This is a genomic window from Pseudomonas sp. HD6422 (genome assembly GCF_025377065.1).
Classification (GTDB): domain Bacteria; phylum Pseudomonadota; class Gammaproteobacteria; order Pseudomonadales; family Pseudomonadaceae; genus Aquipseudomonas; species Aquipseudomonas putida_U.
On the sequence record NZ_JAHWIW010000002.1, the window covers coordinates 1 to 57,671 of the forward strand.

Consider the following 57,671-nt stretch of genomic DNA (forward strand, 5'->3'; position numbering starts at 1 on the left):
CAATACTAATTGCCCGTGAGGCTTGACCATATAACACCCAAGCAATCTGCCGAGCAGATTGTGGTGGTGAAGACGAAGCAACCGAAAATTCGTAAGGCCACAAATTCACATATCCGAATTCGCCGGGCTGTCCATCTGGACATTCTGGCAACAGAATTTCTTGACGACCATAGAGCATTGGAACCACCTGATCCCATCCCGAACTCAGCAGTGAAACGATGCATCGCCGATGGTAGTGTGGGGTTTCCCCATGTGAGAGTAGGTCATCGTCAAGATTCATTTCGCAAAACCCCTATCTGCGCGAGCAGGTAGGGGTTTTGTCTTTTGTGGCCAAATTGGTCATGTTGGTCATGGCCCGAAACCCATTCGCGACACAAGGCCGCTGCTACGAGGTATTGTGTCGTTCCCGGACCAATGCCTACCGCCTCACGAGATTCCTTCATGGCCAATACCACCTCCCTCCATCCTGGCTTCATGATCGTGCACGGCAACCGCCTGGACGAACTGCGTAGCCTGGTGGTGAGCTGGATGCGCCGTTATCCCCTGGCGCCCCTGGAGAACGAAATCGCCCTGGTGCAGAGTAACGGCATCGCCCAGTGGCTGAAACTGGCTTTGGCCGAAGACCCGCAAGACGATGATCAAGGCGGTTGCGGCATCGCCGCAGCGGTGGATGTGCAGCTTCCGGGCAGTTTCATGTGGCAGCTGTATCGTCGGGTATTGGGCCGTGACGAAATCCCCGAGGTCTCCCTGCTCGACAAGGCGCCGTTGACCTGGCGCCTGATGCGCTTGCTGCCCGAACTGATCGAGCGTCCGCATTTCGAGCCGCTGCGGCGCTTCTTGACCGATGACAGTGACCTGCGCAAACGCTACCAACTGGCCGAGCGCCTGGCCGATCTGTTCGACCAGTACCAGGTCTATCGCGCTGACTGGCTCAAGGACTGGGCTGCAGGCGAACACGTGCTCAACTCCGCACGGAGTGAACGCAAACCCTTGGCCCCAGGCAATCGCTGGCAGGCAGAATTGTGGCGAGCGTTGCTGCTGGATGTCGGCGAACAGGGCATGGCCCAGAGCCGTGCCGGTGTTCACCAGCGTTTCATCGAACGGATGAATACCCTGGAGCAGGCACCCGCCGGGTTACCTGCGCGGGTGATCGTTTTCGGAATCTCCTCGTTGCCTGCCCAGGCACTGGAAGCACTGGCAGGTCTTGCTCGGTTCAGCCAGGTGTTGTTGTGCGTGCATAACCCTTGCCGCCACCACTGGGCAGACATCGTTGCCGACAAAGACCTTCTGCGCCACCAGTACAAGCGGCAGCAGCGCAAGCAAGGCATGCCCCTGGAGCTGGACGATGAATCATTGCACCAGCATGCCCATCCGTTGCTGGCCGCATGGGGCAAGCAGGGGCGTGACTACATCAACTTGCTCGACAGCTACGACGACCCGGGCAGTTACCGGGGAGTGTTCAGCGATGGGCGTATCGACCTGTTCAGCGACAGTGAGCCGATCACGCTGCTCAAACAATTGCAGGACGATATCCTCGAACTCCGCCCTCTTGCCGAGAGCCGTGCACTGTGGCCAGGCGTCGATTCCGGGAAGGACCGGTCGGTGCGTTTCCATGTAGCGCACAGCCCACAGCGTGAGGTGGAAATCCTGCATGACCAGTTACTCGCCCGCTTCAGTGCCGACCCTACCCTGCGCCCGCGCGACGTGATCGTCATGTTGCCGGCGATCGATACCTACGCCCCACATATCCGCGCGGTGTTCGGACAGTTGCAGCGTACCGATCCTCGCTTCATCCCCTTCACCCTGACGGACCAGGGCCAACGCGGTCGCGACCCTTTATTGATCGCCCTGGAACACCTGCTCAAGTTGCCTGAAAGCCGTTTCGCCGTGAGCGAGGTACTCGACTTGCTCGACGTGCCGGCGGTGCGGGCCCGTTTCGGTATTCGCGAGGGCGACCTGCCAACCTTGCATCGCTGGATCGAGGGTGCAGGTATAAGGTGGGGCCTGAACGCCGAGCAACGGGCTTCGTTGGGTCTGCCGGAAGGCCTCGAGCAGAACAGCTGGCGATTCGGTCTGCGTCGCATGTTGTTGGGGTACGCCGTGGGCGTCGGTGAAAGCTGCGACGGCATCGAGCCCTATGACGAGATCGGCGGTCTCGATGCCGCATTGATCGGCCCTCTGGTCGCATTGCTCGACGCTCTGGATGTCGCATGCCAAGCGCTGACTCAACCTGCGACGGCCGGGGAATGGGGGGCGCGCCTCAATGCGCTGTTGCAGGTGTTCTTCCTGGCCGAGGACGAACATGACGAATTCCTCCTGATGCAACTGCAGGACCTGCGTGATAGCTGGCTGGAGGTGTGCGAGACCGTCGGCCTGCAAGACCCGCTGCCACTGACCGTGGTCCGTGAGGCCTGGTTGTCGGGCCTCGACCAGGGCAAGTTGTCGCAGCGCTTCCTTGCCGGGTCGGTGAATTTCTGCACGCTCATGCCCATGCGTGCGATCCCCTTCCGTGTCGTCTGCCTGTTGGGCATGAATGATGGTGACTACCCACGTGCCCAACCCCCATTGGACTTCGACCTGATGGCCAGCGACTATCGACCCGGTGACCGCTCGCGCCGTGAAGATGACCGCTACCTGCTGCTCGAGGCCCTGCTGTCTGCCCGCGACCAGCTTTATATCAGCTGGGTAGGTCGAAGCATTCGTGACAACAGCGAGCGCCCGGCCTCTGTGCTTATTGGCCAATTGCGCGATCACCTTGCCGCGGGCTGGCAATTGGCGGGTACTCGCAGCGGCGATCCACTGCCTGCAGGTGAGCAATTGCTGCATGCGCTGACCCAGGAGCATCCACTGCAGCCGTTCAGCCCGCGCTACTTCCAGAAGGGCAGTGCATTGTTCAGCTATGCCCATGAGTGGCAGCTGTTGCACCAGGACGCGCCTGATCCGCTGCAGGAGGCGCCGGAGTTGCCGCCCTACCACCACGACGAAGCCTTGACCTTGACGCAGTTGCAGGATTTCCTGCGCCATCCGGTTCGACATTTCTTCAGCCAGCGCCTGAAAGTGTTCTTCGAGGCGCTGGAGGCGCCGACGCCGGACGAGGAACCGTTCGTCCTCGATGCCTTGCAGCGTTACGGAGCCAGCGAACGTCTACTGGGCGCGGCGCTGCTCGACCCCGACAACGCCGAGCAGGCATTGCACACCCAGGCGCGTCGCCTGCAAGCCTGCGGCTTGTTGCCATTGGCTGGCTTCGGCGAGCTGCTGCAGGCCGAACTGGTGCAGCCACTCCCGGATCTGCTGCAACGCCATCGGCAGTTGTTACAGCGGTGGCCAACGGTGGTGGAGGGCGCATTGCCCATTCGGTTCCAGCATGCCGGCCATGAGCTGGAAGGTTGGCTCGGCCGGGTCTACCAGGCGGATGATCTAAGCCTGTTGAGCATTTCGACCGTGCCTAACACCATCAGCGCCGGACGTAACAATCTTAAATGGCATCGCCTGACCGCAACCTGGGTCATGCATCTGGCCGCCTGCGCGGTGGGATACTCACTCAACAGCGCCGTGGTCGCCAGCGATCTGACCTTGCTACTGGCGCCCCTGGCGCAGGAGCAGGCCCGCGAATTGCTCGGTGAACTGCTGGTAGCACGCCAGGCCGGTATGAATGCACCGCTGCCGGTGGCGGCCAAGACGGCATTCGCCTGGCTGGCCCAGGACGACCCGGACAAGGCCCTGGTCGCCGCCACGCGAGCCTATGAAGGAGACGAGCGGAACCATTTCGGCGAGCGCAGCGAGAGCATCGCCCTGGCCCGGCAATTCCGCGACTTCGCTGCACTGAGCGCCGACGAAACCTTCGAGGGCTGGTGCGAATCCCTCTACCGCCCCCTGTTTGCAGCGCCTTGGCAAACCCTGGGTAATCCGGAGGCCGGCGCATGAGCACAGTCCGCCCCCTGGCTTTGCAATTCCCCCTGCACGGCAGCCAACTCATCGAGGCCAGCGCCGGTACGGGCAAGACCTTCACCATTTCCGCACTGTACCTGCGCCTGATTCTTGGCCATGGCGGCGAGCAGGGCTTCGGTCGTGAATTGTTGCCGCCGCAGATCCTGGTGGTGACCTTCACCGACGCTGCCACCAAAGAGCTGCGTGAACGTATCCGCGCCCGGCTGGCCGAAGCTGCGCGGTTCTTCCGAGGTGAGTCGGAAGGTGCTGATCCCTTGCTTTGGCAGTTGCGCGACGACTACACCCAGGAGCAGTGGCCCCGTTGCGCCAGCCGTCTGGAAATTGCCGTGCAGTGGATGGACGAAGCTGCGGTCTCGACCATTCATGGCTGGTGCCAGCGGATGTTGCGCGAGCATGCGTTCGACAGCGGCAGCCTGTTCACCCAGAGCCTGGAGACCGATCACAGCGAGTTGCTCGGCCAGGTGATGCGCGACTACTGGCGGCGCTTTTGCTATGACATGCAAGGCGAGGCGTTACGCTGGGTACGCAGCCACTGGGGCAGCCCCGATGCTTTGTTACCGCGCATCCGGCCACTGTTCGGTCGCGTGCGTTCACAGCAGGAGCAGGGCGGCGAAGAGCCGCAAGATTTGATCGAATCGGCCCTGCGTGAGCGCACCGAGCAGCTTTGCCAGCTCAAGGCGCCCTGGCGCGTGTGGACCGAGGAGTTGCATCAGCTTTGCCGCGATGCGGTCGCTGCCAAACAGGCGGATGGGCGTAAGCTGCAGGCCCGCTATTTCGAGCCATGGTTCGACAAACTGCGTGCCTGGGCCGGCGACGCCGAAGTGGTGGAACTCGACCTGGGCACCGGTTTCACCCGCCTGACTCCGGCAGGGATGGCCGAGGCCTGGAAAGTCGGTGCTCCCCCCGAGCACCCGGCGCTGGAGGCCATGCAGACCCTGCAGCAACAGTTGCAAGGCCTGAGCAGCCCGGACGTGCGCCTGCTGGAGCATGCCGCGGCCTGGGTATCGGCGCGTTTCGAGCTGGAAAAACGCCGGCGCGCCGAAATGGGCTTCGATGACATGCTCCTTCGCTTGCAGAATGCGTTGGCCAGCGACGCCGGGGAACGCCTGGCCGGCCTGATCCGAGAGCAGTTCCCGGTGGCGCTGATCGATGAGTTCCAGGACACCGACCCCGTCCAGTATGGCATCTTCGAGCGTATCTATCGCATCAGCGAGAACCGCCCGGAAACCGGCCTGTTCATGATCGGTGACCCCAAACAGGCGATCTACGCCTTTCGCGGTGCGGACATCTACACCTACCTGTCGGCGCGTCGGGCGACCGAGGGGCGTCTTCACAGCCTCGATACCAACTACCGATCCAGTCAGGCCATGGTCGCTGCGGTCAACCAGGTATTCCTGCAGGCCGAGGCGCGCCAGCAGGGCCGTGGTGCCTTCCTGTTCCGCAGAGCTGACGACAACCCACTGCCCTTTATCGAAGTACAGGCCAAAGGCCGCGGCGAACAGCTATTGGTAAACGGGCAGTCCAGTGCCGCGTTGCAATGCTGGCGCTTGGAGAGTGACGAACCGATCTCCAGCACCTTCTATCGTCAGCGTCTGGCCGCCAGTTGCGCCACTCATATCGTCGCCATGCTCAATGGTGGACAGCAAGGAGTGACCGGCTTTGCCGACGCAGACGGCCAACTGCGCCCCTGCCAGCCCTCGGACATTGCGATTCTGGTGCGCGATGGTCACGAGGCACAACTGGTGCGGGCCGAATTGGCTGCCCGTGACGTGCGCAGTGTGTACCTGTCCGACAAGGACTCGGTATTCGCCGCACAGGAAGCCCATGACCTGTTGGCGTGGCTCAAGGCTTGCGCCGAGCCCGACTCCGAGCGCCTGCTCAAGGCTGCACTGGCGAGCCTGACGCTGGACCTGTCATTGCTCGATCTGGATCGTCTGAACCAGGATGAGCGGGTCTGGGAAGACTGGGTCATGCGTTTTCGGCGCTACCGCGAGACCTGGCAGCGCCAGGGTGTCCTGCCGATGTTGCGGCACCTGCTGCACGACTTCGCCTTGCCCCGCACCCTGTTGCGCCGCAGCGACGGCGAGCGGGTCCTGACCAACCTGCTGCACCTGGCTGAACTGCTGCAGCAGGCTGCAGGCGAACTCGATGGCGAGCAAGCGTTGATCCGTCATCTGGCCGAACACCTGGCCAATGCTGGGCAGGCTGGTGAAGAGCAGATCCTGCGTCTTGAGAGCGACGAACAGCTGGTCAAGGTCGTGACGATCCACAAGTCCAAGGGTTTGGAGTATCCGCTGGTCTACCTACCCTTCATCTGTACCAGCAAGCCGGTCGACGGTAGCCGTCTGCCACTGGCCTGGCACGACAGCCAGGGCCAGGCGCACTTGACCCTGGCACCCGACGCCGATCAGATCGCCCGCGCCGACGACGAGCGCCTGGCCGAGGACCTGCGTCTGCTCTATGTGGCCTTGACCCGTGCCCAATACGCATGTTGGCTCGGGGTCGCCGACCTCAAGCGGGGTAATCAGAAAAGCTCTCAGCTGCACCGCTCCGCGTTGGGCTACCTGCTGGGCGGTGGGCTTGCGCTACCAGGCTCTGGGCATCTGGACGTCTGGCTGCAGGCATTGGTCGGCGGCTCTGCTCATATTGCGTGCCCTGGGATGCCGGAGGCCGATGACCAGTGTTATCGCGCACCTCGCGGCGAGCGCGAGCTGGTACCGGCGCGCAAGCCGCGACGGGCTGCATCCGAACATTGGTGGATCGCGTCCTACAGTGCTTTGAGAATGGGAGAGCAGACATTGGGCGCTGATAGCTCTCAGGCTCAGCAGCTGCTCGATGACGAGGTCGTTGAGGCGCCGCAGCCGCGGCAGGTTTTGGCGGACAGCGGTGACATGCATCGCTTCCCACGAGGCCCCGGCCCCGGGACGTTCCTTCACGGCTTGCTGGAATGGGCTGGACGCGAAGGGTTCGCCGACATCGCCGGCGATCCGCAGCGAATCGAGCGGACCGTTGGTCAGCGCTGCAACCGCCGCAACTGGACCGGTTGGATCCCGACCCTCAGCCAATGGCTCGGGCAGTTGCTGGTCGAGCCGCTGCCGTTGCCTGGCGAGAATGCCGGCCTGGTCCTCGCGCAGTTGCAGCACTATCAGATCGAGATGGAATTCTGGTTTGCCAGCCAGCGGGTCGACGTCGAGCAACTCGACCGCCTGGTGGCGCGTCATACTCACCCGGGCTTGGTGCGACCAGCAGCGCAGCCGACGCTGCTCAACGGTATGTTCAAAGGCTTCATCGACCTGGCCTTCGAACTCGATGGGCGGTATTACGTGGCCGACTACAAGTCCAACTGGTTGGGCGTTGATATCGACGCCTACGATACCCCGGCCATGGAAAAGGCGATCCTCGAACATCGCTACGACCTGCAGTACGTACTCTACCTACTGGCCCTGCACCGCCAACTGCGGGCACGGCTGCCGGCATACGACTATGACCGCGATGTCGGCGGCGCCTTGTTCATTTTCCTGCGTGGGGCCAGCAGCAGCGGGCATGGTGTGTATTTCGCCAAGCCACCGCGTGCACTGATCGAAGCGCTCGACGCACTGTTCCGCGGCGAGAGCCAGCCTGAACAGCAAGACCTGTTTGCCGGAGCCGCGCCATGAGCCGAAGCCTCGACGATTTGCTGCCCACGCCGTTGCACGCCGAACAGCTGCTGGCGTTGGCCCCGCAGCGCGACAGCAACGACCTGTTGCTCCTGCTCGACCGTTGGGTCGAGCGTGGCTGGCTGCGAGCCCTGGACCGTGCGTTCGTGTCGTTCCTTGAAGAACGGGTGCCGGGTAGCGACCCGTTGCTGTTGCTGGCTGCCGCTCTGGCCAGTCACCAACTGGGCCACGGGCATGTCTGCCTCGACCTGAGCCAGACCTTGGACGAGCCGGATTTCGCCTTGTCGCTGCCACCTGAAGGCGATGCCCTGAGCGGGCCATTGCTGCTGCCCTCGCAGTTGCTCGCCAATCTTGACCTGACCACCTGGATCGACCGTATTGCCGCCAGCCCGCTGGTGGCCGACGGCTCCACGTCAGGGCAGCAGGCCAGGCCGCTGGTGCTCAGCGGCCAGCGCCTGTACCTACGGCGTTACTGGAGCTACGAGCGACAGATCGACCAGACCCTGCGTCAGCGGCTGCTGCAGGACGAGGCGACGCCGACCGATCTGCCCGAGCGTCTGGCGCAGTTGTTCGACGCTGGCGCCCTGGCCGGCCAGGTCGATTGGCAAAAGCTGGCCTGCGCCCTGGCCACCCGTTCTGGCTTCAGCATCATCACCGGTGGCCCCGGTACTGGCAAAACCACCACGGTCGTGCGTCTGCTGGCCCTGCTGCAAGCGCCTGCAGTGGAGCAGGGGCGACCCTTGCGGATCCGCCTGGCTGCGCCGACCGGCAAGGCTGCCGCGCGTCTGACCGAGTCGATCGGTCAGCAGGTCGAGCGCCTGCAGGTCGGTCCCGAGGTCCGTGGTCAGATTCCGACCGATGTCAGCACGGTACATCGGCTGTTGGGCAGCCGGCCGGGCTCGCGACATTTCCGTCATCACGCTGGTAACCCGTTGCCGCTGGATGTGCTGGTGGTCGACGAGGCCTCGATGATCGATCTGGAAATGATGGCCAACCTGCTCGATGCACTGCCGCCGAAGGCGCGCCTGATCCTGCTCGGCGACAAAGACCAGTTGGCGTCTGTGGAGGCCGGGGCGGTACTGGGCGACCTGTGTCGAGATGCCGAGGAGGGTCGCTATTCTGCGCAGACCCAAGCCTGGCTCGAGCAGATTGGCGGTCAGTCGCTGAGCGCCAGTGGGCTTAAGTCAGGAACGGCGGAACGGTACCCATTGGCCCAGCAAGTGGTGATGTTGCGCTTCTCCCGGCGTTTTGGCGAAGGCAGCGGTATCGGCCAGCTGGCGCGGCTGGTCAATCGCCAAGAGGCCCATGCCGCGCGCGACTTGCTGGCCCTGCCGCCGGAGGACGTCTTCGGCCTGGCGCTGCGCGGCGAACAGGACCGGGCCTTCGATCGCTTCTTGCTCGACGGCCTGGACCGTGGCCCCGAAGGACCGCAAGGTTATCGCAGCTACCTGAGGGCCATCGGCCGTCATCGACCGGCGCCGGGTACTGCTTTCGACGATCCGCGCTGGGAGCATTGGGCCGGCAAGGTGCTCCAGCACTTCGAGGACTTCCAGCTGTTGTGCGCGGTGCGCAAAGGCGCCTGGGGTGTGGAAGGGCTCAACGAGCGAGTGGCGCGGGTGCTGCACAATGCCGGCCTGATCGACGCCCAGCAGCCTTGGTACGAAGGGCGGCCGGTGCTGGTGACGCGCAACGACTACGGCCTGAAGCTGATGAACGGCGACATCGGCATCGCCCTGCGTTTGCCCGACGAGCAAGGTCAGCCTCTGCTACGCGTGGCCTTCCCGCGCAACGATGGTAGCGGCGGGGTGCGCTTCGTGTTGCCCAGTCGTCTGAACGAGGTGGAAACGGTGTTCGCCATGACCGTGCACAAGTCACAGGGTTCGGAGTTCAGCCATACCGCCCTGGTACTGCCCGACGCGCTCAACCCGGTGCTGACCAAGGAACTGATCTACACCGGCATCACCCGTGCAAAGCATTGTTTCAGCCTGATCGAACCACGCCAGGGCATATTCGAGGAGGCCGTGGCGCGCAAGGTGCGGCGTATCTCGGGCCTGATGCTGGAGCAGGTCTGAGTCAGGTGTCCTGGGCGAATGCCATCTTCGTGTTCGCGCCCATCATCAACGGAGCGTTCATCTCGGTCACTTCGCGGATGTAGTCCCATAACAAGGTAATCCGCTTCAATTTGCGCAGGTCCTCCCGGCAGTACATCCAGAACTGCCGTGTCACTTCGACCTCACCAGGCAATACGGTGACCAGCCGAGGGTCCTGTGCCGCCAGAAAGCACGGCAGGATCGCCAGCCCGCGCCCCTGCAAGGCGGCAGTGTACTGCGCGATCACGCTGGTGCTGCGCAGGCGGGCGTTGGCATTGGGGATGAGGTTGGCCAGGTACAGCAGCTCGGAACTGAATGCCAGGTCGTCCACATAACTGATGAATGGGTGTCGGGCCAGGTCGTCGGGGCTGCGGATCGGCGCGTGGGCGTCCAGGTAGTCCTGGGTGGCGTACAGCCGCAGCTGGTAGTCGCAGAGCTTGCAGCACACATAAGGCCCATGCTCGGGGCGCTCCAGGGCAATGACGATGTCCGCTTCACGCTTGGACAGGCTGATGAAGTGCGGCAGCGGCAGGATATCCACCGAAATGGCCGGGTAGGCATCGACGAAACGGCTCAGCTGCGGCGTCACGAAAAAACTGCCAAAGCCCTCGGTGCAGCCCATGCGCACATGTCCCGACAGCGCCACGCCAGAGCCGGTCACCTGCTCGCAAGCCATGTGCAGGGTGCTTTCTATGGATTCGGCATAGCTCAGCAGGCGCTGCCCTTCGGCGGTGAGCACGAAGCCGTTGGTCCGTGACTTTTCGAACAGCAGCGTGCCGAGCGCACTTTCCAGCGAGCTGATGCGCCGCGACACCGTGGTGTAGTCGACGTTGAGGCGCTTGGCCGCGCTGCTGGCCTTGCGGGTGCGCGCGACCTCCAGGAAGAACTTGAGGTCGTCCCAGTTCAGGGCGCTCAGAGATGTGAGGTCTTTTTGCATGATGATCCGGTTTTTTTGTGCGTTCTTATGGGATGTATGCACATCTATACTCGAAAAAGGCCCCGTGAACCAAGCGCCACCTCGCTGATGTTCAGGCACCAGCGTCGCGTCCGACAATAATTCCAAGGAGAACGCAGATGAACGCACCGCATACCCCCGCCCAGACCCAGGTCGAGCAGGTCAAGCTGCTGATCGACGGTCAATGGGTCGAATCGAAGTCCAGCGAATGGCGTGACATCGTCAATCCGGCCACCCAACAGGTGCTGGCGCGAGTTCCATTCGCCACCGCCGAAGAAGTGGACGCGGCCGTGGCCGCTGCCCAGCGTGCGTTCGCCTCCTGGCGCGATACCCCGATCGGCGCCCGCATGCGCATCATGCTCAAGCTCCAGGCGCTGATTCGCGAGCACACCAAGCGCATCGCCCAGACCCTTAGCGCCGAGCAGGGCAAGACCCTCGCCGACGCCGAAGGTGACATCTTCCGTGGCCTGGAAGTGGTCGAGCACGCCGCCTCCATCGGCACCCTGCAGATGGGCGAGTTCGCCGAGAACGTCGCAGGTGGCGTGGACACCTACACCCTGCGCCAACCGATCGGCGTGTGCGCGGGTATCACACCGTTCAACTTCCCGGCGATGATTCCGCTGTGGATGTTCCCGATGGCCATCGTCTGCGGCAACACCTTCGTGCTCAAACCCTCCGAGCAGGACCCGCTGTCGACCCTGCAACTGGTCGAGCTGGCGCTGGAGGCGGGCGTACCGGCCGGTGTGCTCAACGTGGTGCACGGCGGCAAGCAGGTGGTGGATGCCATCTGCACCCACCCGGACATCAAGGCGATCTCCTTCGTTGGTTCCACCGAAGTCGGCACCCACGTCTACAACCTGGCCAGCCAGCACGGCAAGCGCGTGCAGTCGATGATGGGCGCGAAGAACCACGCGGTGGTGCTGCCCGATGCCAACCGCGTACAGACCGTCAACGCCCTGGTCGGCGCCGCCTTTGGCGCTGCCGGCCAGCGCTGCATGGCGACCTCGGTGGCAGTGCTGGTGGGCAAGGCCCGCGAATGGTTGCCCGATATCAAGGAAGCGGCGAGCAAGCTCAAAGTCAATGCCGGCTGTGAACCTGGCACCGACGTTGGCCCGGTGGTCTCCAAGCGCGCCAAGGAGCGTGTGCTGGGCCTGATCGAAAGCGGCATCAAGGAAGGCGCCACGCTCGAGCTCGACGGCCGTGGGGTCAAGGTTCCAGGATACGAGCAGGGCAACTTCGTCGGTCCGACCCTGTTCTCCGGAGTCAAGACCGACATGCAGGTGTATACCCAGGAAATCTTCGGGCCGGTATTGGTGACCTTGGAGGTCGATACCCTCGACGAGGCCATCGCCCTGGTCAACCGCAACCCGTTCGGCAACGGCACCGGTTTGTTCACCCAGAGCGGCGCGGCGGCGCGCAAGTTCCAGAGCGAGATCGACATCGGTCAGGTCGGCATCAACATCCCGATCCCGGTACCGGTACCGTTCTTCAGCTTCACTGGCTCGCGTGGCTCCAAGCTGGGTGACCTCGGCCCTTACGGCAAGCAGGTCGTGCAGTTCTACACGCAGACCAAGACGGTCACTGCCCGCTGGTTCGACGACGAAAGCGTCAATGACGGTGTGAACACCACCATCAGCCTTCGCTAAGCCACCCGTCTGCGTCAAGGAGAAAACCATGCGTATCGCATTCATCGGCCTGGGCAACATGGGTGCGCCCATGGCCCGCAACCTGATCAAAGCTGGGCATCAGCTGAACCTGTTCGACCTCAACCAAGCGGTGCTGTCCGAGCTTGCCCAACTCGGCGGCCAGGTCAGCGCCTCGCCCAAGGACGCCGCTGCCGGCAGTGAACTGGTGATCACCATGCTGCCTGCGGCGGCCCATGTGCGCAGTGTCTATCTGGGGGACGACGGCGTGCTCGCCGGCGTGCGTCCGGGGACGCCGACGGTCGATTGCAGCACCATCGACCCGCAGACGGCGCGCGAAGTGTCCAAGGCCGCGGCGGCCAAAGGCGTGGACATGGGCGATGCGCCGGTATCCGGTGGAACCGGTGGCGCAGCGGCGGGGACGTTGACGTTCATGGTCGGCGCCAGCGCCGAATTGTTCGCCACGCTCAAGCCGGTGCTCGAGCAGATGGGCCGCAACATCGTGCATTGCGGTGAGGTGGGCACCGGGCAGATCGCCAAGATCTGCAACAACCTGCTGCTGGGTATCTCGATGATCGGTGTGTCCGAGGCCATGGCCCTGGGCAACGCACTGGGCATCGACACCCAGGTGCTGGCCGGGATCATCAACAGCTCGACCGGGCGTTGCTGGAGCTCCGATACCTACAACCCGTGGCCGGGCATCATCGAGACCGCGCCGGCGTCACGCGGCTATACCGGTGGCTTTGGCGCCGAGCTGATGCTCAAGGATCTGGGATTGGCTACCGAGGCCGCCCGCCAGGCGCATCAACCGGTGATCATGGGCGCGCTGGCGCAGCAGCTATACCAGGCCATGAGCTTGCGCGGTGATGGCGGCAAGGACTTCTCGGCGATCGTTGAGGGGTACCGCAAAAAGGACTGATTGACGAGGTAAAGCATCGCCGGCGTGCCGGCGATGAGGCCGTTGGATACGGCGATTGTCTCTGATCAGGCGAAGACGAAGTACTTGCGCACGGTCTCGACCACTTCCCAGGTGCCTTTCATCCCTGGTTCGATGACGAATACGTCGCCGGCCTTGAGGTGCTTGGGCTCCTCGCCTTCCGGGGTGATGATGCAGTAGCCGTCGAGGAAGTGGCAGAACTCCCACTTCTCGTAGTTGACCTCGAACTTGCCTGGGGTGCAGATCCAGGTGCCCATGATCTTGCTGCCGTCCGCCGACAGGTAGGCATTGAGGTTGACGGTATGCGGGTCGCCGCCGATGCGCTTCCACTTGGTGGCGTCCACGACCGGCGTCGGGCAGGTCTCGCGCAGGACGGTGATGAAATCGGACATGGCACAACTCCTGGTGACTGGTTGGATGACTCGTCACCTTAGGGCCATCGGCCGAGCCGCAGTTGCCTGGGCTCGACGTCCAGCTGCCTGGCCGCGCTATGCCGAGGCATTGACCTCGACGGTGATGTGGGCCAGTTCCTCGTGCGCGGCGAGCGCCTGGCGCACGCTTTCGGCGCTGAGTTCGCCCGTGGTGGCCAGGCTGAGGATGCAGGCGTACTGGTCCTTGCCTACGCGCCACACATGCAAGTCGGTGATGCGTGCCGCCACTGGCAGTTGCGCGACCACCTCGCGAACCTCTCCGACCACGGGTGCATCCATCTCGGCATCCAGCAGCACCCGGCTGGTGTCCCGCAGTAAGCCACGCGCCCATACCGCCACCAGGACCGCGCCGACCAGGCCCATGACCGGGTCCAGCCAGCCTGCTCCCCAGAGTTTGCCGGCCAAGAGGGCGATGATCGCCAACACCGAGGTGGCCGCGTCGGCGATCACGTGCAGGTAGGCTGAACGCAGGTTGAGATCGTGGTGGTGACCATGGTCGTGGTGATGCTCGTGGCCGTGGTGGTGGTGATCATGATCGTCGCGCAGTAACCAGGCGCAGATCAGGTTCACGGCCAGGCCAATCACGGCGATGGAAATCGCCTCGTCGTAGTGGATCGGGCCAGGGGCGAACAGTCGTTCCACCGACTGGAAGGCCATCAGCCCGGCGACCCCGAGCAGTAGCAGGGCACTGGAGTAACCGCCGAGGATCTCGATTTTCCAGGTGCCGAAGGCGAAGCGGCGGTCGCTGGCATAACGTCGCGCTGCGGCATATGCCAGTAGCGACAGGCCCAGGGCCAGGGCGTGCGAGCTCATGTGCCAGCCGTCGGCGAGCAGGGCCATGGAGTTGAAGAACCAGCCGCCGGCAATTTCCGCCACCATCATCACGGCCGTCAGCCACACCGCCAGCCGGGTCTTGCGCTCGGCACCGAGGTTGCGAGTGTGGAACTGATGGCTCAGCCGGCAATGGCCTGAGGTTTGTGTCGCCATGGTTTATCATGCTCCCGGAAGGTCGAGAAATATACTATACCCCAGTATACCTATGACGGTGTGAAACGACATGGCACATACCCAGAAGGGCAAGAAGCAGCTGTTGACCCGGGTGCGCAAGATCAAGGGCCAGGCGGCGGCGCTGGAAACCGCGCTGGAGCAGGACAAGGACTGCCTGGCAATCCTGCAGCAGATCGCCGCCGTACGCGGCGCGGTGAACGGGTTGATGGCCGAGGTGATGGAAGGACACATCCGCGAGCACCTGGTGGCGGATGGGCTGAGTGCGCAAGAGCGGCAGGAAGAGGCGGATAAAGTGGCGTCGCTGTTGCGGTCTTACCTGAAGTGATACCCCAGGGGGGTATCTACATATCCCTTGCTGAGTACTGCTACGATCGCGGGAAACTGCGATCGCCTCAGACTTTGGTCAGCCTGTCCACCAAGCCTGCGGCATAGCCCGGCAAGCCCAGAAAGTCCCGGGCGCACAGCAACAGCTGGCGGCTGGGCCCGCTGTGTGGGCTGGCGACCGGGGTGGTGACGGCGGCCACGGGGGTATTCGTGATGCCAGCGGTGCCTTACCTGCAAAGCCTGGGCCTGAATCGTGACGAGATGATCCAGGCCCTGGGGCTGCGTTCACTGTCTCGACCCTGGCGCTGGCCTTGGGCCTGGTTGGACAGGACGCCCTCGGTGGCCAGGCCCTCGGGGCATCGCTGATGATGGTGCTGCCGGCGTTGCTGGACATGCTGCTGGGGCAATGGCTGCGTCTGCGGATCAGCGCGGTGCTGTTCAAACGCTGCTTCTTCATCGGCCTGGGCGCCCTTGGCAGCCACCTGTTGCTCAACGGCTAGCGGAGGAGGGGCTGAGCATATCGATGCGCTGGATATCGAACTCGCGCTCCAGGTACTCCATGCGTTTTTCGAAGAACTCGGCCATGTGCGGTAGGGCCGAATGCACGTCCAGGTCGGCCTTGCTGGCCCATACCTCGAAGAACACGAACAGGCTCGGGTCCTGCTGATCGCGCAGCATGTGGTACTCGATGCAACCAGGCTCCTGGCGGCTCGGTTCGACGTAAGCGCGGAACAGGGTTTCGAAGGCGTCGGCCATTTCCGGACGGGTCTTGGCCTTGAGAATGAATGCGTATTGCTCGTTCATGGCTGGCTACTCGCTGGGGGAAGTGAAGCTATTCTATGACAATAATCTGCCTTCTATTCGTGATTCGAGCGCAAATGTATTTTGCTGCGTGGCGACTTTTTGCCTCACACGCCAGCCTTTAATCTGCCGGCCAATCGATGACCAATTCGACCTGGGCGCATAACCACGGTCGATCCGAACAGACCCGAGGCCAGCATGAAAAAGATCCTTTTGCTCAACGGTGGTAAACAGTTCGCCCATTCCGAGGGCCGCCTGAACCAGACCCTGCACGATGTCGCGCTGGCCTACCTGGACCGTGCCGGCTACGACGTCCAGCAGACCTTCATCGACGCAGGCTACGACGTGCAGGCCGAGGTGGAGAAATTCCTTTGGGCCGACGTGGTGATCTACCAGATGCCCGGTTGGTGGATGGGGGCTCCATGGACCGTGAAGAAGTACATGGACGACGTCTTCACCGCCGGGCACGGCAGCCTCTATGCCAGCGACGGCCGCAGCCGCTCGGATGCTTCCAAGCGCTACGGCAGTGGTGGCCTGATCCAGGGCAAGCAGTACATGTTGTCGCTCACCTGGAACGCACCGCTGCAGGCCTTTGACGACCCGGCCGATTTCTTCGAGGGCAAGGGTGTGGATGCGGTTTACTTCCCTTTCCACAAGGCCAACCAGTTCCTTGGCATGACCGGCCTGCCGACCTTTCTGACCAACGATGTGATCAAGAACCCGGATGTGCCGGCGGCGTTGGCGGCTTATGAAGCGCACCTTGAAGAGGTGTTTGGCAAGGCTGAGTGATTGTGTTGCCTGTGCCGGCCCTTTCGCGGGTGAACCCGCTCCGACCCGATCCCGCTGTATTTGTAGGAGCGGGTTCACCCGCGAAGGGGTCGGTACAGCTACAGCTGGACTTGGCATCGACAAGCGCTATCTAATCCCTGCAAAGTCCGAGCGAAGGCCCTGATGTGAAAACTCGATCCGAAGAGCTCCAGGTATTCGTCGCCGTGATCGACTGCGGCTCGATTTCCGCTGCCGCCGAGCAGATCGGGCAGACCCCATCGGCGGTCAGCCGCACCCTGTCGCGGCTGGAGGCCAAGCTCGGCACCACCCTGGTCAACCGCACCACCCGGCGCATGGACCTTACCGAAGAGGGGCGGTTCTTTCTCGAACGGGCGCGCCTGGTGCTCGAGCAGATGGACGACATGGAAGAGCGTTTGTCGATGCATCGCCAGAACCCGTCGGGGCGCCTGCGCATCAACGCCGCCGCACCGTTCATGCTGCACGCGATCCTGCCCTGGATCGGCGAGTTCCGCCGTCAGTACCCGGCCATCGAGCTCGAACTCAACACCGATGATTTGATCATCGACCTGCTCGAGCAGAGTACCGATGTCGCTATCCGCATCGGCGAGCTGGCCGACTCCAGCCTGCACGCCCGTTCGTTGGGGTGCAGCCCGGTGCAGGTGCTGGCCAGTCCGGCGTACCTCGAACGCCATGGCACGCCGACCCAGGTCGAGGACCTGAGCAATCACTGCCTGCTGGGTTTCAGTCAGCCCGAGTCGCTCAACCAGTGGCCGCTGCGTCATGCCCAGGGCGATCGCTGGAGCATCCGCCCGGCGCTGCTCGCCTCCAGTGGCGAGACCCTGCGCCAGTTGGCCCTGGCCGGCGAAGGCATCGTCAGCCTGTCGCACTTCATGACCCACGAAGACATCCGCGCTGGCCGCTTGCAGGTGTTGCTTGGCGAGGCCAACAACGGCTACCGCCAGCCGATCCACGCGGTCTACTACCGCAACACGCAGTTGGCGCTGCGCATCCAGTGTTTCCTCGATTTTATCCAGGACAAGCTGGCTCGCTACGCTTGCTGAGTTGCCTGAACACGACAAATTCTGTCCGCAGGCGGCGAATCTTCCCTCAAGTGTTTGCACAGTCGGCTCGCTTCGGCCTTACTGAGCGATCAACAAAAACAACACCAAGGAAGTGTCATGCGTAGTGTTCCGTTCCCGTTCCTGGCGCTCGCAGCCGCGATGTTGAGCTGCTCCTCGGCTTATGCCGTGACCTTGGAAGGCGGTGCCATTGCGGCGCCCGATCAATATGGCGCACAGGTGGCCGCCGATATCCTGAAGAAGGGCGGCAACGCCGTGGACGCCGCGGTCGCCACCGCTTTCACCCTGGCCGTGACCTACCCCGAGGCCGGCAATATCGGCGGCGGTGGCTTCATGACCCTGTTCGTCGACGGCAAGCCGTATTTCCTCGACTACCGCGAGGTGGCGCCCAAGGCCGCGACCCGCAATATGTACCTGGACGAAAAAGGTGAGGTGATCGAGAACCTCAGCCTGGTCGGCGCCCGCGCCGCAGGGGTACCTGGCACCGTGATGGGCCTGTGGGAAGCGCATCAGAAGTTCGGCAAGCTACCTTGGAGCGAGCTGCTGACACCGGCCATCGGCTATGCCCGCGATGGCTTCAAGATCGCCCAGAAGCAGTACCAGTACCGCGACGATGCCCAGGGCATGTTCAAGACCGCGACCAACTTCAACGACTACTTCGGCAACATGAAGGTGGGTGAGCCGTTCAAGCAGCCGGAAATGGCCAAGACCCTGGAGCGCATCGCCGCCAAGGGCGCCAGCGAATTCTATCAAGGCAAGACCGCCGACCTGCTGGTAGCGCAGATGCAGGCGGACAAAGGCCTGATCACCAAGGAAGACCTCAAGGACTACAAAGCTGTGTGGCGCGATCCGATCGCCATCGAGTGGCGCGGTAACGTGGTTTACACCGCTCCGCCGCCAAGCTCCGGCGGGGTGGCCTTGGCCCAGTTGCTGGGCATCAAGGAGGACCGTGCCGCGGACTTCAAGGGCGTGGCGCACAACTCGGCGCAATACATCCATTTGCTGGCGGAAATCGAGAAGCGTGTGTTCGCCGACCGCGCCGACTACCTGGGCGACCCCGGCTTCACCAAGGTGCCAGTGGACCAGCTGGTGGCCAAGGACTACCTGGCCAAGCGCGCCGCCCAGGTCAACCCCAAGGCGATTTCGGCCACCGATCAAGTCAAGCCGGGGCTGGAGCCGCACCAGACCACGCACTTCTCGATCGTCGACAAGGAGGGGAACGCGGTGAGCAACACCTACACCCTCAACCTCGACTATGGCAGCGGTGTGGTGGTCAAGGGGGCAGGCTTCCTGCTCAACGACGAAATGGACGATTTCAGCGCCAAGCCGGGCACCGCCAACGTGTTTGGTGTGGTCGGCGGCGATGCCAACGCCATCGAACCGGGCAAGCGTATGCTGTCGTCCATGAGCCCCAGCCTGATGACCCGCGATGGCAAGGTGGTGCTGGTGTTGGGCACGCCCGGCGGCTCGCGGATCTTCACCTCGATCTTCCAGGTGCTGAACAACCTGTACGACTACGATATGCCGCTGGAGAAGGCCGTGGCCGCGCAGCGCGTGCACCATCAGTTGTTGCCCAAGGACACCATCTACTTCGACAGCTATGCGCCACTGACCGGGGCGGTGGCCGATGAGCTGAAGAAAATGGGCTACGTGCTGGAAGATCAGGGTTGGGAGATGGGCGATATCCAGGCGATCCGGGTGAGCGGTGAGAAGCTGGAGACGGCATCTGATCCGCGGGGGCGTGGAGTGGGCGTGGTGGTCAAGTAAACAGCTGCCAGTGAGGACCGCATCGTCGGCTTGCCGGCGATGCGGTCAGATGGTCACACGCGGAACTGACTGACCAGCATCTGCAGATGTCCACCCAGGCGCGCCAGCTCGACGCTGGAAGCCGCCGTTTCTTCGCTGGCCGCAGCGGTTTGCTCCGACACATCGCGCACGTTGAGAATGCTGCGGCTGATTTCCTCGGCCACTGCGCTCTGTTGCTCGGCCGCCGCGGCGATCTGCTGGTTCATCGACTGGATGCTGGAGACCGTGCTGGTGATGTTCTCCAGCGATACACCCGCCTTGCGCGCCAGTTCCACGCTACTGTCGGTCAGGGTGCGGCTGCCCTGCATGGCATTGGCCACCTGCTGGGTCCCGGACTGCAGGCCGGCCACCAGCTCCTCGATTTCCTCGGTCGACTTCTGCGTGCGTTGGGCCAGCCCGCGCACCTCGTCGGCAACCACGGCAAAGCCGCGCCCGGCTTCACCGGCCCGGGCCGCTTCGATGGCGGCGTTGAGCGCCAGCAGATTGGTCTGCTCGGCCACCGACTTGATCACGTCCATCACACTGCCGATCTTCTGGCTTTCCTGTTGCAACAGGTTCATGGCCTCGGTGGAGCGATGGACCTCCTCGGCCAGGCGCTCGATCTGGCTGATCGCCTCGCCCACCACGCGATCGCCGGCACGGGCTTCGTCGTCGGCGCCGGTAGCCGCATGAGAAGCTTGCTCGGCGTTGCGCGCCACTTCCTGAACGGTCGCGGCCATTTCATGCATCGCGGTGGCGACCTGGTCGGTCTCGACCTTCTGGCTGTTGGCGCCGGCGCTGGTCTGCTCGGTGACCGCCGACAGTTCTTCGGCGGCGCTGGCGATTTGCGTCACGCCATCGCGGATGCCGCTGATCAACTCGCGCAGGGTGGTACCCATGTGGCTGATGCCCTGCTGCAGCACGCCCAGTTCGTCACGGCGGGTCACGCGCAGGTTCTGGGTCAGGTCGCCGCTGGCGATCTTCTCCACGGCCTCCAGGGTTTCACGCAGCGGACGTGTGATCTGGCGGGTGATGACTACCGCCGCGAGCACGCCGACCAGCAGCGCCAGCAGCGTGGCGATGATCTGCAGGCTGCGGGCCTCTGCGCTCTCAGCGTCGCGGCGCTCGATCTGGATCTGGTACAGGGCATCGCTGCGCTTGACGATGTCGGCACCCTGGACAGTCATTTCGGCGCGTGCGGTGGTGATCTGCGCGATGGCATCGCGGAACTGGCGCACGGCATCGCGGTAGGCCTCAACGGCCTGATCGAGGGCTTGCAGGCGGGTCGAGTCGTCAGGCAATTGGCGCTTGAGGCCGTCGATGCCGAGCAGGGCGGCGTCGAGCTGACCGAGGGCCGCTTTTTCGTTGGCGGCGCTGCTGTCGGCGATATAGCCGCGCACGTCGATGCGCACCTGCAGCAGTTGCTGGCGAGCCTTGCTGATCAGTTGGTACTGGGTCAGGCGTACGCTGTCGACTTCCGGTCGGGTCATTACATCCTGGGTAAGGGCTTCCATGGACTGGTCGGCGCTCGCCGCCGACTGGTTCATGGCCTCGCGGGCGGCCCGGCTGCTGTTGTAGCCGACCCGCATGGCGTTCAGCGAGACCTTGTAGGCATCGATGGTTCCGCCGAGCTCCTGCAGCAGCTTGACGTTGGCTGGGCTGACGAAGGTGCTGACCAGGTGTTGTTGCTGTTTGCTGAAGACATCCAGCTTGGCCAGGGTATTGGCCGCTGCGGCGTCGTCGCCGTTGGCGATCATGTATTGCAGGCGCGCCACGCGCAGGTCGGTCAGGTCTTTATTGAGCTGGCCGATGTCGCCCATCCAATTGCTACGGTCGATCAGGCTGCCCAGGCTGTTCCAGCCAGTCAGGGCCAGCAAGCCGGTCAGGACCAGGACCAGGCCGAAGCCCAGGCCCAGCTTCAGGTTGACGCTGATATTGGCAAACCAGCTGTTCATGCACGCTCTCCAGAAGTTATTCGCTCACTTGATCGTCGATCGCAGGGCGTTGTTGTTCTGAGAGCCTGCCGAATCGTGCAGCAGTTATCGGCAGGTCAGCGCGAAGCTGAAACGCTTTTTCAGCAGATATGTAACAAGACGAAAACGTTTGCGCGGAGTTTGCGGAAGCATTCGCGGCGCGAACCGCCGCGAATGGAGGCCAAGAGCGTTCAGAGACTACGCGCGCTGAAGGTATCGCAGCTGTTTACGTCTCCCTGGGCGAACCCGGTCTTGAACCAGCGCACCCGCTGGGCGGAGGTGCCATGGGTGAACGAATCAGGTACCACGCGACCCTGGCCCTGTTGCTGCAGGCGGTCGTCACCGATGGCATTGGCTGCGTTCAACGCTTCCTCGACGTCGCCGGGTTCAAGCCAGTTCAGGCGCTGTTGCGCCTGGTAGGCCCAGACCCCGGCCAGGCAATCGGCTTGGAGCTCCTGACGCACCAACAGGCCGTTGTCGCCCTCCATGCGCTGCCCGGCACGACGTGCGGCGTCGACTTTGGCCGAAACACCCAGCAAGGTCTGTACGTGATGGCCGATTTCATGGGCGATGACATAGGCCTGGGCGAAATCCCCGGCAGCGGCGAAGCGGGTTTCCATCTCGCGGAAGAACGACATGTCCAGGTATACCCGTTGGTCAGCCGGGCAATAGAACGGACCCACGGCCGCCGAGGCGAAGCCGCAGGCGGAATTCACCTGGCCGCTGAACAGCACCAGCTTGGGGTCGCGATACTGTTTGCCTGCCTGGGAAAACAGCGCCTTCCAGGTGTCTTCGGTGTCGCCCAGTACCGAGGCGACGAACTCGGCCTGTTCGTCGTTGGCCGGGGGGGCTTTGCCCTCCACGGCGGTAGGGGCTTGCTGCTGTTCCATCTGCCCGGCGAGCTGACCAAGGATCTGCAATGGGTCCTGCCCGGTGATCCAGCCGATGCCGACGATCAAGAGGATGGCCCCCAGGCCTAATCCTTTCCCGCCACCAAAGCGCATGCCGCCACCACCGCCTTCCCCACGGGCATCGACGACATTGTCGCTACGCCGGCCTTTTCGCCAATCCATGAACGCTCTCCAAAATCGTGAAACATGAAGACATAGACTAGTTCACCCGGGCCAAAGGCACTAATACATAACCATTTGGTTATGGAAAGGCGCGCGGAATTCAATTTCTCTCTTGGAAAACCTATTCGAAACTGCAAGTCCCCTGCAGAGGGGGCTTCACATAATTCCAAGAGAGGAAAACGGCATGCCCGCCCAGGACAACAGCCGCTTCGTGATCCGTGATCGCAACTGGCACCCCAAAGCCCTGACGCCCGACTACAAGACGTCCATTGCCCGCTCGCCGCGCCAGGCATTGGTCAGCATCCCGCAGTCGGTAAGCGAAACCACCGGCCCTGACTTTTCCCACCTGGGCTTCGGTGCCCATGACCATGACCTGCTGCTGAACTTCAACAACGGTGGCTTGCCGATCGGCGAGCGCATCATCCTGGCCGGCCGTGTGCTCGACCAGTACGGCAAGCCGGTTCCCAACACCCTGGTGGAAATCTGGCAGGCCAACGCCGGCGGCCGCTATCGCCACAAGAACGACCGCTACCTGGCCCCGCTGGACCCGAACTTCGGCGGCGTCGGTCGTTGCCTCACCGACCGTGACGGTTTCTACAGCTTCCGCACCATCAAGCCGGGTCCGTACCCATGGCGCAATGGCCCCAACGACTGGCGCCCGGCACATATCCACGTGTCGGTGAGCGGCCCGGCCATCGCCACCAAGCTGATCACCCAGTTGTATTTCGAAGGCGATCCGTTGATCCCGCTGTGCCCGATCGTCAAGTCGATCGCCAATCCCGAAGCAGTGCAGCAGTTGATCGCCAAGCTCGACATGGGCCATGCCAACCCCATGGATGCCCTGGCCTACCGCTTCGACATCGTGCTGCGCGGCCAGCGCAAGACCCACTTCGAAAACTGCTGAGGAACCCGCCATGCCAATCGAACTGCTGCCGGAAACCCCTTCGCAGACCGCCGGCCCCTACGTGCACATCGGTCTGGCCCTGGAAGCGGCCGGCAATCCCAAGCGCGACAAGGAAATCTGGAACCGTCTGGCCAAACCCGAAGCGCCGGGCGAGCACATCCTGCTGATCGGCCACGTGTACGACGGTAACGGGCACCTGGTGCGCGACTCGTTCCTGGAGATCTGGCAGGCCGACGCCAATGGTCAGTACCAGGATGACTACAACCTGGAAAACGCCTTCAACAGCTTTGGCCGCACCGCCACCACCTTCGATGCCGGTGAGTGGACCGTGCACACGGTCAAGCCAGGTGTGGTGAACAACGCCGCAGGTGTGCCGATGGCACCGCACATCAACCTCAGCCTGTTCGCTCGCGGCATCAACATCCACCTGCATACCCGGGTGTACTTCGATGATGAGGCCGAGGCCAATGCCAAGTGCCCGGTGCTCAACTTGATCGAGCAGCCGCAGCGCCGCGAGACCTTGATCGCCAAGCGTTGCGAAGTGGATGGGAAGACGGCTTACCGCTTCGATATCCGCATTCAGGGGGAAGGGGAGACGGTGTTCTTCGACTTCTGAGTGGTACCCGGGGCCGCTAAGCGGCCCCGGGCATCTCCGGATCAGCGCCGAACCAGCAACACCCCACTCTCCATATGGTGGGTATAGGGGAACTGGTCGAACAATGCGCAGCGCTCGATGCGGTGAGTGTCCTGCAGTTGGGCGATGTTCGCCGCCAGCGTCTCGGGGTTGCAAGAGATATACAGGATGCGCTCGAAGCGTCGAGTCAGCTCGCAGGTGTCCGGGTCCATCCCCGCGCGCGGTGGGTCGACGAATACCGTGCCGAACGCATAACTCTTCAGGTCAATGCCTTCCAGCCGACGGAACGGGCGGACCTCGTTCAGTGCCTGGGTCAGCTCTTCGGCCGAGAGCCGCACCAGACGCACGTTGTCCACGCCATTCTCGTCAAGGTTGCTCAAGGCGGCGTTGACCGAGGTCTTGCTGATCTCGGTCGCCAGCACCTGACGCACACGGGTGGCCAGTGGCAGGGTGAAGTTGCCGTTGCCGCAATACAGCTCCAGTAGATCGTCATCGCGCTCGCCGATGGCCTCGTAAGCCCAGCTCAGCATCTTCTGGTTCACCGCGCCGTTGGGTTGGGTGAATGCGCCTTCAGGTTGGCGGTAGCTGAACACGCGCCCGGCCACGTCCAGTTCTTCCACCGCATAATCGCGACCGATCACCACACGCTTGCCTTTGGAACGGCCGATCAGGCTCACCCCGAGCTGGTCGGCCAACTGCCGGGCAGCCACTTCCCAGGCCTCGTCCAGCGGGCGGTGGTAGCACATCGTGACCATTGCATCACCGGCCAGGGTAGTCAGGAACTCGACCTGAAAGAGACGGTTGCTCAGGTCTTCGCTGGCCTGCCAGGCGGCTTTCAGGCGCGGCATCAGGTCGTTGATACTTTGGCTGGCGATGGGGAAGTCGTCGATCAGGATCGCCTTGTGCTTCTCACCTGGGGCGAACATAGCGTAGTGGCGCTGGCCATCCTCGCGCCACAGGCGAAACTCAGCGCGTAGGCGATAATGCTCGCGCGGCGAATCGAACACGGCCGGCTCCGGCGCGCCGAAGGGCGCCAGCAGCTCGCGCAGGCGTGCGACCTTGGCGTCCAGCTGGGTAGTGTAGGAGGAGGGATCGAAGACGGCACTCATGCGTTGAACCAGCCCAGCTTGATGACGAACAGGATGGAAAGGATCACCAGCGCCGGATTCAGGTCGCGGTGGCGGCCGGAGATCAGCTTGACCGCGGTCCAGGCAATGAAACCGAAGGCGATGCCGTTGGCGATCGAATAGGTCAGCGGCATGGCCAGGGCTGTCACCACCACCGGAGCGGCCTCGGTGACGTCGTCCCAGTTGATTTCCGCCAGGCCAGAAGCCATCAACACCGCGACGAACAGCAGTGCGGGTGCGGTGGCGAAGGCCGGCACGCTACCGGCCAGCGGGGCGAAGAACAGCGCCAGCAGGAACAACACTGCCACCACGATGGCGGTCAGGCCGGTGCGGCCACCGGCACTCACGCCGGCGGCGGATTCGATGTAGCTGGTGGTGGTCGAGGTGCCCAGCAGCGAACCGGCCATGGCGGCGGTACTGTCAGCGATCAGTGCGCGGCCCATTTTCGGCATGTGGCCGTCCTTGCCCATCAGCCCGGCGCGCTTCGCCACGCCGATCAGGGTGCCGGAGTTGTCGAACAGGTCGACGAACAGGAAGGCGAAGATCACGCTGACCAGACCGACGTCCAGGGCGCCCTTGATATCCAGCTGAAGGAAGGTCGGGGCCAGCGAAGGCGGCATCGACACTACGCCGCCGAACGGCGTCACGCCCATCAGGATCGAGGCGACGGTCACTGCCAGGATACCGATCAGCACGGCGCCACGGACCTTCAGCGACTCCAGGCCGACGATCAGGAAGAAGCCCAGGGTTGCGAGGATTGGCGCGGGCTGCTTAAGGTCGCCCAGGCCCACCAGGGTCGCGGGGTTATCGACGACGATGCCTGCGTTATGCAGTGCGATCAGCGCCAGGAACAGGCCGATGCCTGCAGCGATCGCCGAGCGCAGCGGCAACGGGATGCTGTTCACGATCCATTCGCGAATGCGGAAGATCGACAGCAGGAAGAACATCACGGCCGAGAGGAACACCGCACCCAGTGCCACCTGCCAGGTGTGGCCCATGTGCAGAACCACGGTGTAGGTGAAGAAGGCATTCAGGCCCATGCCCGGCGCCAGCGCGATCGGGTAGTTGGCGATCAGGCCCATGGTCACCGAGCCGATGGCCGCAGCCAGGCAGGTGGCGACGAAGATTGCACCCTTGTCCATGCCGGTTTCGCCGAGAATGCTCGGGTTGACGAACAGGATGTAGGCCATGGCCAGGAACGTGGTGACACCGGCGAGAATCTCGGTGCGCACGTTGGTGTTGTGTGCTCTTAGTTGAAACAGCCTTTCCAGCATGCCCGCTCCCCAAGGCGCCCGGGGCGCCGTGAATGTATCGACCCCATCAGCAAAGCACAGTGCGTACTGGATACGCAGGTTTTGTGTGGGGCGGAAAAAAGCCGCGCATCATACCAGCATGCGGGGCGGGGGCCTATGGCCGTTGGGGGGATGGGGCTGATGGTATCGATACCGGCCTCTTCGCGGGGCAAGCCCGCTCCCACAGGTACTCCTGAACTTCACCATCTTTGGTGATCTTGTGGGAGCGGGCTTGCCCCGCGAAGAGGCCGGTACAGGCATACATCAACCGTTGTGCAGCCTGTCCCGCTTGGCCAGGGTCGGAAACAGTTTTATCCACACCCCCGTCACCACCAGTGTCCCCACGCCCCCGAGGACCACAGCCGGCACCGTGCCGAACCAGTGCGCCGTGACCCCGGACTCGAACTCGCCGAGTTGGTTCGAAGCGCCGATGAACAGCCCGTTCACCGCACTGACCCGACCCCGCATCTCGTCCGGCGTCTCCAACTGCACGAAGGCACCACGGATCACCATGCTGATCATGTCTGCCGCGCCCAGCACCACCAGCACCGCCAGGGAGAACCAGAACGAGGTCGACAACCCGAAGGCGATGGTCGCCACGCCAAAGATGCCGACGGCAGTGAACATCGTCCGCCCGACTTTGCGTTCGAACGGGAAGCGCGCCAGCCACACCGACATCAGCAGCGCTCCCACCGCTGGCGCCGAGCGCAGCAGGCCCAGGCCCAGCGGGCCGGCGAGCAGGATGTCCTTGGCGAACACCGGCAACAGAGCGGTAGCACCGCCCAGCAGCACGGCGAACAGGTCCAGCGAGATGGCGCCGAGGATGTCTGGCCGGCTGCGGATGAATCGGATACCGGCCAGCAGAGACTCGAGGCTGGCACGGCCACGCTGGGCCACCTGGCCGCGCGCATCCAGGCTCAAGGTCAGGACGCAGGCGATGGCATACAGCGCCACGGTCGGCCCGTATACCCAGATGCTGCCGAAGGCATACAGGAAGCCGCCTACCGCCGGGGCTACGATGGTCGCCGACTGGGTGGCCGAGGCCGAGGCGGCGACGGCGCGTGGGAACAACCCGGGCGGCACCACGTTGGGCAGCAGAGCCTGGGTGGCCGGCATTTCGAACGAGCGGGTGGCGCCGAGCATGAAGGCCAGCGCGAAGATCAGCTCGCGGCTGACGTTGTCGGTGGCGCTGCCCACTGCCAATGCCAGTGCGATCAGGCCCTGCAGGCTTTGGCAAAGGGCCGCGACCTTGCGCCGGTCATAGCGGTCGGCGACGTGCCCGGTATGGAGCATGAACAGCACGCGAGGGGCGAACTCCACCAAGCCGACCAGGCCGAGATCGAGCACGTTCCCGGTGAGCTGATAGAGGTGCCAGCCAATCGCCACGGTGAGCATCTGGAAGCCGCTGGCGGTGAATACCCGGGCCAGCCAGAAGGCCAGGAAAGGTCGGTGATGGCGCAACAACTGCGGTGCGGAATCGGACATCGAAAACCAGTGGCCTCGGTGCAGTAGAGGGGGAGCGCAGCGTATCATCTGTTTGTAACAAGTAGTTACTGTTTGATGGTGTCGGCACTTTTTCACACTTTTCGAAAGCCGGTGAGACAACCGGTCACGCGGCAAACGACCACACGGCCTGGCTGGCCATTCCGGACTATGCTTCCAGGCAAAGGTTGATCTGGATCAATGTTTCCAGCGTCAACGATTCGTGCCTTTGGGCCAGATTCCCTGCGATCGAACAGAACAATTCCAACGCGCCGTACTCGACTCTACGTAGGGGCCGTAGGCGACAAGGCCCACCGCCTGGACGCCGGATTTATCTGAAGAGGAAGCACCATGTTCGGAATAGAAGCCCTTGAGCTCGCCCGAATCCAGTTCGCCTTCACCGTTTCGTTTCACATCCTGTTCCCTGCCATCACCATCGGCCTGGCCAGCTACCTGGCAGTCCTCGAAGGTCTCTGGCTGAAGACCCACGACAACGTCTACCGCGACCTGTATCACTTCTGGTCGAAGATCTTCGCGGTCAACTTCGGCATGGGCGTGGTCTCCGGGCTGGTCATGGCCTACCAGTTCGGTACCAACTGGAGCCGCTTCTCCGATTTCGCCGGCAACATCACCGGCCCGCTGTTGACCTATGAAGTGCTCACTGCCTTCTTCCTCGAGGCCGGGTTCCTCGGCGTCATGTTGTTCGGCTGGAACCGTGTCGGACGGGGCCTGCATTTCTTCGCCACGTGCATGGTAGCGCTGGGTACGCTGGTTTCGACGTTCTGGATCCTGGCTTCCAACAGTTGGATGCAGACCCCCCAGGGGCACGAGATCATCGATGGCCGTGTAGTGCCGGTGGACTGGCTTGCGGTGATCTTCAATCCTTCCTTCCCGTTCCGCCTGATGCACATGGCCACGGCAGCGTTCGTCGCCACCGCTTTCTTCGTTGGCGCTTCGGCGGCCTGGCACCTGCTGCGCGGACGTGACAACCCGGCGGTGCGCAAGATGCTGTCGATGGCCATGTGGATGGCGTTGATCGTGGCGCCGGTACAAGCGGTGATCGGTGACTTCCACGGCTTGAACACCCTCAAGCATCAGCCGGTGAAGATTGCCGCCATCGAGGGGCACTGGGAAAACACCCCCGGCGAGTCGACGCCACTGATCCTGTTCGGCATCCCCGACATGCAGGCTGAAACTACCCGCTACAAGATCGAGATTCCCGCCCTCGGCAGCCTGATCCTGACCCACAGCCTGGACAAGCAGGTACCGGCGATGAAGGAGTTCGCTCCTGAGGACCGGCCCAACTCGACCATCGTCTTCTGGTCGTTCCGCATCATGGTCGCCCTGGGCCTGCTGATGATCGCTGCAGGTCTGTGGAGCCTGTTGCTGCGCAAACGTGGCGGGCTCTACAGCAACCGGCTGTTCCTTAACTTCGTGATGTGGATGGGGCCTTCCGGGCTGATCGCCATTCTGGCGGGGTGGTTCACCACCGAAATCGGTCGTCAGCCGTGGGTGGTCTACGGCTTGCTGCGTACCGCCGACGCGGTATCCCACCACAGCTACAGCCAGCTCGGCTTTACCCTGGCAGCGTTCGTGGTGGTCTATTTCGCGCTGTTCGGCACCGGTTTCGGCTACATGATGCGCTTGGTGCGCAAGGGCCCGCATACCGGTGAAGGGGACGAGCAACGGCCAGGCGGGCCGGGCCAGAAGCGTACACCGGCGCGGCCGCTGTCTGCCGCAGACGATGGCCATGCGGCCGACTCCGCCAGCCTGAGCAAGGAGAACTGAGCCATGGGTATCGATCTTCCGCTGATCTGGGCCGTGATCATCATCTTTGGCGTGATGATGTACGTGGTGATGGATGGCTTCGACCTCGGCATTGGCATCCTCTTCCCGTTCGTCAAGGCCGAGCACGATCGCGATGTCATGATGAATACCGTCGCGCCGGTCTGGGACGGTAATGAAACCTGGCTGGTGCTGGGCGGCGCCGGGTTGTTCGGGGCCTTCCCGATGGCCTATGCCGTGGTGCTCGAAGCGCTGTACCTGCCATTGATACTGATGCTGATCGGCCTGATCTTCCGCGGCGTGGCCTTCGAATTCCGCTTCAAGGCTACCGCCGAACGCCGGCATCTGTGGGACAAGGCGTTCATCTGGGGTTCGCTGGTGGCAACGTTTTTCCAGGGCGTGGCCTTGGGCGCCTTCATCGAGGGCTTCAAAGTCGTCGACCGGCACTACGCCGGCGGCTCGTTGGACTGGCTGACGCCGTTCAGCCTGTTCAGCGGCTTGGGCCTGATCGTCGCCTACGCGTTGCTCGGGTGCACCTGGTTGATCATGAAGACCGAGGGCCCGCTGCAGGAGCAGATGCATAATCTCGGTCGGCCGTTGGCGCTGGTGTTGCTGGCGGTGATCGGCATCGTCAGCCTGTGGACGCCGATCGCCTACCCGCAGATCGCCGACCGCTGGTTCAGCATGCCTAACCTGATCTGGTTCATGCCGGTGCCGATCCTGGTGCTGGTGACGTTCTACGGGCTGCTCAAGGCGGTAGCGCGCAATGCCAACTACACGCCGTTCCTACTGACCCTGGTGCTGATCTTCCTGGGCTACAGCGGCCTTGGCATCAGCCTGTGGCCGAACATCATCCCGCCATCGATCTCGATCTGGGACGCTGCGGCACCGCCGCAGAGCCAGGGCTTCATGCTGGTGGGGACCTTGTTCATCCTGCCGTTCATCCTGGGCTACACCTTCTGGAGCTACTACGTGTTCCGCGGCAAGGTGACCCCTGAAGACGGCTATCACTAGGAGGGCCGCCTGATGACCGGCAAACATGGCCTGGAAGAGAAGAAGCCGCTGTGGCAGCGCCTGGGCTGGCTGGTATTGATCTGGGCGCTGAGCGTGGCCGCCCTCGGTGTGGCGGCATGGGTGATGCGCCTGTTCATGGGGGCGGCGGGGCTTACGACCCATTGAGCAGGTAGCGCTGTGTCACTTGCGGGCCTTGAGGATCACGAACTTCGGCGTCGCCGCCACCTGCTCGACGCCTCGGAACAGCCGCGCCAGCTTGCTGTGATAGCCCAGGTGGCGGTTGCCGACGATGTACAGCGCGCCACCCACCACCAACGCCTCGCGTGCCTGCTGGAACATGCGCCAGGCGAGGAAGTCGCCTACCACTTGTTGTTGGTGGAAGGGTGGATTGCACAGCACTACATCCAGCGACTGCTTGTCGACGCCAGCCAGTCCATCCCCCGCCAGCACTGCAACGGGGCGCTCGCCGAGCGCCGCTTGCCAATTCTCCTGGGCCGATTGCACGGCCATGTACGACTCGTCCACCAGGGTGTACTGGGCATCCGGGTTGGCCAGTGCACTGGCGATCGCCAACACCCCATTGCCGCAGCCCAGGTCGGCGATGCGGGCGTTGCCCAGGTCGCGCGGTAGATGCGGAAGGAAGGCGCGGGTGCCGATGTCGAGTCCGTCGCGGCAGAACACGTTGGCATGGTTGATCAGTTCGAGCGCAGGCTTGTCGAGTCGGTAGCGGCTCGGATAGGGCGACCGCGCGGTGGGGCGCTCGGCCCAGGTGGCAGCGAGCAGACGCGCCTTTTTCTGGGCCAGGGAGGCCTGCATCGGGCCGATGTATTTTTCCAGCAACTCACCTGCGGCACGGGGCAGGTGCTTGATCATGGCGCCTGCGATCACCTGGGCTCCCGGTGCCAGATGACCTTGCAGGCGGATCAGTTGCTCCTCGAGCAGGGCCAGGGTCTTGGGCACGCGTACCAGGACTCGGTCGAAGTGTCCCTCCCAAGGCTCGCTCGCCGGCACGAACGGCACGCTGTCGAAAGCCTTGCCGTTGCGCGTCAGGTTCTTTTCCAGGGCCATGCGCGCCAGGTGCGAGTCGCCGCTGCTGATCACCGTCAAGTGGCCGGCCAGACTGGCGGCGAGGGCGCCGAAGCTGTCGTTGAGTACGAGTACCCGGCAACTGGCCTCTGGCGCCTGGGCATGCAGGCGCTCGAGCAGGTACTCGTCGGCGGCGTCGAAGGCCTGCAGAGGGTCATTGGCCTGGTCCGGTTGGCGGATCAGGTCGAGTTGGGCATACGGAGAGGTGAACAGGGGCATGGCGTCTGGCTCGGGTACGGATCTGCCCGCCGCACGTTGCGCGAGCTTTTGCCGCCGATTCTACAGGGCTTTGCCGAGGTTCGCAGGCAGGGCGTCAGATCCATCCGCGCATGGCGGCGATGGCGATGGCCCCGGCCTTGTTGGCTGCATTGGTCTTGGTGATCACGCTGCGAATGTGGAAGTTCACGGTGCTCTGTGACAACGACAGGATGCAGGCGACGTCGGCGGCCGTCTTGCCCGCTGCCGACCATTTCAGCACTTCCAGTTCGCGTTCGCTCATCTTCGGCGTGTTCGGGCAGATTTCTTCCAGGTGATGTTCACTGAGCACCGCATGCAAGGTATGGCAAAGCCACTGCACGCTGCCGGCCTTGTCGTAGAGTTCTGTGGTGCTGATCTTTGGCGTCTGCCGGGCCACGGACAGTTGGCTTTCATTGTGCTGCAGGTCGTGTACCGATTGCGTCCAACCGTGACACAAGCCATGTGCGCAGGCCGTTTCGCGGAACTGCGGAGCCTCGGCGTACAACTCGTCCGTCCACAGAATGGGCAGGGTGGATCCGTGGCTGTGGGCGGCCGCCGGGTCCTGGCGATAGAAGTCGTCACGCTGGTAACGCTCGATCCACTCGTTTGGGTAGTTGCTGTAGAGGAACAGACGAGGGGTTTGCGTGGCAACCTGGATACGCAACTTCAGGCCCAGATAATCCATTCCGAGCTCTTGCGTCAGGTGCACGGCCAGGTTGAACAAGCGTCGAGGTGAGCGCTCGCTCACGAGCTGGTGGAGACGCTCGGGATCCCAGTGGCGCGTCGGCATGTGGTCAAACTCCTAATTTTGTCAAATCCCAATCCATTTGAATTTAAGAGAGTGTAGAAAAACCCCAGTAGAGTGTTGGGTTTTTTTGCTATATGCGCCCGTTTTGACAGGGCAATGGGCCAGCCTTCGTGCAAGCCCTACAAACCAGTGGTATTTATTCATGCCACTTTGCGCGAAACTTGGCCCATGCAATCCATGGAGTGCCTCATGACCGCCAGCGCCGAAAAATTCACCCGCCAGACCCTGCTCGAAGTCCATCCGTTGACGCCGAACCTGTTCAGCCTGCGGACCACTCGTGATACCGGGTTTCGCTTCCGTGCCGGTCAATTCGCCCGTCTAGGGGTGACCAAGGCCGATGGCAGCGTGGTGTGGCGGGCCTACTCGATGGTAAGTGCGCCACATGACGAATTTCTGGATTTCTTCTCCATCGTGGTGCCAGGTGGCGAGTTCACCAGCGAATTGAGTCGGCTGGGCGAGGGCGACACCTTGCTCGTCGATCGCCAGGCCTTTGGCTACCTGACTCTGGATCGCTTCATCGGTGGGCGCGACCTGTGGCTGCTGGCGACGGGCACCGGTATCGCGCCGTTCATGTCGATCCTGCAGGACTTCGAGGCCTGGGAGCGCTTCGACAACATCCGGTTGGTTTACTCGGTGCGTGAAGCCAAGGAACTGGCGTACCTGGAAGAGATTGCCGGGTTGGAGCAGCGCGACTACCTGGCGGAATTCGCTGGCAAACTTCAGTTCATTCCGGTGGTCACCCGCGAACGGCATCCAGGTGCGCTGAATGCCCGGATCACCACGCTGATCGAGAACGGCGAGCTGGAGAAAGCTGCGGGGCTTGAGTTCTCGCCGGAGCACTCGCGCATCATGCTCTGCGGCAACCCGCAGATGATCGACGAAACGCGCAAGGTGCTCAAAGCTCGCGATCTGCAACTGAGCCTGAGCAAACGGCCCGGCCAGGTGGCTGTCGAGAACTACTGGTGAAGCCAGGGCCGCAGGGCGGCCCCGGTAGCCTTCAGGGCTGGCGGTTCTGGTTCTGCGCCTTGAGCAGGTCGCGGATCTCCGTCAGCAAGGTCTCCTGAGGCGTCGGCACAGGAGGTGCGCTCGGTGCCGCGGCTTCTTCACGCTTGAGGCGGTTGATGGCCTTGACGCCCATGAAGATGGCGAAGGCGATGATGATGAAGTCGATCACCGTCTGGATGAACTTGCCGTAGGCCAGCACCACTGCCGGAATATCACCTTCGGCCGCCTTGAGGGTGATGGCCAGGTCACTGAAATCGACGCCGCCGATCAGCAGCCCCAGTGGTGGCATCACCACGTCTCCGACGAACGAAGAGACGATCTTGCCGAAGGCCGCGCCGATGATGATACCGACCGCCATGTCGACGACATTACCTTTGACCGCGAAGGCCTTGAACTCACTGAGCATGCCCATGTTTGGTTCCTTGTAACAAATGGTGAGGTAAACGCAGTGTAAGCCACCGAAACGCGTCATGCGCGGCGCTCAGGGCTAATGACTGCCGTTAGAACGAATAGTTTTGTCGCCTCTCGACCCGTTCGAGACACGTCCGCCTCGGCTATCATGGCGGTTTTTTCCCAGGAGACCTGCCCAATGGCCAAGGCCAAGCGCTTGTATGGCTGCACCGAGTGCGGCGCGACCTTTCCCAAATGGGCTGGCCAGTGCGGCGAATGTGGGGCCTGGAACACGCTGGTCGAGACCATGATCGAGAGCGGTGGGGCTGCGGCGCCCAGCGGACGTACCGGTTGGACCGGACAGCAGGCGCAGATCAAGACCTTGGCTGAAGTCAGCGTCGAGGAAATTCCGCGCTTCACCACCAGCAGCACCGAACTGGACCGTGTGCTCGGCGGAGGTCTGGTCGATGGCTCGGTGGTTCTTATTGGCGGTGATCCGGGGATCGGCAAGTCGACCATCCTGCTGCAGACCCTGTGCAACATCGCCGTGGGCATGCCGGCCTTGTACGTCACCGGCGAGGAATCGCAACAGCAGGTGGCCATGCGGTCGCGGCGCCTGGGTCTGCCCCAGGACCAGCTCAAGGTCATGACCGAGACCTGCATCGAGACCATCATCGCCACGGCACGTCAGGAAAAGCCTCGGGTGATGGTGATCGACTCGATCCAGACGATCTTCACCGAGCAGTTGCAGTCGGCTCCGGGCGGCGTCGCCCAGGTGCGCGAAAGCACGGCGCTGCTGGTGCGCTATGCCAAGCAGAGCGGCACGGCGATCTTTCTGGTCGGCCACGTCACCAAGGAGGGTTCGCTGGCCGGCCCGCGGGTACTCGAGCACATGGTCGACACCGTGCTTTATTTCGAAGGCGAGTCCGATGGTCGCCTGCGCCTGCTGCGCGCGGTCAAGAACCGCTTCGGCGCGGTCAACGAACTGGGCGTGTTCGGCATGACCGACCGTGGCTTGAAGGAAGTGTCGAACCCTTCGGCGATCTTTCTCAACCGCACCCAGGAAGAGGTGCCCGGCAGCGTGGTCATGGCCACCTGGGAAGGCACCCGGCCGATGCTGGTGGAGGTTCAGGCGCTGGTCGACGACAGCCACCTGGCCAACCCCCGACGGGTCACCCTAGGCCTCGATCAGAACCGCTTGGCCATGCTCCTGGCGGTGCTGCATAGGCATGGTGGCATTCCCACCCACGACCAGGATGTGTTCCTCAACGTGGTCGGTGGGGTGAAAGTACTGGAGACCGCCTCGGATCTCGCTCTGCTGGCTGCCGTGATGTCCAGCCTGCGCAACCGGCCACTGGCCCATGGACTGCTGGTGTTCGGCGAAATCGGCCTGTCGGGTGAGGTACGCCCGGTCCCCAGTGGCCAGGAGCGGCTGAAGGAGGCCGCCAAGCATGGCTTCAAGCGAGCCATCGTGCCCAAGGGCAATGCGCCCAAAGAGGCTCCTGCAGGGTTGCAGGTGATTGCCGTCACGCGGCTGGAGCAGGCCCTGGACGCCTTGTTCGAGTAAATCCTGGTCTGCAGCGGCCTTTTCGCAGGCAAAAGAAAGGCTCTTCACGGATTGTCGGGGGAGGGGGGCTTGGTTTGGCATTTAGATCGTGAGTTGATCCATTGTGTGTAGCGGCGCTACTGGCCCCTTCCGCCTTTACGGCGGGCTCCTTTGTTCTTGGACAAAGGAGCGCAAAACCGCTTGCTCCCACATACGGCCCCTACGCTGCGCTTCGGGGTCCCCTCGCTCCGGCGGCTTGCGGGCCCGCGCGGCCTACGACTTGCTGCGCAAGTCTACATCTCGCGCCTCCGGCTAACGCCGGAGGGTGCTACGCACCTGGCCCTCCAGCCACCTCCACTCGGCCTCCTGAGGTCGCGGGTAGATCAAAAGCAAGATCAAGAGCAAGATCAAAAGCCAGAGCAACGGCAGGCGAATCGCTGCGCTCTCGCTTTTCCCTTTACCTATCGTTTTGTGTTGTTGCGGATAGTGCGGTCTGTCTTTCGAAGATAACGCCAGCGCAGGCTCCGCCCCTAACTTTGCGACGTCTGGAGGCCGAGCGTAGGCGTCTGTAGGGCCAGGTGCGCAGCACCCTTCGGCGTAGCCGAAGGCGCGAGATGTAGACTTGCGCAGCAAGTCGTAGGCCGCGCGGGCCCGGAAGGCGGCGTAGCGAGGGGACCCGTAGCGAAGCGGAGGGCCGGATGCAGGAGCAAGCGGTTTTGTGCAACTTTTTCCAAGAAAAAAGTTGCCCGCCGTAAAGGCGGAAGGGGCCAGTAGCGCCGCTACACACAATGGATCAACTCACGATCTAAATGCCAAGCCAAGCCAAGCCAAGCCAAGCCAAGCTCCCCCCGACAATCCGTGAAGAACCAAAAGAAAGGGGGAAACCGACGATGCGCATCGGCTTCCCCCATCACCACTCAATCAGCGTTCAATGCTCGGCGACTGCACTGCGCCTGGGCGCCTCGCTGTTCTGTTCTCCCGGTTCCAGCATCGGGACTTCGTTGCCCTCGGCATCGAACAGCTTGCCATCTTTGAAGTAGTCGCCATCGCGTAGCGCCGAGATGTCGGAGTACTGGATGGTGCGTTCGTAGCCAGCGGCAAACACCGACTGCTGGTCCGAATTGCCCCGGGTGAAATGGTTGAAGATCAGGTTCAACAGGATAGCCATGATCGCCGAAGAACTGATGCCAGAGTGGAAGATGGTCTCGAACCAGTTGGGGAACTGATGGTAGAAGGTCGGCGCGGCGATCGGGATCATCCCGAAGCCCAGCGAGGCGGCGACGATGATCAGGTTGACGTTGTTCTTGTAGCTGACCTTGGAGAGGGTGCGGATACCGCTGGCCGCCACCGTCCCGAACAGCACGATGCCGGCACCGCCAAGCACTGGCGTGGGCACGGCAGCGATGATCCGGCCCATGATCGGCAGCAGGCCAAGCACTACCAGGATTACCCCGCCGGTAGCCACCACGTAACGGCTCTTGACACCGGTCACGGCCACCAGACCGACGTTCTGGGCAAATGCACTCTGGGTGAAGGAGCCGAATACCGGCGCCAGGATGCTCGATGCCATGTCGGCGCGCAGGCCATTGCCCAAGCGTTTGGAGTCGACCTTGGTGTCGATGATCTCACCCACCGCCAGGATGTCGGCCGAGGTTTCCACCAGCGTCACCATGATCACGATGCACATCGACAGGATCGCGGCGATATGGAAAGTCGGCATGCCGAAGTGGAACGGTGTCGGGAAGGCAAACATCGGGCCTTCGGTGACCTTGCTGAAATCGGCCATGCCCAGGCTCCAGGCGATCAGCGTACCGACCACCATCGCCAGCAGGATCGACAACCGCGAAATGGCGGCGTTGCCGAGCTTGCTCAGCAGCAGCACGATGGCGAAGGTCAGGGCGGCCAGGCTGATATTGGCGACGCTGCCGAATTCCGGTGAGGCGCTGTTGCCGCCCATCACCCAGCGGGCCGCCACTGGCATGAGAGTCAGGCCGATGGTGGTGATGACGATGCCGGTCACCAGCGGCGGAAAGAATTTGGTGATGCGCGAGAACACCGGGGTGATCAGAAAGCCGATCAGCGATGCAGCCATGACTGCACCTAGCACGCCGGGCAGGCCGCCGCCGCCCTCGCTGCTGAGGATCGCGCCCATGGTCGCTACACCGGCGAACGACACGCCCTGCACCAGTGGCAGCTGGCAGCCGAAGAAGGGCAGGCCGAGGGTCTGCAGCAGCGTGGCCAAGCCTCCGGCGAACAGCGAGGCGGCGATCAGCAGGCCGATTTCGGCCGGATTCAGCCCAGCCGCCTGCCCCAGGATCAGGGGTACGGCAACGATGCCCCCGTACATGGTCAGCACATGCTGCAGGCCATAGGCCAGATTGGCCCCGAGGCCAAGGTTTTCATCCTCGGGGCGCTTGGCTGGAGACGTGCTAGGAGACGTGGTCATGGAGCAGGCTCTCTGTCTGTTTATTGTTGTGTGGCTACTGTAGACAGTTACTACGATTGATTGCCACAACAATTGTATACAATATTTTGATCGGAGCGCGCACAACGGTGCTCGCAGGGTGCGTAACACCTGAATGCAGATTACGTTCCAAGTCTGGGGAGGCTGCGCTAGAGGGGTGTGTACAAAATGCTCCATGCCAGGCAGAAAGCTGTCTGGGTAGACAGGAAACACCCGGTGATCGAGCTATTAGCTAGCTAAAAGATTTCAATATTCGATGAGTTGACGCAGCTCGCGCATCATTTCGGTGCTGTCGGCCACGTTCAATTCCACCAAACGGTGCAAGTGGCTCATCGATTCCAGATCCAGGTACAGGCAGATGAAGCCAAGTCTGGTGGGTTCTTCATGACGTAATTCGACCTGCATCTGCACGCGGGTGCCTGCATCGAGGTGGATGATGGCGTCGAAGTCCTGGGTCAGGTCGGCGTCCCAGGGATCAGGTCGCTCGATGAGCAGGCCCTTGAGCGACAAGTCGAGCAACCGGACCGGCCAGCGTCGCGTGCCCTGTCGCAGCTCGGTAGGAGCGTCGAAATCGATACGTTGAAAGCGCCGGCGTTCGTCGTGTGGGTTCATGGTCGGGCTCTCCGGGAGAACATCCTGACTATAGTTAGCTTTATCTACATCCGGTGTCGCGATCGGCTCGCAGAGGCTCTAGACCAAAGCAAGTATGGCAATGCGCGATGACTCGCCCTAGACTCGGTGGGCGGTCTTTTCCAATCCACCAGCTGGAAGTAAACCATGAACAACAATAATAGCCTGCTACGCCACATTCCGTGGCTCGCGCTGGCAGTCATAGGCGCCTGTGCGCTGGGTGTGGTCGCCCTGCGTCGCGGCGAGGCGATCAATGCCTTGTGGATCGTGGTCGCGGCAGTGGCCATTTACCTGGTTGCCTATCGCTACTACAGCCTGTTCATCGCCACCAAGGTGATGCAACTCGACCCCCGTCGGGCCACCCCCGCGGTGCTCAACAACGATGGTCTGGACTACGTCCCGACCAACAAGCACATCCTGTTCGGCCATCACTTCGCTGCCATCGCCGGCGCCGGTCCTCTCGTGGGCCCGGTTCTCGCTGCGCAGATGGGTTACCTGCCCGGTACCCTGTGGCTGATCGCCGGTGTCGTGCTGGCCGGCGCGGTGCAGGATTTCATGGTCCTGTTCCTCTCCACCCGCCGCAACGGTCGCTCGCTGGGCGACATGGTGCGCGAAGAGATGGGCCGTATTCCTGGCACCATCGCCCTGTTCGGCTGTTTCCTGATCATGATCATCATCCTGGCGGTGCTGGCGCTGATCGTGGTCAAGGCACTGGCCGAGAGTCCGTGGGGCATGTTCACGGTGATGGCGACCATCCCGATTGCCATGTTCATGGGTATCTACATGCGCTTCATCCGCCCCGGCCACATCGGCGAGATCTCGGTGATCGGCGTGGTGCTGTTGCTGCTGTCGATCTGGCTGGGGGGCCAGATCGCTGCGGATCCGGTGTGGGGCCCGGCATTCACCTTCACCGGCGTGCAGATCACCTGGATGCTCGTAGGCTACGGCTTCGTCGCCGCCGTGCTGCCGGTATGGCTGGTACTCGCTCCGCGTGACTACCTGTCGACCTTCCTCAAGATCGGCACCATCGTCGCCCTGGCCATCGGTATCCTGGTCATCGCGCCCGAGCTGAAGATGCCTGCACTGACTCAGTTCACCGACGGCACCGGTCCGGTATGGAAAGGCGCCCTGTTCCCGTTCCTGTTCATCACCATCGCCTGCGGTGCGGTGTCCGGCTTCCATGCGCTGATCTCCTCCGGCACCACGCCGAAGCTGCTGGACAACGAAACCAACGCCCGCTACATCGGTTATGGCGGCATGTTGATGGAGTCGTTCGTCGCCATCATGGCGATGGTCGCCGCCTCGGTCATCGAACCTGGCGTGTACTTCGCCATGAACAGCCCGGCCGCGGTCGTTGGCGCGGATGTCGCTTCGGTGGCGCAGACGGTCAGCAGTTGGGGCTTCCTGATCACCCCGGAGCAGCTCGAAGCGGTCGCCCGCGACATCGGCGAGCACACCGTGCTGGCCCGTGCCGGTGGCGCACCGACCCTGGCGGTGGGTATCGCGCAGATCCTGCACCAGGTGCTGCCGGGTGAGAACACCATGGCCTTCTGGTACCACTTCGCGATTCTGTTCGAGGCGCTGTTCATCCTCACCGCGGTGGACGCCGGTACCCGTGCCGGTCGTTTCATGCTTCAGGACCTGCTGGGTAGCTTCGTACCGGCACTCAAGCGCACCGAGTCGTGGACTGCCAACCTGATCGGCACCGCTGGCTGCGTGGCGTTGTGGGGCTACCTGCTGTATCAGGGCGTGATCGACCCGCTCGGTGGCATCAACACGCTGTGGCCGCTGTTCGGCATCTCCAACCAGATGCTGGCCGGTATCGCGCTGATGCTGGGCACCGTGGTACTGATCAAGATGAAGCGCGAGCGCTATGTCTGGGTCACTCTGCTACCGGCGGTCTGGCTGCTGATCTGCACCACCACTGCGGGCCTGATCAAGCTGTTCGACGCCAACCCGGCGGTCGGCTTCCTGGCCCTGGCCAAGAAGTACAGCACTGCGCTGGATGCCGGCCAGGTCCTGGCTCCGGCCAAGGACATCGGCCAGATGCAGCACGTGATCTACAACGCCTATACCAACGCCGGCCTGACCGTGCTGTTCCTGGTGGTGGTGTTCAGCGTGCTGTTCTTCGCCGTCAAGGTCGGTTTCGCCGCCTTGAGCCGCAAGGAGCGCAGCGACAAGGAATCCCCATTCCAGGCCTTGCCTGACGCTTGAGAGGACTGCAACGATGTTCAACGACCTGGGTCGACTGGGTAAATACCTGGGGCAGGCAGCCCGCCTGATGGTCGGCATGCCCGACTACGACAACTATGTCGAGCACATGCAGACCAAGCACCCGGACAAGCCGGTGATGAGCTACGAGGCGTTCTTCCGAGAACGCCAGGAAGCGCGCTACGGTGGCAAGTCCGGGCCTAAATGCTGTTGATCCTCAACTGTTGTTAGCTTGTCCTGGCCCCATCGGCGGCAAGTCGGCTCCCACGAAAACCGTAGGAGCCGGCTTGCCGGCGATGGGGCCTGTGTTTTTTTGCCCAGGAGGCTTTCTGCGTGCATACGCCTATTCCCGTAACAGTGCTCACCGGCTTCCTCGGCGCCGGCAAGACCACGCTGCTCAAGTACATGCTCAAGGCCGAGCACGGCCTGAAGATCGCCGTGATCGAGAACGAATTCAGCGAGGCCGGTATCGACAGCCAACTGCTGGGGGACGAGCCGGTGCAGGTCATGACCCTGGCCAATGGCTGCGTCTGCTGCAGCATCCACGGCGACCTGACGCGCGCCCTGTACCTACTGCTCGAGCGCCTGGATGCCGGCGAGATCGCCTTCGATCGCCTGGTGATCGAGTGCACCGGGCTGGCCGACCCAGCGCCGGTGGCGCAGACCTTCTTCGTCGATGAGGAGCTGCGCGAGCGCTACCTGCTCGATGGCATCATCACCCTGGTGGATGCGGCGCATGCCGACACTCATCTGGCGCAAACCATCGCCCAGGCCCAGGTGGGCTTTGCTGACCGTCTGCTGTTGAGCAAGACCGATCTGGTCACACCGGAGGCGCTTCAGGCCCTACGCGAGCGACTGGGCCGAATCAACGGCCGCGCCGCCATCGGCGTGGTCGAGCACGGCCGCATCGACCTGGCCGAACTGCTCGACGTGCGCGGTTTCAACCTCAATCCGGATCTCGGCGTCGCGCCCCGGCCGACCCTGCGGCCCATCCTCAAGCCCGCCACGCCGGATCGGATTTCCACCCTGGTGCTGCGCAGCGAGACGCCACTGGACATCGACCGCCTCAGCGACTTCATGAATGAGCTGCTGGAAAACCATGGCAAGCAACTGCTGCGCTACAAGGGCGTGCTGAACATCGCCGGGGATGACCGGCGCCTGGTGTTCCAGGGCGTGCTCAAACTCTATGGCTTCGATTGGGATGCCGAGTGGGCGGAAGGTGAAGCCCGCGAGAGCGTGATGGTGTTCATTGCCGATGACTTACCGGAGGAAGCGATTCGGGCTGGTTTTGAGGCTTTGTCTCACGCTTGAAGGCGTCCACGCTGACTCGATCATGCCGCCCAATGGCGGCATTTTTATTGGCCCAATGGAATTTAATCGGGCCAAGTTTCACGGCCCCTTGAAAGGAGTACCTTTTTTGGTACACTCGGCCGTATCGGATCACCAGATCAGCGTTCTTTTCTTTCGCAGCGAGCTAGGTAACGAGCCTGTACGCGATTGGTTGAAGGGGTTGTCCCGGGAGCAACGTCAGCTGATCGGCTACGAGATCAAGTCTGTGCAGTTCGGCTGGCCGATCGGCATGCCCTTGGTCCGCAAGATGGAAAGTGGGCTTTGGGAGATTCGCGTCGATCTGGGAGATACAGCCGCGCGAGTCCTGTTCACGATGAGCGAGGGGGCGATGGTCCTGCTCCACGGATTCATCAAGAAATGCCAGAAAACGCCCTTGGTCGATCTCTCGCTGGCCAGGCAACGCAAGACAAGCCTCAGGAGGCATATGCCATGAACCCTCATATCGGTTCCGTTTTCGATGATTTTCTCGCCGAGGAAGGCCTTCTGGAGCCTGTCACGGCAGCAGCCCTGAAACGGGTGATCGCCTGGCAACTGACAGAGGCCATGAAGCAGCAGAAGGTCAGCAAGAAGGCGCTCGCAGAGCGGATGCATACCAGCCGCGCAGCGGTAGACAGGGCCTTGGACCAGACCGACCCAGGCATGACGCTGGCAACGCTAGCCAGTGCTGCCAGGGCATTGGGGCAGCGAGTGGACATACGCCTGGTGCCTGAACACGGCGTGTGCGCTGCAAGCCCGACGGCAGTCCTGTAGCTCGCATCCATTCGCCCACAAAAAAGCCCGGCACATGGCCTAATGCCAGTCAGTTCGCTCGAATCAAGGCTGGCGCAGTCCCTGTGGGAGATCACTCAGCCCTTCTGGGCTGCGCTGTCGCGCAGAGAACCATGGTCCTTGTGGGAGCGGGCTTGTCCCGCGAATGGGGCGGCGCGGTGAATGGCACCGGCTTCGCCGGTGTTCGCGGGTCAAGCCCGCTCCCACAGGTTCTACGCTCGAATCAAGCCGGCGCAGTCCCTGTGGGAGATCACCGAGCCCTTGTGGGCTGCGCTGTCGCGCAGAGGACCATGGTCCTTGTGGGAGCGGGCTTGTCCCGCGAATGGGACGACGCGGTGAATGGCACCGGCTTCGCCGGTGTTCGCGGGTCAAGCCCGCTCCCACAGGTTCTACGCTCGAATCAAGGCCGGCGCAGTCCCTGTGGGAGCGGGTTTACCCGCGAAGGGCTGCAAAGCAGCCCCAATTGGCTTAACTGACTGGCATTAGGCACATGGCCGGGCTTTTTCACATCGGGCTATCGCCGATCAGTTGCCGTATACCGGCAGCTTCTTGCAGATGGCCTTGACCTTCTCACGCACGGCGTCGATGACCGCTTCGTTGTTCAGGTCGGCGAGGATGTCGCAGATCCAGCCAGCCAGTTCACGGCACTCGGCTTCCTTGAAGCCACGGGTGGTCACGGCTGGGGTGCCGAAACGCAGGCCCGAGGTGACGAACGGCGAACGTGGGTCGTTCGGTACCGAGTTCTTGTTGACGGTGATGAAAGCCTTGCCCAGCGCGGCATCGGCATCCTTACCGGAAATTTCCTGCTTGATCAGCGACAGCAGGAACAAGTGGTTCTGGGTGCCGCCGGAAACGACGTCGAAACCACGCTCGATGAACACGCTGGCCATGGCCTGGGCGTTCTTCACCACTTGTTGCTGGTAAGCCTTGAACTCAGGCTGCAGCGCTTCCTTGAAGCAGATCGCCTTGGCGGCGATGACGTGCTCCAGTGGGCCACCCTGGGCGCCCGGGAAAACGGCGGAGTTGAGCTTCTTCTCGATCTCTTCGTTCTTGCGAGCGAGGATCAGGCCACCGCGGGGACCACGCAGGGTCTTGTGGGTGGTGGTGGTGACCACGTCGGCGAACGGCACCGGGTTCGGGTAGACACCAGCGGCCACCAGGCCTGCCACGTGGGCCATGTCGACGAACAGGTAGGCACCGACCTTGTCGGCGATGGCACGGAAGCGGGCGAAGTCCAGTACCTGGGAGTAGGCCGAGAAACCGGCGACGATCATCTTCGGCTTGTGCTCGACGGCCAGGCGCTCGACTTCGTCGTAGTCGATCAGGCCGTTGCCGTCGATGCCGTACTGGATGGCGTTGTACAGCTTGCCCGACGAGCTCACGGAGGCACCGTGGGTCAGGTGGCCGCCGTGGGCCAGGCTCATGCCGAGAATGGTGTCACCGGCCGACAGCAGGGCCAGGTAGACCGCGGCGTTGGCCTGGGAGCCAGCGTGCGGCTGGACGTTGGCGTAGTCGGCGCCGAACAGTTGCTTGGCACGGTCGATGGCCAGTTGTTCGACCACGTCGACGTACTCGCAGCCACCATAGTAGCGCTTGCCCGGATAGCCTTCGGCGTACTTGTTGGTCAGTACCGAACCCTGGGCTTCCATGACGGCGGGGCTAGTGTAGTTTTCCGAAGCGATCAGCTCGATATGCTCTTCCTGGCGCAGGGCTTCTTGCTGCATGGCTTCGAAGAGCTCGGCGTCGTACTTGGCAATGGTCAAATCACGGCTGAACATGGCGGTCCTCAAGGATCGGGCTGAATTGGGGGGGCATTCTAACCGATTGCTTCGGGCCTGGCATATGAAGTGACGTCAAGTCGCGGACCAATGGGCCTCATGTTGCATCCCGCGCCCTGCCTGGGCTGGCGATACGCGGGAGTTGACTCGGAAGTCCGTTTTCAGGGGGCAGGTTTTGCCGCCGCCACCGCCCAGTCTGATAACCGATCAGCGGATCAGCGGCAGTGCCTCCTCGGTGAACTGCACCTCGAACTGATGGGCTGGCATCGGCCGTCCGAACAGGTAGCCCTGGACCTCGTCGCAGCCGTGTTCGCGCAGGAAACCGAGCTGCTCATGGGTCTCCACCCCCTCGGCGATCACCGCCAGGTTGAGGCTGTGGGCCATGGCGATGATCGCTCTGGCGATCTGCGCATCCTGTTCGCCTTCAGGCAGGCCGTCGACGAAGGTGCGGTCGATCTTCAGCACATCGATCGGGAATTGCTTGAGATAGTTGAGCGAAGAATAGCCGGTGCCGAAGTCGTCCACCGCGATGCTCAGGCCCAGTTTTTTCAGGCTGTCGAGGATCTGCATGGCTTCGTTGACTTCACGCATCAGGATGCTCTCGGTCAGTTCGAGCTCCAGACACGCCGGCGGCAATCCTGTTTCGTCGAGAATGGTGGCGATCCGCGTGCCCAGTTGGCCGTCGGAGAACTGCCGTGCCGAGATGTTCACCGACACCTTCGGCACCCGCACCTTGGCCTTGTGCCAGGCCTTGAGCTGGCGGCTGGCTTCGCGCAGCACCCAGTCGCCGACATCCACCACCAGCCCCAACTCTTCGATCACCGGGATGAAGTCACCAGGCGGCACCAGTCCGCGGGTCGGGTGACGCCAGCGCAGCAAGGCCTCGGCACCGGTCAGGCGCAGGCCGTCACCGCTGAACTGCGGTTGGTAGTAGAGGATGAATTCGTTCTGCTCCAGGGCGTGGCGCAGATCGCTTTCCAATTCCAGTCGTTCCAGCGCGCTGGCGTTCATCTCGGCCTGGTAGAACTGGAAATTGTTCTTGCCGCGCTCCTTGGCGTGGTACATGGCGGTGTCGGCGTTCTTCATCAGCTGGCTCAGCTCACTGCCGTCCTGCGGGCTGAGGGCGATACCGATGCTGGCGGTGACGAAGAATTCGCGGTTCTCCAGCACGAACGGCGTCACCAGGCTGCCGAGGATACTCTCGGCCACATGAATGGCACGATTCAGGGCCATCTCGCGGCTGGCGCGTGGCTGTAGCAGCAGAGTGAATTCGTCACCGCCCATGCGTGCCACGGTATCGTCTTCGTCGACACAGGCCAGCAGGCGCAGGGCCATGTCCTTGAGCATGCTGTCGCCGGCGGCGTGGCCCAGGGAGTCGTTGATCGGCTTGAAGCGGTCCAGGTCCAGGAACATCAGCACCACCCACGCTTTCTGTCGCTCGGCGTGTTGCAGCGCGGTGTGCAGGCGGTCCTGGAACAGTGTACGGTTGGGCAGGTGGGTCAGGGCGTCGTAGTAGGCCAGGCGGTGGATGCGCTGCTCGCTGGCCTTGCGCTCGCTGATGTCGGTGAAGAAGCACACGTAGCTGGCCAGATCGCCTTCATCGTCGAACACAGCGGTGATACCGACCCAGGCCGGATAGCGCTCGCCATTGCGGCGCTTGAGCCAGACTTCGCCTTCCCAACTGGTGTGCTCGTGCAACTGCTTGATCACGTAGCGCAGGTGGCCTTCCTGCTGCTCGTCGACGGTGAGCATCCTGGGCAACTGGTCGAGGACTTCATTGGCCGCATAGCCGCTGACGCGGCTGAATGCCTCGTTGGCCTGGACGATGTAGCCTGCAGGGTCGGTGATGAGAATGGCCGAGGTCGAGTGCTCGAAGACCGTGGCGGCCATGCGCAGGTCTTTTTCCGCCCGGCGCTGCTGGCTGATGTCGCGGCCGACACCGAGCACACCTTCGAAGCGTTCGTGATCGTCCCAGACCAGCACCAGGCGCAGCTCGATGGGAATCTTGCGGCCATCGGCGCGCAGGCAGTCGAACTGGAACAACTGCATGGGCATCTGGCCGCGCAGTTGGCCGAGCTGCTCAGGGTTGCCCATGGCCCGGCTGACCCGCTCCATCAAACTGTAGATCCCGGTAAGCTGGGCCGGGTTGGCAATGATCGACTGCCAGCCATTGGCGAAGATCCAGTCGGCCGGGTAACCCAGCACGGCCTTCACCGAGGGGCTGACATAGTTGAGCTGCAGCTGGCTGTCTGTGGAGAAGATCACGTCGCTGATGCTTTCGGCCAGCAGGCGGTAGCGCTGCTCGCTGTCGCGCAGCGACTGGCTGGCCTCGATCTGCACGGTGACGTCCTTGGCCACGCCGATGATCCGCGTGACCAGGCCGTCGGCGTCACGGGTCAGCACCTGCTCGCGGATCTCGTAACAGCGCCAGTTGCCGTCGCGGTGGCGGAAGCGCAGTTGGCAGTGCAGCGATTCGTCGTGGGCATTGTCGCGTTGCTGCCGGCGTAGTGCGTGGTACAGGGCGGCATCGTCCGGGTGCAGCAGCAGCTCCCAGAAGCGGTCACCCATCTGCGACAGCTCGGCGCGGTCGTAGCCCAACGTCTGGCCGAGGTGGCGGTTGGAGAAGATCATCCGCTTGCTGCAGACATCCTGGACGTAGAGCTGGTCAGGTACGGTGCGGACCACATCCGACCAGAAACTCTCGCGTTCGAGCAGGGACAGCTCAACCTGCTTGCGACTGGTGATGTCGCTGATGCTCAAGATCACTGCCTGGTAGTCGCGCCGTTGCTGAGGCAGGCGCGCCATCAGCCACAGGTGCAGTTCACCGCCCAGGGGCGCGGACAGGCGCACCTCCAGCTCCAGCAGCGTGCGCTGTTCGATCAGGGCATCGATCAACTGCATGCCGACGCTGTCGCGGCTATCTGCGCTGCCATCGATCAGGCGCTGCCAGGCGCCTTCATGGCATTGGACATTGAGCAACTGGCGGGCCACCTGGTTGATTTCGGTGATTTTCAGTTCCTGCAGCAGCGAGCGGCGCAGGTTCGAATCCAGGGCCAGGCTCTGCTTGAGCGCGGCATGGTTGCGCAGGTGGTAGCGGTCGAGCTGGCCGGGCAGGCTCGACAGGTCGAGCACACACAGAGCAACGCCGGTGCCTTCGAAGATGTCCTGGTAACGTCGGCGGTCTTCTTGCAGCGCGCGCTGGCGGCGCCGCATGCTCAGTAGTGCCAGGACCGGCAACAGAGCGCAGACCAGCACCAGCAGGCATTTGCCGATCAGCGGCGGTAGCAGTTTCTGGCGAGCCAGGTCGGCGTCGTACAGGCCACGCAGTTGCCAGGTGCTGTTCTTGATGAAGGCCAGCATCACGCTTTGCAGCGGTGCCGCGGCGGAAGTACCGTGGCTCTGGCGTTCGAGTACTTCGCCGCTGCGGCTGTTCTCCAGGACCCAGAGGGTGTCTCCCGGGCGTTCGAGATGGTCGATCAGCGACTGGTAGTAGGCCGGCGACAAACGCAGCAGCCAGTAACCGCGATCCTGCTCGGGCGCTTGGCGCAGCAGCAGGTAGAGCGTCTGGTTGTCCGGGGCGTTGCTGAACAGGTAACCGCGCCCCTGGTTGAGCCTCAACAAATCGCCAATCATCTGGCGGTCCGGAGTGCCGTCCAGGGTATCGCTGACGATTCGCCCGTCATGGTCCAGCCAGGCCACATCCCGCAGGTTCGGTAGTCGTTCGCGCAGCAGCTCCAGCAGATCGGGAAGGGCTGAAGGCGTCGGTGGCTTGACGTAGGGCTGGACGACATTGATCGCTTGCTGGGCCTTCAATGCCAGGTTCAGGCTCAGATGGTCGGCCAGTTCGGCGCTTGCCGTCAGGTGCTGCTGGCGCTGTTCGGCCTGGGTGTGACGGAATTGAGCGAACAACTGCCACAGCAGCAATCCCAGCAGAACCAGGGCCAGCAGGGCCAGCGCAGCCTTCAGGGTGGTGTGCAGCGGAACTGCGCACGCCTGGCGCGACGGTGGCGGCAACGACGGTTGAGTGAGGTCGGTCAAGCGTTGGTCCTGCGATTGGGCTGGCGATGGCAGGTTGTGGACATGCACGCGGTGTGCCGCTGTCCAGGCGTTCAGGGGGCGCGCACTATAAATGCGAGCGCCACAAATCAGCTAGCATGCCTAGGATTATGTCAAACTGCCAGCACCGATGTCAGGGGTGTCCACTCGGTCCCGGGGTTCGGCAAGGCCCTGTAACTTGTGCGAGAATGCCGCCGCTTCAATGACAACGCATCGGAGATGTCTGGTTTTGGTTACCCACTATTCCACCAATGGCCTCGATTCCGCCTGTGGGCGCAGCAGTCAAACCCTTGTCAGCACTGCCGTGACCGAGGACGTATCGTGCAAATCCTGCCAGCGTTCGCTGCTCAAGCCTGAGTCGGCCGCTGCTGCGAAAGCCAAGTCGCCATCGCTGGCCGAGTTGCGCAAGAGCGCCAAGGCCGTCGCGCCTGCCGTCGTCCAGGCAGCCCCGGTTGTAGCAGCGCCTGTGCTCGCCGTGAGCAAGCCCAAGGCTGTCGCTGCACAAACCTCGGTTGCCGAACAGCCCGCCCGCAGTGGTGGTTTCAGCGTGAAGGCCGCCTGGGCCGCGCGGCTGGCCGAGCAGGGCGACCGTTGCCGGTTGCCGCGGGGCAAGGTAAAGCAGCGTCACGTCTGAGCTGCCAGACGATTGTGCGGGTCCACGAGCGGCCCGCACAGTCCAATACACGTCTCCCGCACCCCCACCATCCGACCACCCTGTGCAACGCCGCGCGTTGGCGTAGAATGGTCGTCTTTGTTCAACGACACCCGTCAACACATCACCCGGCCCGTCAGGCTGGGCGATCGTCGATGTCTTTACCTATCTGAATTAGAGGGCTTGGTTTTGGCTCAATACGTCTACACCATGCATCGGCTGAGCAAGGTCGTGCCGCCGAAGCGTGAGATTCTCAAGAACATTTCCCTGTCGTTCTTCCCTGGCGCCAAAATCGGCGTGCTCGGCCTGAACGGTGCGGGTAAATCGACCCTGCTGCGGATCATGGCAGGCGTCGACAAGGAGTTCGACGGCGAAGCCCGCCCGATGCCCGACATCAATGTCGGCTATCTGCCTCAGGAGCCGCAGCTGGACCCGAGCAAGACCGTCCGTGAAGTGGTCGAGGAAGCGGTCAGCGTGATCAAGGACGCCCAGGCCCGCCTGGACGAGGTCTATGCCGCCTACGCCGAGCCCGACGCCGATTTCGACAAGTTGGCTGCCGAGCAGGCCAAGCTCGAGGCGATCCTGCAGGCCGCCGACGGCCATAACCTCGAGCGCCAGCTCGACGTCGCCGCCGACGCCCTGCGCTTGCCGGCTTGGGACGCGAAGATCGAACACCTGTCCGGCGGTGAAAAGCGCCGTGTCGCCCTGTGCCGTCTGCTGCTGTCGGCGCCCGACATGCTGCTGCTCGACGAACCGACCAACCACCTGGACGCCGACTCGGTAGCCTGGCTGGAGCGCTTCCTGCACGATTTCCCGGGTACCGTGGTAGCCATTACCCACGACCGTTACTTCCTCGACAACGTCGCCGGCTGGATCCTCGAACTGGACCGCGGCGCCGGCATCCCGTACGAAGGCAACTACTCCGGCTGGCTGGAAGCCAAGTCGGAACGTCTGGCCCAGGAATCCAAGCAGCAGAGCGCTCACGAAAAGGCCATGAAGGAAGAGCTGGAATGGGTGCGCAAAGGCGCCAAGGCCCGCCAGTCCAAGTCCAAGGCCCGTCTGCAGCGCTTCGAGGAAATGCAATCGCAGGAATTCCAGAAGCGCAGTGAAACCAACGAGATCTACATCCCGGCCGGTCCGCGCCTGGGTGACAAGGTCATCGAATTCAAGAACGTCACCAAAGGCTATGGCGATCGTGTGCTGATCGACAACCTGTCGTTCTCCATGCCCAAAGGCGCCATCGTCGGTGTGATCGGCGGTAACGGTGCTGGTAAGTCGACGCTCTTCCGCATGCTGATGGGCAAGGAGCAACCCGACTCCGGCAGCATCGAGATCGGTGAAACCGTGCAGCTGGCCTGCGTCGACCAGAGCCGCGAAGACCTCGACGGTGCCAAGACCGTGTTCCAGCAGATCTCCGACGGTTCCGACCAGATCCGCATCGGCAGCTACGAGATTCCTTCGCGGACTTACGTCGGTCGTTTCAACTTCAAAGGTGGCGACCAGCAGAAGTTCGTCAAGGACCTCTCCGGTGGTGAGCGTGGCCGTCTGCACCTGGCCCTGACCCTGAAGGAGGGCGGTAACGTCCTGCTGCTCGACGAACCGTCCAACGACCTGGACGTCGAAACCCTGCGTTCGCTGGAAGAAGCCTTGCTGGACTTCCCGGGCGCCGCCATCGTGATTTCCCACGACCGTTGGTTCCTGGACCGCGTGGCTACGCACATCCTGGCGTACGAAGACGACTCCAACGTGGTCTTCTTCGAGGGTAACTACACCGAGTACGAGGCTGACCGCAAGAAGCGCCTTGGCGACGCGGCCACCCAGCCGCACCGCGTACGGCACAAGAAGCTGGCGCAGTAAGCCGGTTTTGGATGCACAGGAATGGGGCCCTTAGAGGCCCCATTTTTGTGCTTTCCCGTAAAGTCGCGGTGGCTGCTTCGCGGGCAAGCCCGCGAAGCATGCGGCGCGATGGAGGATTGTATACATTTATATAAAACGCACCAAAAAATTCATTAAAACGACATTATGCCCTGTTCCAGTGCGATTGCTTCTTGGTACATTCGCGAAAAACCAATAAGTCCAATCCCTCTTGGTGAGATGTCTACCATGATCGAATCCGTCGACCATTTCCTCGCACGGTTGCAGCAACGCGACCCAGGCCAGCCAGAATTCCACCAGGCTGTGGAGGAGGTGTTGCGCAGCCTCTGGCCATTCCTGGAAGCCAACCCTCGTTACCTGCAAGCCGGCATCCTAGAGCGCATGGTCGAACCTGAGCGCGCCGTGCTGTTCCGCGTGTCCTGGGTCGACGACCACGGCAAGGTCCAGGTCAACCGCGGCTATCGCATCCAGATGAGCAGCGCCATCGGTCCTTACAAGGGCGGCCTGCGCTTCCACCCCTCGGTGAACCTGAGCGTGCTCAAGTTCCTGGCCTTCGAACAGGTCTTCAAGAACTCCCTCACCTCCCTGCCTATGGGGGGCGGCAAGGGCGGTTCGGACTTCGATCCGAAGGGCAAGAGCGACGCCGAGGTCATGCGCTTCTGCCAGGCCTTCATGAGCGAGCTGTACCGCCACATCGGTGCCGACTGCGATGTACCGGCCGGTGACATCGGCGTGGGCGCGCGCGAAATCGGCTTCATGTTTGGCCAGTACAAGCGCCTGGCCAACCAGTTCACCTCGGTGCTGACCGGCAAGGGCATGACCTACGGTGGCAGCCTGATCCGCCCAGAAGCCACCGGCTACGGCTGCGTTTACTTCGCCGAAGAGATGCTCAAGCGCCAGGACAAGCGCATCGACGGACGCCGCGTGGCCATCTCCGGCTCCGGCAACGTGGCCCAATATGCTGCACGCAAGGTCATGGACCTGGGCGGCAAGGTCATCTCGCTGTCGGACTCCGAAGGCACGCTCTACGCCGAGGCGGGGCTGACCGATGCTCAATGGGATGCGCTCATGGCGTTGAAGAACGTCAAGCGTGGTCGCATCAGCGAGTTGGCCGAGCAGTTCGGTTTGGAGTTCCGCAAGGGTCAGAAACCCTGGAGCCTGCCGTGCGACATTGCCCTGCCATGCGCCACTCAGAACGAGCTGGACAGCGAGGATGCCCGCACCTTGCTCGGCAACGGCTGCATCTGTGTGGCCGAAGGCGCCAACATGCCGACTACCTTGGAGGCTGTGGATATGTTCATCGAGGCGGGCATCCTGTATGCCCCGGGCAAGGCATCCAACGCCGGTGGCGTGGCCGTCTCGGGCCTGGAAATGTCGCAGAACGCCATGCGCTTGCTGTGGACCGCCGGTGAAGTGGACAGCAAGCTGCACAGCATCATGCAGTCGATTCACCACGCTTGCGTGCACTACGGCGAAGAGGCCGATGGCCGTGTGAACTACGTCAAAGGCGCGAACATCGCCGGCTTCGTCAAGGTCGCCGATGCGATGCTGGCCCAGGGCGTGGTCTGAGTTCAAGACCAGAGGGGCTGCAAAGCAGCCCCTCAGCCTTCTCCTTCGATCTCGAGTATCTCGATCATCTGCTCCCCCGCGGGACGCCGCCAGAGGACTTCATCCCCAGGCCCTGCGCCTAGCAGCGCCCGTCCCAGAGGCGACCCCCAGTTGATCAGGCCACGCCCGGCATCGGCCTGGTCCTCGCCTACCAATTGCACCCGATGCTCCTGGTCCTGCTCATCGACGAACCTGACCCAGCTGCCGATCTGTACCTGGCTGTGCGAGGTCGCGGCAGGCACCACCTGGGCGCTGTGCAGCCGGGTACTGAAATAGCGTAGGTCACGCTCTACATCGGCCAACCGCTGGCGGTCAGCGCGCTCGCCCTGGGCTTGCAGGGCATCGCGTTGGCTATTGAGTTCGGCCACCCGTTGTTGCAGCTGGCGCAGGCCAGTGGCGGTAACGTAGTTGGTCTGGTCGCTGACACGGCGCTCCACCGGCTGGTCGGCCTGGGCGGCGGCGTGGTCCTCGTTGACGAATGCTCGGCTCATGTGGGGCCTCCTTGTGCAGAAGACCACTATGGCAGCTGTGGAGTTGCGGTGGATGTCCGTGCGCGCCCTAGTTGCGCCGATAGGCGCGGGCAGCACTGCGATCCTTTTCCTGTTGCCAGTCGCGGTCGCGCTGGTCCCAGTAGCGTTCGTGGTACTGACGCTGCTCTTCGCTGTTCTGCATCGCCTGGCACTGGCGAAACCCATCGTCCCAACCATTTTCGTACTGCCGCTCGGCCAGATAACGGGGCACGTTCTTGCGAAACGCCCCAGCCATCACCCCGGCGGCCTGATGTCCGCTGCTGCAGCCGTCCTGGAAACCGTCGGCATAGGCGGGTGGATAGCCTTGTTCGAGCAGCTGCTCGTGGGTGGATGCACAACCGTACAGCAGCAACGCGACACCTACACCGACCACATACCGCCACATAGCCCAAGACCTCCCGTTGATGCAGGAAGTCTAGGTGGCTATTTGTCGGGGAGCCGTCAAAACCGTGTCAAAGAGTCGCCTGGTTCACAGATCAGGTCAGTAGTGGTACCACTTCAATTCCAGCATCACCTCGTTCTGCGCACTGGCCAGATGGCTGAACTGACGCGACGCACTCAGGCGCAGGCCGAGGTTCTGGCTGATTTCCCACTGCTGGTTGAGGCTCAGGCTACGCCGCACCTCACCATTGGTGAAGTAATCGCCCTTGGCCTCCAGGGTCATGTTACCCAGGCCATTGCGCCACAGCAGGCCGCCATTGAACCCAGCCGCCGGGGCGACGAACTGGGCGAAGTCGTTATGGTGCTCGACCCGCAGCGTGCCCAGGGCGAAGCCCAGCAAGCCATCGGCCAGTTGCCAGGTACCACCTGCGCCGCCATTGACGTGGCTGACCAGCACCTCGTCGTCATGCTTGCCGGGGACCCGCTCCAGGCCACCGGCCACTTGCCAGGACCAAGGCTTGAGCAGCGCGTTACGCGGTGTCAGCGAGCGGATGGTCGCCAGGTCCAGACGCTGTACCTGCCAGTCGTTGCCTTCGTACTGGCGCACTTTGAGCTGAAGAATCTCGATCTGGGCGCCCAGCGGGAAACCGTAGGCATTGTCGTTGAGGTCGTGGTAAGCCATGCGCAGGCCATATTCGGCATATGCGCGATCCTCTCGGGTACCTGCACCGAGCTGCCAGGTGCGTGAGTCATGGCCATCCTCGGGCAATCCGGGGCGCTCGATCTCCAGCGGCGGCGGTGGGTTGCGGTTGATCGCCCGAAGCAGCTCGAAACTGCGCCGGGCCTGCTCCGGGTCACGCTCCTGGCCATTGGCGCGGTAGCGCTCCAGGCGGTAGGCGGCATCCTGCACCAGGGCTTGGCGCTCGCGGGGCAAGGAGGTGAATGCCGGGGCTTGCAGCTTTTCGGTGTCGGCGCTGACCGCCAGCACCTGGCGCTTTTCGGCATGGTCGAGCGGCTCAGCGCGGGCCAGCAGTTCGCGTTCACGCGAGGGGCGGTAGTTGATGCTCGACACCAAACCGGACTGCTTCACCGCCTTGACCGTGTCGGTGGGGATCGCGGTCAGGGGAAACTGCGAGGTCAGATCGAGGCTTGGCCGCGCCACCTGCAGCAGCTCCAGCAGCCGGTAGGAGCAGTTCTCATCGAAGAAGAAGTAATCGAACTGGATCTGCTTGAGTTCCCACACATGCTCGACCATGCGCCCGGTCTCTTCCGGCGTGAGGTCCAGCTGGTATTCCCACAGGTCGCGGTTTTCCAGGCTGCGGTATTCGGACAGTTTCTCCTGGTAGGGCATCAGCGCGAACAGGCCGGGGTAACCACCCATCAGGCCTTTCCAGGCGTAGAGAATGCTGTTGTCGCTGCCTTCGATATAGGCACCGAAGTTGATGGCGTAGCTCAGCAACGTCGTGTCGTCGCTGCGGGTATTGGATTGGTCGATGCGCAGCAGGGTATGGCCGAACATGGACGATGGGCTGTTCAGGTAGGCCGCCGGGAAGATCAGCGCAGCGCTGTGCGGGTCGATCGACTGGTACCAGGTCTTGAATTCCTGGCAGTCCGGTTGCGGCAGGTTCTGCAGGTCGAGCTGTTCACGCAGCCAACGGGTGCGTGCCGGGAAAACGCACTGGGCATGCTTGTCGCCGAGGTTGGCCGGTGCGTACAGCGCTTGCACCGTGGCCCGCAGCTCATGATCGGGATGGTGGGCGCCATCGGCGGCGAGGAAGAAAGCGTCATCGTCCACATAGCTGCGCCAGCCGCCGAGCTTGGCGGTCTCGTAGTGACCGAGGGCGATCCAGTAAGGCGTACCGGCCAGTTGCCGAACACGGGCGTCATCCAGCACGGGCGCTGCGTGAAGCGGGGCGCAGAACAGCAGCGCCAGGGAAGCGAGGCGTTTGAGCATGGGGGCAACTACTTCTCAACGATGCCGAAAGAAAAGCGAAACCCGCCCCGGTAGCGGGGCGGGAGATGCCGGACTCAGGCCTCGGTGGCGTATTTGGCCAGGCGTGGGTCGCTCTTCAGGACAGCCAGGGTGTTGGCATGAACGGTTTCGGCGTTCACGTCGGCACTGCTGAAGATCTGGTTGAAGTGCTGGTGGGTGACCGATGCGAAGTAGCCGCGGTCTTCAGGTGCGACGCCCAGTACCACCGCATAGGTGGTCAGTGCTTCGCCTTGGCCCATGGCCATGTCTTCGGACAGCTCGTTCATCATGCCATTCATGGCGAACCAGGATTTGCCGCCGTAGGTCAGTGCAGCTTTGGTGGAGCAGCCGTTGGTACCGGAGGTCATGCCGAAGGTGGCGTTACCGGAGGTGCCGTTGGTGGTGGAGGCCAGGAAGTGGGCCGGAGTGCCACGTTGACCTTCGAACAGGAGGTTGCCCCAGCCGCAATTCGGGCCGCCTGGTGCTTCGGCCATGGCGTTGAGGGAGACCACGGTGAACAGAGTACCCAGAAGAATCCGTTTCATAGCATTTGTTCTCTATTTGTCTTAACCAAGGGTCAGGGTTGTCTGGCAACTCGGTTGCCAGGCGGGAAAGCTTTTTACCCACCCGCGCAGCTTGGAGTTTAGGCACGATCTAAAGGTTGCGTTGCTGATTGCGAAAAATTTGCTCGTATCAGGCACGTGCGGCTGCAAGATAAAGTCCTGGCGAGCCTTGCAACCCGCGCGCGGGCAGCGCCAGAATGCTGCGTATCGCCCCGCCGAAGTAAGGAAACCCAATGCCCGATCCCGTCGCTGCGCGCCTGCGTCTCGCGCCTGAAGCCCTGACCCGGCGTTTTTCACCCGAGCAGTTTGCGTTCACCCATACCGACGATCTGGAGCCCTTCCGTGGTGTCCTGGGCCAGGAACGTGCTGTCGAGGCCCTGCAATTCGGCGTGGCCATGCCGCGCCCCGGTTACAACGTTTACGTGATGGGCGAGCCCGGCACCGGGCGTTTTTCGTTCGTCAAGCGTTACCTCAAGGCCGAGGGCAAGCGCCAGCAGACCCCTTCCGACTGGGTCTACGTCAATCACTATGACGATACCCGTGAACCCCGCGCATTGGAGCTGCCCTCGGGCACCGCGCACGCCTTCATCGCCGACATGGGCGGATTGATCGACAACCTGCTGGCCACCTTCCCGGCGGTGTTCGAGCACCCGTCCTACCAGCAGAAGAAGGGGGCCATCGATCGCGCCTTCAACCAGCGCTATGACCGGGCCCTGGATGTCATCGAGCGGGCCTCGCTGGAAAAAGACGTGGCCCTGTACCGTGATGCCAGCAACGTCGCCTTCACCCCCATGGCCGAAGGCAAGGCGCTCGATGAAGCCGAGTTCGCCCAGTTGCCAGAGTCGGTGCGCGAGCAGTTCCATGAGGACATCGCCGCGCTCGAGGAACGCCTCAACGAAGAACTGGCCAGTCTGCCGCAGTGGAAGCGCGAGTCGAACAACCAGCTGCGCCAGTTGAACGAAGAAACCATCACCCTGGCCCTGCAGCCATTGTTGGCGCCGCTGTCGGAAAAGTACGCCGAGAACGCAGCC

46 protein-coding genes, 1 rRNA gene and 1 pseudogene (1 of these 48 running past the window's edge) are annotated in these 57,671 nt (G+C 62.8%); 27 read left to right on the plus strand and 21 right to left on the minus strand.

The features are described 5' to 3' along the window. Positions 1-159: 159 nt before the first annotated feature. The 4 genes from rrf to recD all read left to right on the plus strand — a co-directional run bounded on the left by rrf (position 160) and on the right by recD (position 9,676). Positions 160-275 (plus strand): 5S ribosomal RNA (gene rrf, locus KY379_RS01315). 166 nt (positions 276-441) lie between these two features. Continuing rightward, positions 442-3,924 (plus strand): exodeoxyribonuclease V subunit gamma, encoded by a 3,483-nt coding sequence (gene recC / locus KY379_RS01320; RefSeq protein WP_261240191.1) that lies wholly within the window; start codon positions 442-444, stop codon positions 3,922-3,924. Further along, positions 3,921-7,604: an exodeoxyribonuclease V subunit beta gene (recB, locus tag KY379_RS01325; protein WP_261240190.1), complete on the plus strand. Its 3,684-nt coding sequence runs from the start codon at positions 3,921-3,923 to the stop codon at positions 7,602-7,604. The genes recC and recB overlap by 4 nt, the downstream gene beginning before the upstream one ends. Further along, entirely contained in the window at positions 7,601-9,676 is a 2,076-nt protein-coding gene (recD, locus tag KY379_RS01330) for an exodeoxyribonuclease V subunit alpha (protein WP_261240189.1), read from the plus strand. Before recB ends, recD begins: the two co-directional genes overlap by 4 nt. Before the next feature lies 1 nt (position 9,677). Here recD and KY379_RS01335 read toward each other — a convergent pair whose 3' ends face one another. Further along, positions 9,678-10,631 (minus strand): LysR family transcriptional regulator, encoded by a 954-nt coding sequence (locus KY379_RS01335; RefSeq protein WP_133332173.1) that lies wholly within the window; start codon positions 10,629-10,631, stop codon positions 9,678-9,680. Between the two features lie 137 nt (positions 10,632-10,768). Between KY379_RS01335 and KY379_RS01340 the strand changes: the two genes are divergently transcribed. Next, the gene (locus KY379_RS01340) at positions 10,769-12,295 is read left to right on the plus strand and encodes a CoA-acylating methylmalonate-semialdehyde dehydrogenase (protein WP_261240188.1); all 1,527 of its coding nucleotides are present in this window, start codon (positions 10,769-10,771) and stop codon (positions 12,293-12,295) included. A gap of 28 nt (positions 12,296-12,323) precedes the next feature. Continuing rightward, complete coding sequence (mmsB, locus tag KY379_RS01345; protein ID WP_133332171.1) at positions 12,324-13,211, plus strand: 3-hydroxyisobutyrate dehydrogenase; 888 nt, start codon at positions 12,324-12,326, stop codon at positions 13,209-13,211. 65 nt (positions 13,212-13,276) lie between these two features. Here the strand turns inward: mmsB and KY379_RS01350 are convergent, their stop codons facing one another. Together KY379_RS01350 and dmeF are read right to left on the minus strand one after the other, a co-directional pair. Next, positions 13,277-13,621, minus strand: coding sequence for a cupin domain-containing protein (locus tag KY379_RS01350; RefSeq protein WP_003258412.1), 345 nt, complete (start codon positions 13,619-13,621; stop codon positions 13,277-13,279). A gap of 96 nt (positions 13,622-13,717) precedes the next feature. After that, positions 13,718-14,647 carry a CDF family Co(II)/Ni(II) efflux transporter DmeF gene (gene dmeF / locus KY379_RS01355; protein WP_261240187.1) on the minus strand — a complete coding sequence of 310 codons (930 nt, stop codon included), beginning with the start codon at positions 14,645-14,647 and terminating at the stop codon, positions 13,718-13,720. A gap of 70 nt (positions 14,648-14,717) precedes the next feature. Between dmeF and KY379_RS01360 the strand changes: the two genes are divergently transcribed. After that, on the plus strand, positions 14,718-14,993 hold the full coding sequence (locus KY379_RS01360; protein WP_133332169.1) for a metal/formaldehyde-sensitive transcriptional repressor: 276 nt from the start codon (positions 14,718-14,720) through the stop codon (positions 14,991-14,993). 67 nt (positions 14,994-15,060) lie between these two features. On the opposite strand, the gene KY379_RS01365 is transcribed toward KY379_RS01360, so the two are convergent. Then, positions 15,061-15,192, minus strand: coding sequence for a hypothetical protein (locus KY379_RS01365; protein ID WP_261240186.1), 132 nt, complete (start codon positions 15,190-15,192; stop codon positions 15,061-15,063). Between KY379_RS01365 and KY379_RS01370 the strand changes: the two are divergent. Further along, positions 15,146-15,492, plus strand: a pseudogene (locus KY379_RS01370) (TSUP family transporter); the annotation flags it as partial. The gene KY379_RS01365 and the pseudogene KY379_RS01370 sit on opposite strands and share 47 nt — an antisense overlap. On the opposite strand, the gene KY379_RS01375 reads toward KY379_RS01370, so the two are convergent. Further along, positions 15,482-15,796, minus strand: coding sequence for a putative quinol monooxygenase (locus tag KY379_RS01375; protein WP_133332166.1), 315 nt, complete (start codon positions 15,794-15,796; stop codon positions 15,482-15,484). The pseudogene KY379_RS01370 and the gene KY379_RS01375 sit on opposite strands and share 11 nt — an antisense overlap. 195 nt (positions 15,797-15,991) lie before the next feature. Between KY379_RS01375 and KY379_RS01380 the strand changes: the two genes are divergently transcribed. From KY379_RS01380 to ggt, 3 genes are all read left to right on the plus strand, one after another. Then, complete coding sequence (locus KY379_RS01380) at positions 15,992-16,582, plus strand: NAD(P)H-dependent oxidoreductase (protein ID WP_196174155.1); 591 nt, start codon at positions 15,992-15,994, stop codon at positions 16,580-16,582. Positions 16,583-16,746: 164 nt separating this feature from the next. Beyond that, complete coding sequence (locus tag KY379_RS01385; protein ID WP_133332164.1) at positions 16,747-17,643, plus strand: LysR family transcriptional regulator; 897 nt, start codon at positions 16,747-16,749, stop codon at positions 17,641-17,643. 117 nt (positions 17,644-17,760) lie between these two features. Further along, positions 17,761-19,428, plus strand: a complete 1,668-nt coding sequence (gene ggt / locus KY379_RS01390; protein ID WP_261240185.1) for a gamma-glutamyltransferase — start codon at positions 17,761-17,763, stop codon at positions 19,426-19,428. Between the two features lie 53 nt (positions 19,429-19,481). Here ggt and KY379_RS01395 read toward each other — a convergent pair whose 3' ends face one another. Both KY379_RS01395 and KY379_RS01400 read right to left on the minus strand, forming a co-directional pair. Beyond that, complete coding sequence (locus tag KY379_RS01395; RefSeq protein WP_261240184.1) at positions 19,482-21,401, minus strand: methyl-accepting chemotaxis protein; 1,920 nt, start codon at positions 21,399-21,401, stop codon at positions 19,482-19,484. Between the two features lie 209 nt (positions 21,402-21,610). Next, a complete protein-coding gene (locus KY379_RS01400; protein WP_133332161.1) occupies positions 21,611-22,492 on the minus strand; it encodes a neutral zinc metallopeptidase in 882 nt (293 codons plus the stop codon). 184 nt (positions 22,493-22,676) lie between these two features. Between KY379_RS01400 and pcaH the strand changes: the two genes are divergently transcribed. Together pcaH and pcaG are read left to right on the plus strand one after the other, a co-directional pair. Next, entirely contained in the window at positions 22,677-23,396 is a 720-nt protein-coding gene (pcaH, locus tag KY379_RS01405) for a protocatechuate 3,4-dioxygenase subunit beta (protein ID WP_133332160.1), read from the plus strand. Between the two features lie 10 nt (positions 23,397-23,406). Next, complete coding sequence (pcaG, locus tag KY379_RS01410; RefSeq protein ID WP_133332159.1) at positions 23,407-24,012, plus strand: protocatechuate 3,4-dioxygenase subunit alpha; 606 nt, start codon at positions 23,407-23,409, stop codon at positions 24,010-24,012. Between the two features lie 41 nt (positions 24,013-24,053). Here the strand turns inward: pcaG and trmA are convergent, their stop codons facing one another. From trmA to KY379_RS01425, 3 genes are all read right to left on the minus strand, one after another. Beyond that, the gene (trmA, locus tag KY379_RS01415; protein ID WP_261240183.1) at positions 24,054-25,139 is read right to left on the minus strand and encodes a tRNA (uridine(54)-C5)-methyltransferase TrmA; all 1,086 of its coding nucleotides are present in this window, start codon (positions 25,137-25,139) and stop codon (positions 24,054-24,056) included. Further along, complete coding sequence (locus KY379_RS01420) at positions 25,136-26,431, minus strand: NCS2 family permease (protein WP_133332157.1); 1,296 nt, start codon at positions 26,429-26,431, stop codon at positions 25,136-25,138. Before KY379_RS01420 ends, trmA begins: the two co-directional genes overlap by 4 nt. A 282-nt stretch (positions 26,432-26,713) precedes the next feature. Continuing rightward, positions 26,714-27,934 (minus strand): MFS transporter, encoded by a 1,221-nt coding sequence (locus KY379_RS01425; RefSeq protein ID WP_133332156.1) that lies wholly within the window; start codon positions 27,932-27,934, stop codon positions 26,714-26,716. 348 nt (positions 27,935-28,282) lie between these two features. On the opposite strand from KY379_RS01425, the gene KY379_RS01430 reads away from it, so the two are divergent. Genes KY379_RS01430 through KY379_RS01440 form a run of 3 tightly spaced genes read left to right on the plus strand, consistent with a single transcriptional unit; the run spans position 28,283 to position 30,895 of the window. Then, the gene (locus KY379_RS01430) at positions 28,283-29,719 is read left to right on the plus strand and encodes a cytochrome ubiquinol oxidase subunit I (RefSeq protein ID WP_261240182.1); all 1,437 of its coding nucleotides are present in this window, start codon (positions 28,283-28,285) and stop codon (positions 29,717-29,719) included. Between the two features lie 3 nt (positions 29,720-29,722). Continuing rightward, positions 29,723-30,730, plus strand: coding sequence for a cytochrome d ubiquinol oxidase subunit II (gene cydB / locus KY379_RS01435; RefSeq protein ID WP_133332154.1), 1,008 nt, complete (start codon positions 29,723-29,725; stop codon positions 30,728-30,730). A 9-nt stretch (positions 30,731-30,739) separates the two neighbouring features. Beyond that, positions 30,740-30,895: a DUF2474 domain-containing protein gene (locus KY379_RS01440; protein WP_009682264.1), complete on the plus strand. Its 156-nt coding sequence runs from the start codon at positions 30,740-30,742 to the stop codon at positions 30,893-30,895. A 15-nt stretch (positions 30,896-30,910) separates the two neighbouring features. Here the strand turns inward: KY379_RS01440 and KY379_RS01445 are convergent, their stop codons facing one another. Both KY379_RS01445 and KY379_RS01450 read right to left on the minus strand, forming a co-directional pair. Continuing rightward, on the minus strand, positions 30,911-32,035 hold the full coding sequence (locus KY379_RS01445; protein ID WP_261240181.1) for a methyltransferase: 1,125 nt from the start codon (positions 32,033-32,035) through the stop codon (positions 30,911-30,913). Between the two features lie 94 nt (positions 32,036-32,129). Continuing rightward, positions 32,130-32,843: an autoinducer binding domain-containing protein gene (locus KY379_RS01450; protein ID WP_133332152.1), complete on the minus strand. Its 714-nt coding sequence runs from the start codon at positions 32,841-32,843 to the stop codon at positions 32,130-32,132. A 207-nt stretch (positions 32,844-33,050) separates the two neighbouring features. Here KY379_RS01450 and KY379_RS01455 point away from each other — a divergent pair, with 207 nt between their 5' ends. Then, positions 33,051-33,827, plus strand: coding sequence for a ferredoxin--NADP reductase (locus KY379_RS01455; protein WP_196174158.1), 777 nt, complete (start codon positions 33,051-33,053; stop codon positions 33,825-33,827). A gap of 31 nt (positions 33,828-33,858) precedes the next feature. Here KY379_RS01455 and mscL read toward each other — a convergent pair whose 3' ends face one another. After that, entirely contained in the window at positions 33,859-34,278 is a 420-nt protein-coding gene (mscL, locus tag KY379_RS01460; RefSeq protein WP_133332150.1) for a large-conductance mechanosensitive channel protein MscL, read from the minus strand. A 177-nt stretch (positions 34,279-34,455) separates the two neighbouring features. Here mscL and radA point away from each other — a divergent pair, with 177 nt between their 5' ends. Further along, positions 34,456-35,823, plus strand: a complete 1,368-nt coding sequence (gene radA, locus KY379_RS01465; protein WP_133332149.1) for a DNA repair protein RadA — start codon at positions 34,456-34,458, stop codon at positions 35,821-35,823. 907 nt (positions 35,824-36,730) lie between these two features. Here the strand turns inward: radA and KY379_RS01470 are convergent. Further along, on the minus strand, positions 36,731-38,248 hold the full coding sequence (locus KY379_RS01470; RefSeq protein WP_133331142.1) for a nucleobase:cation symporter-2 family protein: 1,518 nt from the start codon (positions 38,246-38,248) through the stop codon (positions 36,731-36,733). A 264-nt stretch (positions 38,249-38,512) separates the two neighbouring features. Next, a complete protein-coding gene (locus tag KY379_RS01475) occupies positions 38,513-38,878 on the minus strand; it encodes a PilZ domain-containing protein (protein WP_133331144.1) in 366 nt (121 codons plus the stop codon). A gap of 165 nt (positions 38,879-39,043) precedes the next feature. Here KY379_RS01475 and KY379_RS01480 point away from each other — a divergent pair, with 165 nt between their 5' ends. The 5 genes from KY379_RS01480 (at position 39,044) to KY379_RS01500 (ending at position 43,207) form a co-directional block, all read left to right on the plus strand. Beyond that, complete coding sequence (locus KY379_RS01480; RefSeq protein WP_133331146.1) at positions 39,044-41,110, plus strand: carbon starvation CstA family protein; 2,067 nt, start codon at positions 39,044-39,046, stop codon at positions 41,108-41,110. A gap of 13 nt (positions 41,111-41,123) precedes the next feature. After that, entirely contained in the window at positions 41,124-41,321 is a 198-nt protein-coding gene (locus KY379_RS01485) for a YbdD/YjiX family protein (protein WP_008094130.1), read from the plus strand. Positions 41,322-41,440: 119 nt separating this feature from the next. After that, positions 41,441-42,418, plus strand: a complete 978-nt coding sequence (yjiA, locus tag KY379_RS01490) for a GTPase (protein WP_133331148.1) — start codon at positions 41,441-41,443, stop codon at positions 42,416-42,418. A gap of 136 nt (positions 42,419-42,554) precedes the next feature. Then, positions 42,555-42,890, plus strand: coding sequence for a type II toxin-antitoxin system RelE/ParE family toxin (locus KY379_RS01495; RefSeq protein WP_133331366.1), 336 nt, complete (start codon positions 42,555-42,557; stop codon positions 42,888-42,890). Further along, a complete protein-coding gene (locus KY379_RS01500) occupies positions 42,887-43,207 on the plus strand; it encodes a helix-turn-helix domain-containing protein (protein ID WP_261240178.1) in 321 nt (106 codons plus the stop codon). The genes KY379_RS01495 and KY379_RS01500 overlap by 4 nt, the downstream gene beginning before the upstream one ends. A 542-nt stretch (positions 43,208-43,749) precedes the next feature. Here the strand turns inward: KY379_RS01500 and glyA are convergent. Together glyA and KY379_RS01510 are read right to left on the minus strand one after the other, a co-directional pair. Next, entirely contained in the window at positions 43,750-45,003 is a 1,254-nt protein-coding gene (gene glyA, locus KY379_RS01505) for a serine hydroxymethyltransferase (protein WP_112251928.1), read from the minus strand. A 207-nt stretch (positions 45,004-45,210) separates the two neighbouring features. After that, positions 45,211-49,041, minus strand: coding sequence for an EAL domain-containing protein (locus KY379_RS01510; protein ID WP_409977256.1), 3,831 nt, complete (start codon positions 49,039-49,041; stop codon positions 45,211-45,213). A 247-nt stretch (positions 49,042-49,288) separates the two neighbouring features. Here KY379_RS01510 and KY379_RS01515 point away from each other — a divergent pair, with 247 nt between their 5' ends. The 3 genes from KY379_RS01515 (at position 49,289) to gdhA (ending at position 53,155) form a co-directional block, all read left to right on the plus strand. Beyond that, the gene (locus tag KY379_RS01515; protein WP_133331154.1) at positions 49,289-49,693 is read left to right on the plus strand and encodes a hypothetical protein; all 405 of its coding nucleotides are present in this window, start codon (positions 49,289-49,291) and stop codon (positions 49,691-49,693) included. A 207-nt stretch (positions 49,694-49,900) separates the two neighbouring features. Next, entirely contained in the window at positions 49,901-51,568 is a 1,668-nt protein-coding gene (ettA, locus tag KY379_RS01520; RefSeq protein ID WP_133331156.1) for an energy-dependent translational throttle protein EttA, read from the plus strand. A gap of 246 nt (positions 51,569-51,814) precedes the next feature. Then, positions 51,815-53,155 (plus strand): NADP-specific glutamate dehydrogenase, encoded by a 1,341-nt coding sequence (gene gdhA / locus KY379_RS01525; RefSeq protein ID WP_261240175.1) that lies wholly within the window; start codon positions 51,815-51,817, stop codon positions 53,153-53,155. A 32-nt stretch (positions 53,156-53,187) separates the two neighbouring features. Here gdhA and KY379_RS01530 read toward each other — a convergent pair whose 3' ends face one another. The 4 genes from KY379_RS01530 to KY379_RS01545 form a co-directional block, all read right to left on the minus strand. After that, positions 53,188-53,685, minus strand: a complete 498-nt coding sequence (locus tag KY379_RS01530) for a GreA/GreB family elongation factor (protein WP_261240174.1) — start codon at positions 53,683-53,685, stop codon at positions 53,188-53,190. 67 nt (positions 53,686-53,752) lie between these two features. Continuing rightward, complete coding sequence (locus tag KY379_RS01535) at positions 53,753-54,109, minus strand: hypothetical protein (RefSeq protein ID WP_133331161.1); 357 nt, start codon at positions 54,107-54,109, stop codon at positions 53,753-53,755. A 96-nt stretch (positions 54,110-54,205) separates the two neighbouring features. Further along, positions 54,206-56,059 carry a DUF4105 domain-containing protein gene (locus tag KY379_RS01540; RefSeq protein WP_133331163.1) on the minus strand — a complete coding sequence of 618 codons (1,854 nt, stop codon included), beginning with the start codon at positions 56,057-56,059 and terminating at the stop codon, positions 54,206-54,208. Between the two features lie 74 nt (positions 56,060-56,133). Beyond that, entirely contained in the window at positions 56,134-56,622 is a 489-nt protein-coding gene (locus tag KY379_RS01545; RefSeq protein ID WP_133331165.1) for a DUF3015 domain-containing protein, read from the minus strand. Between the two features lie 251 nt (positions 56,623-56,873). Between KY379_RS01545 and KY379_RS01550 the strand changes: the two genes are divergently transcribed. Further along, on the plus strand, positions 56,874-57,671 hold the beginning of the coding sequence (locus KY379_RS01550; RefSeq protein WP_261240173.1) for a Lon protease family protein. 1,641 nt of this gene lie beyond the right edge of the window; only the first 798 of its 2,439 coding nucleotides appear in the window; the start codon lies at positions 56,874-56,876; its stop codon lies off the right edge, out of view.

Bases quoted from the DNA above. Each gene is read 5' to 3' on its own strand.
- KY379_RS01340 (WP_261240188.1), top strand. From the start codon at position 10,769: ATGAACGCACCGCATACCCCCGCCCAGACCCAGGTCGAGCAGGTCAAG.
- pcaG (WP_133332159.1), top strand. From the start codon at position 23,407: ATGCCAATCGAACTGCTGCCGGAAACCCCTTCGCAGACCGCCGGCCCC.
- KY379_RS01375 (WP_133332166.1), bottom strand. From the start codon at position 15,796: ATGAACGAGCAATACGCATTCATTCTCAAGGCCAAGACCCGTCCGGAA.
- KY379_RS01480 (WP_133331146.1), top strand. From the start codon at position 39,044: ATGAACAACAATAATAGCCTGCTACGCCACATTCCGTGGCTCGCGCTG.
- glyA (WP_112251928.1), bottom strand. From the start codon at position 45,003: ATGTTCAGCCGTGATTTGACCATTGCCAAGTACGACGCCGAGCTCTTC.
- KY379_RS01445 (WP_261240181.1), bottom strand. From the start codon at position 32,035: ATGCCCCTGTTCACCTCTCCGTATGCCCAACTCGACCTGATCCGCCAA.
- recC (WP_261240191.1), top strand. From the start codon at position 442: ATGGCCAATACCACCTCCCTCCATCCTGGCTTCATGATCGTGCACGGC.
- mmsB (WP_133332171.1), top strand. From the start codon at position 12,324: ATGCGTATCGCATTCATCGGCCTGGGCAACATGGGTGCGCCCATGGCC.
- KY379_RS01535 (WP_133331161.1), bottom strand. From the start codon at position 54,109: ATGTGGCGGTATGTGGTCGGTGTAGGTGTCGCGTTGCTGCTGTACGGT.
- recB (WP_261240190.1), top strand. From the start codon at position 3,921: ATGAGCACAGTCCGCCCCCTGGCTTTGCAATTCCCCCTGCACGGCAGC.
- KY379_RS01335 (WP_133332173.1), bottom strand. From the start codon at position 10,631: ATGCAAAAAGACCTCACATCTCTGAGCGCCCTGAACTGGGACGACCTC.
- KY379_RS01420 (WP_133332157.1), bottom strand. From the start codon at position 26,431: ATGCTGGAAAGGCTGTTTCAACTAAGAGCACACAACACCAACGTGCGC.
- KY379_RS01350 (WP_003258412.1), bottom strand. From the start codon at position 13,621: ATGTCCGATTTCATCACCGTCCTGCGCGAGACCTGCCCGACGCCGGTC.
- KY379_RS01475 (WP_133331144.1), bottom strand. From the start codon at position 38,878: ATGAACCCACACGACGAACGCCGGCGCTTTCAACGTATCGATTTCGAC.
- gdhA (WP_261240175.1), top strand. From the start codon at position 51,815: ATGATCGAATCCGTCGACCATTTCCTCGCACGGTTGCAGCAACGCGAC.
- KY379_RS01400 (WP_133332161.1), bottom strand. From the start codon at position 22,492: ATGGATTGGCGAAAAGGCCGGCGTAGCGACAATGTCGTCGATGCCCGT.
- KY379_RS01360 (WP_133332169.1), top strand. From the start codon at position 14,718: ATGGCACATACCCAGAAGGGCAAGAAGCAGCTGTTGACCCGGGTGCGC.
- recD (WP_261240189.1), top strand. From the start codon at position 7,601: ATGAGCCGAAGCCTCGACGATTTGCTGCCCACGCCGTTGCACGCCGAA.
- dmeF (WP_261240187.1), bottom strand. From the start codon at position 14,647: ATGGCGACACAAACCTCAGGCCATTGCCGGCTGAGCCATCAGTTCCAC.
- KY379_RS01470 (WP_133331142.1), bottom strand. From the start codon at position 38,248: ATGACCACGTCTCCTAGCACGTCTCCAGCCAAGCGCCCCGAGGATGAA.
- KY379_RS01530 (WP_261240174.1), bottom strand. From the start codon at position 53,685: ATGAGCCGAGCATTCGTCAACGAGGACCACGCCGCCGCCCAGGCCGAC.
- ggt (WP_261240185.1), top strand. From the start codon at position 17,761: ATGCGTAGTGTTCCGTTCCCGTTCCTGGCGCTCGCAGCCGCGATGTTG.
- KY379_RS01425 (WP_133332156.1), bottom strand. From the start codon at position 27,934: ATGTCCGATTCCGCACCGCAGTTGTTGCGCCATCACCGACCTTTCCTG.
- KY379_RS01380 (WP_196174155.1), top strand. From the start codon at position 15,992: ATGAAAAAGATCCTTTTGCTCAACGGTGGTAAACAGTTCGCCCATTCC.
- KY379_RS01500 (WP_261240178.1), top strand. From the start codon at position 42,887: ATGAACCCTCATATCGGTTCCGTTTTCGATGATTTTCTCGCCGAGGAA.
- KY379_RS01540 (WP_133331163.1), bottom strand. From the start codon at position 56,059: ATGCTCAAACGCCTCGCTTCCCTGGCGCTGCTGTTCTGCGCCCCGCTT.
- KY379_RS01450 (WP_133332152.1), bottom strand. From the start codon at position 32,843: ATGCCGACGCGCCACTGGGATCCCGAGCGTCTCCACCAGCTCGTGAGC.
- KY379_RS01430 (WP_261240182.1), top strand. From the start codon at position 28,283: ATGTTCGGAATAGAAGCCCTTGAGCTCGCCCGAATCCAGTTCGCCTTC.
- KY379_RS01485 (WP_008094130.1), top strand. From the start codon at position 41,124: ATGTTCAACGACCTGGGTCGACTGGGTAAATACCTGGGGCAGGCAGCC.
- radA (WP_133332149.1), top strand. From the start codon at position 34,456: ATGGCCAAGGCCAAGCGCTTGTATGGCTGCACCGAGTGCGGCGCGACC.
- cydB (WP_133332154.1), top strand. From the start codon at position 29,723: ATGGGTATCGATCTTCCGCTGATCTGGGCCGTGATCATCATCTTTGGC.
- KY379_RS01395 (WP_261240184.1), bottom strand. From the start codon at position 21,401: ATGAACAGCTGGTTTGCCAATATCAGCGTCAACCTGAAGCTGGGCCTG.
- mscL (WP_133332150.1), bottom strand. From the start codon at position 34,278: ATGGGCATGCTCAGTGAGTTCAAGGCCTTCGCGGTCAAAGGTAATGTC.
- trmA (WP_261240183.1), bottom strand. From the start codon at position 25,139: ATGAGTGCCGTCTTCGATCCCTCCTCCTACACTACCCAGCTGGACGCC.
- KY379_RS01455 (WP_196174158.1), top strand. From the start codon at position 33,051: ATGACCGCCAGCGCCGAAAAATTCACCCGCCAGACCCTGCTCGAAGTC.
- KY379_RS01545 (WP_133331165.1), bottom strand. From the start codon at position 56,622: ATGAAACGGATTCTTCTGGGTACTCTGTTCACCGTGGTCTCCCTCAAC.
- pcaH (WP_133332160.1), top strand. From the start codon at position 22,677: ATGCCCGCCCAGGACAACAGCCGCTTCGTGATCCGTGATCGCAACTGG.